Origin of the sequence: Sphingobacterium sp. 2149, from assembly GCF_031455655.1 — a bacterium.
Classification (GTDB): Bacteria; Bacteroidota; Bacteroidia; order Sphingobacteriales; family Sphingobacteriaceae; genus Sphingobacterium.
The window spans coordinates 1-57,671 of the sequence record NZ_JAVDTD010000017.1 but is presented as its reverse complement, the minus strand read 5'-3'; the positions used below and the strand labels follow the sequence as shown (position 1 = coordinate 57,671).

Annotated in this window: 54 protein-coding genes (1 of these 54 running past the window's edge); 23 read left to right on the top strand and 31 right to left on the bottom strand. The window is 39.2% G+C overall.

The window, feature by feature from the left end:
- The 5 genes from J2X77_RS21465 to J2X77_RS21445 form a co-directional block, all read left to right on the top strand.
- Window positions 1–74 carry the final stretch of an START-like domain-containing protein gene (locus tag J2X77_RS21465; protein WP_310082435.1) on the top strand. It extends 304 nt beyond the left edge of the window, so only the last 74 of its 378 coding nucleotides appear in the window; its start codon lies beyond the left edge, outside the window; it ends in the stop codon at window positions 72–74.
- Window positions 75–175: 101 nt separating this feature from the next.
- Window positions 176–1,660 (top strand): LptF/LptG family permease, encoded by a 1,485-nt coding sequence (locus J2X77_RS21460; protein ID WP_293881846.1) that lies wholly within the window; start codon window positions 176–178, stop codon window positions 1,658–1,660.
- A 71-nt stretch (window positions 1,661–1,731) separates the two neighbouring features.
- Complete coding sequence (locus J2X77_RS21455) at window positions 1,732–2,946, top strand: bifunctional 3,4-dihydroxy-2-butanone-4-phosphate synthase/GTP cyclohydrolase II (RefSeq protein WP_293881844.1); 1,215 nt, start codon at window positions 1,732–1,734, stop codon at window positions 2,944–2,946.
- 133 nt (window positions 2,947–3,079) lie between these two features.
- Window positions 3,080–3,475 (top strand): DCC1-like thiol-disulfide oxidoreductase family protein, encoded by a 396-nt coding sequence (locus J2X77_RS21450; protein ID WP_310082431.1) that lies wholly within the window; start codon window positions 3,080–3,082, stop codon window positions 3,473–3,475.
- A 75-nt stretch (window positions 3,476–3,550) separates the two neighbouring features.
- A complete protein-coding gene (locus J2X77_RS21445; RefSeq protein ID WP_310082429.1) occupies window positions 3,551–4,984 on the top strand; it encodes an NAD-dependent succinate-semialdehyde dehydrogenase in 1,434 nt (477 codons plus the stop codon).
- A 23-nt stretch (window positions 4,985–5,007) separates the two neighbouring features.
- Here the strand turns inward: J2X77_RS21445 and J2X77_RS21440 are convergent, their stop codons facing one another.
- The 6 genes from J2X77_RS21440 to J2X77_RS21415 form a co-directional block, all read right to left on the bottom strand.
- Window positions 5,008–5,901 carry a DUF4476 domain-containing protein gene (locus J2X77_RS21440; protein WP_310082428.1) on the bottom strand — a complete coding sequence of 298 codons (894 nt, stop codon included), beginning with the start codon at window positions 5,899–5,901 and terminating at the stop codon, window positions 5,008–5,010.
- A 64-nt stretch (window positions 5,902–5,965) separates the two neighbouring features.
- Window positions 5,966–6,517, bottom strand: coding sequence for a protoporphyrinogen oxidase HemJ (gene hemJ / locus J2X77_RS21435; RefSeq protein WP_310082426.1), 552 nt, complete (start codon window positions 6,515–6,517; stop codon window positions 5,966–5,968).
- A 162-nt stretch (window positions 6,518–6,679) separates the two neighbouring features.
- Window positions 6,680–7,717: a uroporphyrinogen decarboxylase gene (hemE, locus tag J2X77_RS21430; protein ID WP_310082424.1), complete on the bottom strand. Its 1,038-nt coding sequence runs from the start codon at window positions 7,715–7,717 to the stop codon at window positions 6,680–6,682.
- On the bottom strand, window positions 7,717–8,235 hold the full coding sequence (locus J2X77_RS21425; RefSeq protein ID WP_293881477.1) for a hypothetical protein: 519 nt from the start codon (window positions 8,233–8,235) through the stop codon (window positions 7,717–7,719). The genes hemE and J2X77_RS21425 overlap by 1 nt, the downstream gene beginning before the upstream one ends.
- 10 nt (window positions 8,236–8,245) lie before the next feature.
- The gene (locus J2X77_RS21420) at window positions 8,246–8,953 is read right to left on the bottom strand and encodes a response regulator transcription factor (RefSeq protein WP_310082421.1); all 708 of its coding nucleotides are present in this window, start codon (window positions 8,951–8,953) and stop codon (window positions 8,246–8,248) included.
- Entirely contained in the window at window positions 8,943–9,818 is an 876-nt protein-coding gene (locus J2X77_RS21415) for a cell wall metabolism sensor histidine kinase WalK (RefSeq protein WP_209581404.1), read from the bottom strand. The genes J2X77_RS21420 and J2X77_RS21415 overlap by 11 nt, the downstream gene beginning before the upstream one ends.
- Before the next feature lie 202 nt (window positions 9,819–10,020).
- On the opposite strand from J2X77_RS21415, the gene J2X77_RS21410 reads away from it, so the two are divergent.
- The gene (locus J2X77_RS21410) at window positions 10,021–10,725 is read left to right on the top strand and encodes a YjjG family noncanonical pyrimidine nucleotidase (RefSeq protein WP_310082419.1); all 705 of its coding nucleotides are present in this window, start codon (window positions 10,021–10,023) and stop codon (window positions 10,723–10,725) included.
- A 32-nt stretch (window positions 10,726–10,757) separates the two neighbouring features.
- Here J2X77_RS21410 and J2X77_RS21405 read toward each other — a convergent pair whose 3' ends face one another.
- The 3 genes from J2X77_RS21405 to J2X77_RS21395 form a co-directional block, all read right to left on the bottom strand.
- A complete protein-coding gene (locus J2X77_RS21405) occupies window positions 10,758–11,567 on the bottom strand; it encodes a DUF1080 domain-containing protein (RefSeq protein ID WP_310082417.1) in 810 nt (269 codons plus the stop codon).
- 67 nt (window positions 11,568–11,634) lie between these two features.
- Window positions 11,635–14,085, bottom strand: coding sequence for a TonB-dependent receptor domain-containing protein (locus tag J2X77_RS21400; protein WP_310082414.1), 2,451 nt, complete (start codon window positions 14,083–14,085; stop codon window positions 11,635–11,637).
- A gap of 104 nt (window positions 14,086–14,189) precedes the next feature.
- Window positions 14,190–14,471, bottom strand: a complete 282-nt coding sequence (locus tag J2X77_RS21395; RefSeq protein WP_209581393.1) for an ATP-dependent Clp protease adaptor ClpS — start codon at window positions 14,469–14,471, stop codon at window positions 14,190–14,192.
- A gap of 78 nt (window positions 14,472–14,549) precedes the next feature.
- On the opposite strand from J2X77_RS21395, the gene J2X77_RS21390 reads away from it, so the two are divergent.
- Window positions 14,550–15,596: a beta-ketoacyl-ACP synthase III gene (locus tag J2X77_RS21390; protein WP_310082412.1), complete on the top strand. Its 1,047-nt coding sequence runs from the start codon at window positions 14,550–14,552 to the stop codon at window positions 15,594–15,596.
- Window positions 15,597–15,663: 67 nt separating this feature from the next.
- Here J2X77_RS21390 and atpG read toward each other — a convergent pair whose 3' ends face one another.
- From atpG to J2X77_RS21350, 9 genes are all read right to left on the bottom strand, one after another.
- A complete protein-coding gene (gene atpG / locus J2X77_RS21385; RefSeq protein WP_209581387.1) occupies window positions 15,664–16,566 on the bottom strand; it encodes an ATP synthase F1 subunit gamma in 903 nt (300 codons plus the stop codon).
- A gap of 77 nt (window positions 16,567–16,643) precedes the next feature.
- Window positions 16,644–18,218, bottom strand: a complete 1,575-nt coding sequence (atpA, locus tag J2X77_RS21380; RefSeq protein WP_209581384.1) for a F0F1 ATP synthase subunit alpha — start codon at window positions 18,216–18,218, stop codon at window positions 16,644–16,646.
- Window positions 18,219–18,273: 55 nt separating this feature from the next.
- The gene (locus tag J2X77_RS21375; protein ID WP_209581382.1) at window positions 18,274–18,816 is read right to left on the bottom strand and encodes a F0F1 ATP synthase subunit delta; all 543 of its coding nucleotides are present in this window, start codon (window positions 18,814–18,816) and stop codon (window positions 18,274–18,276) included.
- Window positions 18,817–18,845: 29 nt separating this feature from the next.
- Window positions 18,846–19,346 (bottom strand): F0F1 ATP synthase subunit B, encoded by a 501-nt coding sequence (locus J2X77_RS21370; RefSeq protein WP_209581373.1) that lies wholly within the window; start codon window positions 19,344–19,346, stop codon window positions 18,846–18,848.
- A 96-nt stretch (window positions 19,347–19,442) separates the two neighbouring features.
- Window positions 19,443–19,631, bottom strand: a complete 189-nt coding sequence (gene atpE / locus J2X77_RS21365) for an ATP synthase F0 subunit C (protein WP_021188666.1) — start codon at window positions 19,629–19,631, stop codon at window positions 19,443–19,445.
- 34 nt (window positions 19,632–19,665) lie between these two features.
- Complete coding sequence (gene atpB, locus J2X77_RS21360) at window positions 19,666–20,862, bottom strand: F0F1 ATP synthase subunit A (RefSeq protein WP_310082392.1); 1,197 nt, start codon at window positions 20,860–20,862, stop codon at window positions 19,666–19,668.
- A 104-nt stretch (window positions 20,863–20,966) separates the two neighbouring features.
- Entirely contained in the window at window positions 20,967–21,353 is a 387-nt protein-coding gene (locus tag J2X77_RS21355) for a hypothetical protein (protein ID WP_209581370.1), read from the bottom strand.
- The gene (locus J2X77_RS23810) at window positions 21,350–21,565 is read right to left on the bottom strand and encodes an AtpZ/AtpI family protein (RefSeq protein ID WP_209581368.1); all 216 of its coding nucleotides are present in this window, start codon (window positions 21,563–21,565) and stop codon (window positions 21,350–21,352) included. Before J2X77_RS23810 ends, J2X77_RS21355 begins: the two co-directional genes overlap by 4 nt.
- An 83-nt stretch (window positions 21,566–21,648) precedes the next feature.
- Complete coding sequence (locus tag J2X77_RS21350) at window positions 21,649–23,874, bottom strand: helix-turn-helix domain-containing protein (RefSeq protein WP_209581366.1); 2,226 nt, start codon at window positions 23,872–23,874, stop codon at window positions 21,649–21,651.
- Window positions 23,875–24,069: 195 nt separating this feature from the next.
- Between J2X77_RS21350 and J2X77_RS21345 the strand changes: the two genes are divergently transcribed.
- From J2X77_RS21345 to J2X77_RS21330, 4 genes are all read left to right on the top strand, one after another.
- Window positions 24,070–24,567 (top strand): phosphoheptose isomerase, encoded by a 498-nt coding sequence (locus J2X77_RS21345; protein ID WP_209581364.1) that lies wholly within the window; start codon window positions 24,070–24,072, stop codon window positions 24,565–24,567.
- A 227-nt stretch (window positions 24,568–24,794) separates the two neighbouring features.
- A complete protein-coding gene (locus tag J2X77_RS21340) occupies window positions 24,795–25,535 on the top strand; it encodes a hypothetical protein (RefSeq protein ID WP_209581362.1) in 741 nt (246 codons plus the stop codon).
- A 10-nt stretch (window positions 25,536–25,545) separates the two neighbouring features.
- Entirely contained in the window at window positions 25,546–26,655 is a 1,110-nt protein-coding gene (locus tag J2X77_RS21335; RefSeq protein WP_209581360.1) for a hypothetical protein, read from the top strand.
- Window positions 26,656–26,681: 26 nt separating this feature from the next.
- Window positions 26,682–27,674 carry a hypothetical protein gene (locus tag J2X77_RS21330; RefSeq protein ID WP_293888797.1) on the top strand — a complete coding sequence of 331 codons (993 nt, stop codon included), beginning with the start codon at window positions 26,682–26,684 and terminating at the stop codon, window positions 27,672–27,674.
- 72 nt (window positions 27,675–27,746) lie between these two features.
- Here J2X77_RS21330 and J2X77_RS21325 read toward each other — a convergent pair whose 3' ends face one another.
- Together J2X77_RS21325 and J2X77_RS21320 are read right to left on the bottom strand one after the other, a co-directional pair.
- On the bottom strand, window positions 27,747–28,856 hold the full coding sequence (locus J2X77_RS21325) for a zinc finger domain-containing protein (RefSeq protein ID WP_209581358.1): 1,110 nt from the start codon (window positions 28,854–28,856) through the stop codon (window positions 27,747–27,749).
- A gap of 24 nt (window positions 28,857–28,880) precedes the next feature.
- Window positions 28,881–30,029: an SPFH domain-containing protein gene (locus J2X77_RS21320; RefSeq protein ID WP_310082387.1), complete on the bottom strand. Its 1,149-nt coding sequence runs from the start codon at window positions 30,027–30,029 to the stop codon at window positions 28,881–28,883.
- A 178-nt stretch (window positions 30,030–30,207) separates the two neighbouring features.
- Here J2X77_RS21320 and J2X77_RS21315 point away from each other — a divergent pair, with 178 nt between their 5' ends.
- From J2X77_RS21315 to J2X77_RS21305, 3 genes are all read left to right on the top strand, one after another.
- Window positions 30,208–32,061, top strand: a complete 1,854-nt coding sequence (locus J2X77_RS21315) for a DNA topoisomerase IV subunit B (RefSeq protein WP_209581351.1) — start codon at window positions 30,208–30,210, stop codon at window positions 32,059–32,061.
- 39 nt (window positions 32,062–32,100) lie between these two features.
- Window positions 32,101–32,943: a formyltetrahydrofolate deformylase gene (gene purU, locus J2X77_RS21310; RefSeq protein WP_209581347.1), complete on the top strand. Its 843-nt coding sequence runs from the start codon at window positions 32,101–32,103 to the stop codon at window positions 32,941–32,943.
- A gap of 83 nt (window positions 32,944–33,026) precedes the next feature.
- Window positions 33,027–34,805 (top strand): hypothetical protein, encoded by a 1,779-nt coding sequence (locus tag J2X77_RS21305; protein ID WP_209581345.1) that lies wholly within the window; start codon window positions 33,027–33,029, stop codon window positions 34,803–34,805.
- A gap of 94 nt (window positions 34,806–34,899) precedes the next feature.
- Here J2X77_RS21305 and J2X77_RS21300 read toward each other — a convergent pair whose 3' ends face one another.
- The 3 genes from J2X77_RS21300 to J2X77_RS21290 form a co-directional block, all read right to left on the bottom strand.
- Window positions 34,900–35,805 (bottom strand): class I SAM-dependent methyltransferase, encoded by a 906-nt coding sequence (locus J2X77_RS21300; RefSeq protein WP_209581343.1) that lies wholly within the window; start codon window positions 35,803–35,805, stop codon window positions 34,900–34,902.
- Between the two features lie 109 nt (window positions 35,806–35,914).
- On the bottom strand, window positions 35,915–36,670 hold the full coding sequence (locus tag J2X77_RS21295) for an ABC transporter ATP-binding protein (protein ID WP_209581341.1): 756 nt from the start codon (window positions 36,668–36,670) through the stop codon (window positions 35,915–35,917).
- Window positions 36,671–36,679: 9 nt separating this feature from the next.
- The gene (locus tag J2X77_RS21290; RefSeq protein ID WP_209581330.1) at window positions 36,680–37,414 is read right to left on the bottom strand and encodes an ABC transporter permease; all 735 of its coding nucleotides are present in this window, start codon (window positions 37,412–37,414) and stop codon (window positions 36,680–36,682) included.
- Window positions 37,415–37,660: 246 nt separating this feature from the next.
- Between J2X77_RS21290 and J2X77_RS21285 the strand changes: the two genes are divergently transcribed.
- Window positions 37,661–38,611 carry a LiaI-LiaF-like domain-containing protein gene (locus J2X77_RS21285; protein WP_310082384.1) on the top strand — a complete coding sequence of 317 codons (951 nt, stop codon included), beginning with the start codon at window positions 37,661–37,663 and terminating at the stop codon, window positions 38,609–38,611.
- Window positions 38,612–38,656: 45 nt separating this feature from the next.
- The gene (gene ispG, locus J2X77_RS21280; protein WP_310082382.1) at window positions 38,657–40,663 is read left to right on the top strand and encodes a (E)-4-hydroxy-3-methylbut-2-enyl-diphosphate synthase; all 2,007 of its coding nucleotides are present in this window, start codon (window positions 38,657–38,659) and stop codon (window positions 40,661–40,663) included.
- A 96-nt stretch (window positions 40,664–40,759) separates the two neighbouring features.
- Here the strand turns inward: ispG and J2X77_RS21275 are convergent, their stop codons facing one another.
- The gene (locus J2X77_RS21275; RefSeq protein ID WP_209581316.1) at window positions 40,760–41,194 is read right to left on the bottom strand and encodes a T9SS type A sorting domain-containing protein; all 435 of its coding nucleotides are present in this window, start codon (window positions 41,192–41,194) and stop codon (window positions 40,760–40,762) included.
- Window positions 41,195–41,454: 260 nt separating this feature from the next.
- Between J2X77_RS21275 and J2X77_RS21270 the strand changes: the two genes are divergently transcribed.
- Together J2X77_RS21270 and rlmF are read left to right on the top strand one after the other, a co-directional pair.
- Complete coding sequence (locus J2X77_RS21270; protein ID WP_209581314.1) at window positions 41,455–43,401, top strand: KUP/HAK/KT family potassium transporter; 1,947 nt, start codon at window positions 41,455–41,457, stop codon at window positions 43,399–43,401.
- Between the two features lie 77 nt (window positions 43,402–43,478).
- Window positions 43,479–44,390: a 23S rRNA (adenine(1618)-N(6))-methyltransferase RlmF gene (gene rlmF, locus J2X77_RS21265; protein ID WP_209581311.1), complete on the top strand. Its 912-nt coding sequence runs from the start codon at window positions 43,479–43,481 to the stop codon at window positions 44,388–44,390.
- Window positions 44,391–44,463: 73 nt separating this feature from the next.
- On the opposite strand, the gene J2X77_RS21260 is transcribed toward rlmF, so the two are convergent.
- A complete protein-coding gene (locus tag J2X77_RS21260; protein ID WP_310082379.1) occupies window positions 44,464–46,158 on the bottom strand; it encodes an amino acid permease in 1,695 nt (564 codons plus the stop codon).
- Between the two features lie 79 nt (window positions 46,159–46,237).
- Entirely contained in the window at window positions 46,238–46,921 is a 684-nt protein-coding gene (locus J2X77_RS21255) for a hypothetical protein (RefSeq protein WP_293885330.1), read from the bottom strand.
- A 103-nt stretch (window positions 46,922–47,024) separates the two neighbouring features.
- Between J2X77_RS21255 and tyrS the strand changes: the two genes are divergently transcribed.
- The gene (gene tyrS, locus J2X77_RS21250) at window positions 47,025–48,308 is read left to right on the top strand and encodes a tyrosine--tRNA ligase (protein ID WP_209581301.1); all 1,284 of its coding nucleotides are present in this window, start codon (window positions 47,025–47,027) and stop codon (window positions 48,306–48,308) included.
- Between the two features lie 113 nt (window positions 48,309–48,421).
- Here tyrS and J2X77_RS21245 read toward each other — a convergent pair whose 3' ends face one another.
- Window positions 48,422–48,931, bottom strand: coding sequence for a GNAT family N-acetyltransferase (locus J2X77_RS21245; protein ID WP_209581298.1), 510 nt, complete (start codon window positions 48,929–48,931; stop codon window positions 48,422–48,424).
- Between the two features lie 274 nt (window positions 48,932–49,205).
- On the opposite strand from J2X77_RS21245, the gene J2X77_RS21240 reads away from it, so the two are divergent.
- Together J2X77_RS21240 and J2X77_RS21235 are read left to right on the top strand one after the other, a co-directional pair.
- Window positions 49,206–51,941, top strand: a complete 2,736-nt coding sequence (locus tag J2X77_RS21240) for a DNA translocase FtsK (protein ID WP_310082374.1) — start codon at window positions 49,206–49,208, stop codon at window positions 51,939–51,941.
- Between the two features lies 1 nt (window position 51,942).
- Window positions 51,943–52,596, top strand: coding sequence for an outer membrane lipoprotein carrier protein LolA (locus J2X77_RS21235; RefSeq protein ID WP_209581292.1), 654 nt, complete (start codon window positions 51,943–51,945; stop codon window positions 52,594–52,596).
- A gap of 107 nt (window positions 52,597–52,703) precedes the next feature.
- Here J2X77_RS21235 and J2X77_RS21230 read toward each other — a convergent pair whose 3' ends face one another.
- Complete coding sequence (locus tag J2X77_RS21230) at window positions 52,704–53,516, bottom strand: lytic transglycosylase domain-containing protein (RefSeq protein WP_310082372.1); 813 nt, start codon at window positions 53,514–53,516, stop codon at window positions 52,704–52,706.
- Window positions 53,517–53,759: 243 nt separating this feature from the next.
- On the opposite strand from J2X77_RS21230, the gene J2X77_RS21225 reads away from it, so the two are divergent.
- The gene (locus J2X77_RS21225) at window positions 53,760–55,301 is read left to right on the top strand and encodes a pseudouridine synthase (protein WP_310082371.1); all 1,542 of its coding nucleotides are present in this window, start codon (window positions 53,760–53,762) and stop codon (window positions 55,299–55,301) included.
- Between the two features lie 92 nt (window positions 55,302–55,393).
- A complete protein-coding gene (locus tag J2X77_RS21220; RefSeq protein WP_046671593.1) occupies window positions 55,394–55,861 on the top strand; it encodes a nucleoside triphosphate pyrophosphohydrolase family protein in 468 nt (155 codons plus the stop codon).
- A 148-nt stretch (window positions 55,862–56,009) separates the two neighbouring features.
- On the opposite strand, the gene J2X77_RS21215 is transcribed toward J2X77_RS21220, so the two are convergent.
- The 3 genes from J2X77_RS21215 to J2X77_RS21205 form a co-directional block, all read right to left on the bottom strand.
- Window positions 56,010–56,951 carry a TIGR01212 family radical SAM protein gene (locus J2X77_RS21215; RefSeq protein ID WP_209581625.1) on the bottom strand — a complete coding sequence of 314 codons (942 nt, stop codon included), beginning with the start codon at window positions 56,949–56,951 and terminating at the stop codon, window positions 56,010–56,012.
- A 26-nt stretch (window positions 56,952–56,977) separates the two neighbouring features.
- On the bottom strand, window positions 56,978–57,319 hold the full coding sequence (locus J2X77_RS21210) for a hypothetical protein (protein ID WP_209581280.1): 342 nt from the start codon (window positions 57,317–57,319) through the stop codon (window positions 56,978–56,980).
- A 171-nt stretch (window positions 57,320–57,490) separates the two neighbouring features.
- A partial coding sequence (locus tag J2X77_RS21205) for a hypothetical protein (RefSeq protein WP_310082369.1) occupies window positions 57,491–57,671 on the bottom strand: 181 nt, incomplete at its 5' end.

Here is a 57,671-nt window from a genome sequence, read left to right as displayed (position 1 = left end):
AAGAAGATCTTGAAAACAGAAAATTAATTTGGAAAAATTCAATAGTCTACCTTCAGAGTGTTATAGGTGCATAAAAAAGCCTATCTTTGCAATATAATCCACCAAGGACTCCTAGGGGAGTTCTTTGGTGTAGAGATGCCTTAATGCAAAGGCATCAATTTGCTTAGCGTCACGGATGAAAAAAGTTCATTTACTTATTCTTCAAGCTTTCATAAAACCATTTATTGTCACATTTTTTATTGTGATGTTTGTGCTATTGATGCTTTTTCTATTCAAGTATATAGATGATTTGATTGGAAAAGGCTTCGAATGGTACACAATCATGGAGTTAATTGGCTATCAATGCGTTGTTCAAATTCAAATGGCAATGCCCTTATCCATGTTACTCTCCTCCATTATGACATTTGGAAATCTGGGTGAAAGCTATGAATTAGTTGCAATTAAGGCTGCCGGCGTATCTTTGCGCAAAGCGATGACTCCGCTATTCGTACTCGTCGCAATTTTCGCAACAAGTTCTTTTCTTTTCTCCGACTATATCCTTCCTGTAGTGAATTTGAAGATGGGGACATTACTTACAGATGTACGTAATAAAAAGGCCGATTTCCTTATTAAACCCGGAATATTTAACAATACGATCCCTGGCTACTCCATCCGCGCCCGAGGAAAAAACAAAGCGGGAACAATTCTCTACGACTTGATGATCTACGATCACCGCGGTGGCAATACGGCCAATAATGTACTTATGGCTAAAGAAGGCTATATCTACAATTCTCCCGACAACAATTATATGATTCTTAAACTTAAGGATGGTATACGTTACGAGGAGGCCCGGACTAAAAACTCCAAAACCTACGATCCACGTCAGCAATTTACGCGATTTAAATTCAAAGAAACTGAGCAAAAGTTTGATATGGGAAGCTTTCAACAGGGTAAAACAGATGAAAACCTCTTCAAGAGCCACCATGCCATGTTAAATTTGAAACAGTTGGACATGTATATCGACTCGAACCATATTAAGTTAGATAGTATGGGAAAAGCAATTTCCCGGACATTAGATACGCGATATAATATTTACTCGAAATATTTTAGTGCCAATCAACCTGGACAGCCCAAGGTCAAAGAAGCTAAAATCAAGCCTTTTAAAAATCTGATTACCGATCTTGTACCTCAAGAACAACGTTCACAAGTTACTATGAATGCACTAAACCAGTTGAATTATCTGAAGGAAGATTTGAATGGCCGTACGCTTGAGTTTAAAGATTATAAATCGAAAGATATCCGCTATCGCATTGAGTGGCATCGCAAGTTTACCCTTGCTGTCTCCTGTCTTTTGTTGTTTGCCATCGGAGCTCCGCTTGGGGCCATTATCAGAAAGGGAGGGCTTGGTCTTCCTGTAGTTATGGCCATTATATTCTTTCTGATTTATCATATTATTTCTACGGTAGCAGAAAAAACGGCTAAAGATGGCGCGATATCATCAGGGGTGGGGATGTGGATGGCAATCATTGTCTTAACACCACTTGCTGCTTTTCTAACGTACAAATCGACAACAGACTCCGCTTTATTTGATATTGATCAATATAAGTTAAAAGTAGAAGCCGCATGGAAATGGGTGAAAGAAAAGTTTTTAAAAAAGAATAATTTAAAAGAATCACATTAGATTGTGACAGGGCTATTATAAATAAATTTAGATTCTACACTAACTTTGTACCAATTACAATATATCAATAAATGGATTTCAAATTAAACACGATCGAAGAAGCGATCGCTGATATACAAGCAGGAAAAGTAGTAATCGTAGTGGATGACGAAGACCGCGAAAATGAAGGAGACTTTGTCACTGCTGCTCGCAATGCCACTCCTGAAATCATAAACTTTATGGCCACTCACGGGCGTGGATTGGTATGTGCTCCGATAACGAAAGAAAGAGCAGATGCATTACACCTTGATCTCATGGTGGGGCAGAATACAGCGGTATATGAAACGAACTTTACTGTTTCCATTGACCTTCAGGGATATGGCTGTACAACAGGAATTTCTGCGTCAGACCGTTCGAAAACAATTAAAGCAATGATTGATCCTAATATTCACTACGAAGAATTAGGTAGACCAGGTCATATTTTCCCCTTAATAGCAAAAGATGGCGGCGTGCTACGTCGTACTGGTCATACTGAGGCTACGGTTGACCTGGCTCGATTAGCAGGATTTGAACCTGCAGGTGTATTGGTTGAGATTTTAAAAGAGGACGGTGAAATGGCTAGGCTGCCCGAGCTCATGGATGTTGCTAAAAAATTCGATTTAAAGATCGTAAGTATTGAAGATCTGATCGAGTACCGCCTTAAACACGACTCTTTAATCAATGAAGAAGTCACCGTTAATATGCCAACACAATATGGTGATTTTAAAATGAAAGCTTTTACGCAGAAAGATACTGGCGAACAGCATTTAGCTCTTTACAAAGGTGACTGGAATGAAGACGAGCCTATTTTAGTTCGTGTGCATAGTTCTTGTGTTACAGGAGATATTTTTGGGTCTTGCCGATGCGATTGTGGCCCTCAGCTGCACAAAGCAATGGAAATGATCCAGCAGGAAGGTAAAGGTGTCATCGTGTACATGAATCAAGAAGGACGAGGTATTGGACTGATCAATAAACTACACGCATACAAGTTGCAAGAAAATGGATTAGACACAGTAGATGCCAATGTACAATTAGGATTTAAGGCAGATTTAAGAGACTACGGCGTAGGTGCACAGATCCTAAGAAATCTGGGGGTCACAAAAATGCGCCTCATGTCAAACAATCCTACGAAACGTGCTGGTTTGGTGGGCTATGGTCTTGAAATTGTAGAAAATGTACCTATTGAAATAACGGCAAATCCATTTAACGAAGAATATCTAAAAACCAAACGGGATCGTATGGGTCATACGATCATGAAAAATTTATAAGAACGATTTCGAAAAAGCGGTGTCTCAAAAAGCACCGCTTTTTTCACTCATATGCCCCCCGCCATAGTAACTCCTTCCTTTTTTATGATCCTTTCATGGCAGTACTCTCAATAAATAGCAGTAACTTCATCATATGGAACAACAAAGAAAACATATCATCTTTTTTGATGGGGATTGCTTGATTTGTAATCGCTTTGTTCAAAAACTGTTAAGAATAGATCGTAATAAAAAATTCTTATTTAGTTCCCTGCAGTCCGAATTTAGTAGGGCCACGCTGAAAAATATTCCTAAAAACATTGATTCAATCGTTTATTTATCTCCTGAAGGCAGCTTTATCAAAAGTGAAGCTGTTCTCAAAATCATTAAGCAATTGGGTTTCCCCTACACCATATGTTATTTACTGAAGATTTTACCCATTGCATGGAGAGATGCGCTTTATGACTATTTTGCTAAAAACCGTTATCAATGGTTTGGAAAAAATGAGTCTTGTAAGACACCTTCAAAAGCTGAAAGAGAAAGGTTCATTTGAACGAGAAATAAATTATTGAACAGAATTTCAATTTGAGGTGTTCAAACTATACTTGTAACAATAAAATTTACATCGATGAAAAATAAACTTTTAATTGAGAGTGCTTATATCAATGGGAAATTTATTACATCAAAACACACTTTTGACGTGATAAATCCTGCTACAGGAAAAGTTATCGCTTCATTACCCGATTTGAAAGTGGCCGATTGCAGTAAAGCGATAGATTTTGCTGACAAAGCGTGGAAAAGCTGGAAAAACACAACTGTAGTGGAACGTTCCGATATCCTCCGTAAATGGTACAATCTTATTCAAGAGCATAAGGACGATCTTGCAGAAATCATGACTTTGGAAAGTGGGAAACCACTAAGTGAATCTATGGTAGAAGTGGATTATGGTAGTTCTTTTGTAGCGTGGTTTTCAGAAGAAGGAAAGAGAGCCTATGGTGAAACGATACCTTCCCAGAAGAAAGGTAGCAGGATGATGACAATTAAACAAGGTGTAGGTGTAGTCGCGGCAATTACACCCTGGAATTTTCCCATAGCGATGGTGACCCGAAAAGTAGCTCCTGCATTGGCCGCTGGTTGTACAGTGGTACTCAAACCAGCTTCACAGACCCCGTTTTCAGCGATCGCACTAGCGAAACTTGCTGAAGAGGCAGGCGTTCCCAAGGGGGTGCTTAATATCATTACAGGAAGAGATAGCAGCGGAATAGGAAGAGAGTTAGCGACGAACGATCTGGTGAGAAAGCTTTCTTTCACAGGATCTACCGAAGTAGGAAAAACACTTATAGAACAATCAGCCTCGAACATCAAAAAAGTATCAATGGAGCTTGGCGGTAATGCCCCATTCCTAGTTTTTAACGATGCCGATATTGATGCAGCTGTTGAAGGTGCTATCGCTGGTAAATTTAGAAATTCCGGACAGACATGTGTATCAATTAATAGATTTCTTGTTCAAGAAGATGTTTACGATGAGTTTTCGATGAAACTTACCCAGGCCGTTAGTAAACTAAAGGTTGGTAATGGGCTTGATAAAGGTGTCCAGGTCGGCCCACTTATTAATGCGAAAGGCTTAGAAAAAGTACAACATCATGTACAAGATGCCTTAAATCACGGTGCCGAATTGGCTGCTGGAGGTAACGTAATCAAAGGCCTATTTTTCCAGCCTACTGTTCTGACGAACATTCCAAAAGAAGCACTTATATTTAGGGAGGAGACCTTTGGCCCAATCTGCGCCCTTTTCAGCTTTAAAACAGAAGAAGATGGCATAGCGATGGCCAACAATACTGAATTTGGTCTCGCCTCCTATTTTTATAGTACAAATATCAATCGCTGTTTCCGGGTAGCTGAGCAACTTGAAGCCGGCATGGTAGGTGTCAATACCGGTCTTATTTCAAATGCAGCCGCACCTTTTGGTGGGGTAAAACAATCAGGAGTTGGTCGAGAAGGATCAAAACATGGCTTAGATGAATATATGGAATTAAAATATATCTGCTTCGGCGGAGAATAAAAAAGGAGCAAATTGCTCCTTTTTTATTTCTTTAGAAAATCTAGAAGCTTTTCCCGGGTTGAGCTAAATGATAAGGCATCCCCTACTTTCTCATAATTCTGTTTGTCCACACAAGTTGGATAAGCATATTTAGCAAAGGTTAGCTTATTATCATCCCGTATAAACAATTCCATTAAATCGGCAATTTCAGAAACACGAAGTTGCATGTTTTGTAACTCCTGAGCAGCTAACGCGAGTTTATCCTGATCATTTTCTTTCTGATTCAACAGGTCATTCAATCGGTTAGAATCTGTTTTAAGGAATACTTCTTTATCCAGTTGACCATTTCCTTCATCTTTAGCATTTCCATGAGGACGATCTATACCATTACGATAAATTTCGGATTCCTCTGGCTGCCTGTATTGATTATTGCTCCTATCATGATCATAGCCATTCCGATTATAGGCCGGTGAATCACCACGACTTTCCAATTGGCTATATGGCTCATCATACTGCTCATCCTTATTTCTATCGTGATTATCATAAAGTAAGTCGTTACGATAATTACCATTGCCATAACGATCAATAGGATTCATGGATTCTAAAATAATCCCCTTATTTCCTCTTCTGTTACTAACAGAAAACACAACGTCCATGAATTGCCCATTTCTATCGACAAGTTGTATTCCGGAACCATTTAATGTGCGGTGCTGCCGATCGGCAAACACGATACGCAAATCATAACGTCTATTCTTCAAATGAGATACTTTGACACCCCTTGAAGCTCTATTATTATACAAAATGTCATTAATATACAGAAAAAAGGGTACATCTGTAGAGTAGATATTTAATGTACCACCCAAAGGTCTGTATCGTTGCGCAAAACCAGCTGCTGCTACAATAAGCAACAAGAACATACTTAGAATTTTTCTATACATAATCCTATTCTATTTATAATCTTTCGACTATAAAGAATCACAAAGGATTAAGAAAGCATAGAATTTAACGTTTTCGCTCAACACTCTTGTTCCGATATTTTTTATAAAGCTTTACAGCCATCATCAGCGCAATCGATAAAATTAACAGTCCCAAAACGCCAAATATCCAATTCAAGGCCGATTTTAAAACTACTGTAAAAACAATCGCGAATAGTAAAACTGTAGCGAGTTCGTTCCATAGCCTCAATTTTGTCGAAGACCAATTGGAAGACTCACTTTGTAATTGAAACATAATCCGCTGGCAGGAGAAATGATAAAATATCAATCCTAAAACGAAAGTGAGCTTAACATGCATCCAGCCCATCTTCAGCAAACCCGGATTCATATAAAGCATAACAAGTGCTGCGACTACAGTGAGGTACATTGCTGGAGTGGTTATAATCCACCACAATTTGCTTTCCATTACAGTAAACTGCCTATGCAAAATGCCATATTCTTCCGCAGGCCTAGATTTAGCTTCCGTATGGTAGATGAATAGTCGGACAATATAGAACAATCCAGCCATCCAACACACTACAAAGATAATGTGAACAGCTTTTGCATACAAATAGATCATAATTACAAAATTAAGAAAAGTTAGGAGCAATTGTCACCAGCAACTATGATTTGTATAAATCTTACATCCAATATACAAAAGTCGAATATCATCAGTTTCCGACCTGGTACAAAAAAACGACTTGCTTTCGCAAGTCGTTCTGTATATTTTAAGAGACCACAATTAATAGCGAAATTCTTTCACTACTTCAATGGCATATTTTACATTGTCAAATGGAATATCTGGCATTATACCATGCCCCAAGTTAAAGATAAACCCATTTTCACCTCGCATACGTTCAAAGAGTTCTGTAATCTTCCTTTTGATTACAGCCTTATCAGCATACAAAACAAATGGATCTAAATTTCCTTGTACAGCGATCCCCTGTGGTAGGGATTGTTTTATATTTTTTAAATCTGCATTCCAATCAATAGATATCACATCAGGCTGCGCTTCGACCATCATCGGTGCAAAAACAGACGATCCCTTGCAAAATGAAATAACTGGAATGTCTTGACGGTTTAATCTTGAAATAATCTGTTTATTATAATAATGTGAGAAATCACGGTAATCATTCCATGATAAGGCTAAAGCCCAACTATCAAATAATTGAATCGCATTAACACCAGCTTCGATCTGCATGTTCAGATAGTCAACAGTAACATCGGCGATCTTTTGAAGAATCATATGGGCCAGCTCCGGCTGATTATTCAACATCAATTTTGTTAACTTAAAATCTTTTGAAGATCCACCTTCGACCAAATAACTTAAAATTGTGAACGGTGCTCCTGCAAATCCAATCAAAGGAATACGCCTATCAAGACGTTGCTGAATCACCTTTATGGCATCAGCTACATATTGCAATCTATCCAAACAGTTAACGGATAAAGCTTCGGCATCCTTTACAGAACGAATAGGATTAGAAAAACGAGGTCCTACACCTTGTTCAAAAGAAAGATCGCCGCCCATTGCTTCGGCGGTTACTAAAATATCGGAAAATAAAATAGCAGCGTCAATACCCAATAAATCAACTGGAAGCATAGTGACATCAGCGGCGATTTCGGGTGTTTTGCACATTTCCAGAAAGGAATATTTATTCTTGATATCCCAATATTCTTTCATAAAGCGCCCAGCTTGGCGCATCATCCACACAGGAGGTCTCTCTGTCTGCTGCGAGAATGCAGCCCTAATCAATAAGTCGTTTTGTAAAATAGTACTCACTATAAATGTTTTGAAATTTCGTTTTCTATTTTTGTAATAATACTGTTCTGTCTAGCCGTCAGATGCAATTTATTGGCCACATCTGCATACGCTCTGGCTCTTTGGTAATCAAACTTTCGAAGTGCTATGTTTGCTAGATTAATCATAACCATGCCCTTTTCATTATCTTTTTTCCAAGGCAGACGTGATGCTAACTGGAAATGATATTCCGCCTCATCAACACGTTCTTCTTTCAGCGCAATATTTCCCATCATAAATTCATAGAAATTACGTCTACCTTTCCGCAGCGCGTCGGGGTTCTTAATTTCAGCCAACAATTTTTTTGCTTTCTCATAATCTTGTCTATGAAAAGCCTGTGTAGCCAAAAAAACAGACCCTTCTCTGAAATGGCTCCAAATCAAATAGCCTATTCCACCAGCTATCAGTACAGCAGTCTGATAATGACCTTGATATATGCCATAGCCCAAAAATAACGCGGCGATAAAAATAACGGCTATCCTAGCCTTAATTGTCATCATCTCTTATTACCTAGGCATAATTGTCGGTAAACTTATAACCAACACCGCGGATAGAATGAAAGTAAATTGGGTGTTTTTGATCCGGCTCGAAATATTTCCGGAAGGTCAGGATAAAATTATCGATCGTCCGTGTAGATGGGTAAACATCATAGTTCCACACGGTCTCCAATATTTGCTCCCTCGATACCGCCTCATTACGTCTTTCAATCAACAGCTTTAACAACATCGTTTCCTTTTTTGTCAAAGAAGTTATCGTACCATCCGCATGATGCAGTTCGTACGAATTGAAATAGATCGTTTTATCTCCTATTTGATAAGAATTTAGTTCTTTGAGATCATCAGGCTTCATGCCACGGCGAACTAGATTTCCAACACGCAGAATCAACTCTTCTAAGTTGAAAGGTTTCACCAAATAGTCATCTGCTCCTTTCTTAAGACCGGTAATCCGATCCTCACTGCTATTTTTGGCAGTTAAAAACATAATTGGAACTTCTGTATTTTGCAGTCGAATAGTTTCAGCAACTTGAAATCCATCAATTTCCGGAATCATCACATCCAAGACAACCAAGTTGAAACGCTCCTCCTTGAAGACTTTTAGTGCTTTTTTTCCATCGGTAGCCGTAGTGACACGGTAACCTTCCATTTCGAGATTCAACTTGATAGCTTCTAACAAGTGTTCTTCATCTTCGACAAGTAATATTCTTTGTTTACTTTGCATTTCTTTCAAATGTTACTTCAAAAATACTCCCTTTAGGAGTGTTATCTTTAACTTTAATGGTCGCGTCGTGTTTCTGCAACACGGTTTTCACGATATATAACCCCAAACCTGTGCCTTTGGTTTTCCGTGTAGCTTCACTGCCCACCCGATAAAACTTATTAAAGATAAGCTTTTTCTCTTCATCGCTGATACCAATACCATGGTCAGCAACAGAAAAAATTATTTTACTATTCTCCGTATATAATTTCACATCCACCATAGCACATGCGGGTGAATACTTAATAGCATTTTCAATAAGGTTAGTCACCACATTACTAATCGCAAACTTATCAGCATGAATAATAATATCCGCTTCCAAATAAGGTTTCAAAACTTGTGAACTACACGAATTCTTTTGCAGCCTGTCAACGATCTGTTCTACCAAAGAAGTAAAATTAAAATCCTCTTTCGGCATACTATAATTGCGGCTATCCAATTTGGTGGTCATTAGCACATTTTCCACTAAATCATCCAAACGCTCGATATCCTTTAGTGAATTACGCAAGAATGTCTGCTGTTGTTCCTTATCCAAATCGCGCCTCAAAATCGTTTGAATATACAGTTTGACAGAAGCCAAGGGTGATTTCAGTTCATGTGTAATGGCTAAAAGAAAGTTTTGCTGTTGCTGCAATAATTTCTGTTCTCTTTCCACCAGTCGTTTTAGTCGCCATGCTCCCCATAGGAAGATAATTAGGAAGAAAATCCCTTCTCCAATGATCATGTTCTGCTTACTGGGGTCAAATCGAACGAACATCACCCCCCACCAGATCAATTGCATAACCGCATAAAACAATAGAAAATAAAAGAGTAACAGCGCTTTCTTCATGGGACAAAAATAGGTATTCAACTAGGTATTCGGAAATATCCGAAGGATTATGACACAAAGAAGAAAATTAACGGAGTCGCAACATTAATAATTCATTACAATACCCCTGATATATCTTCACTGCAACATGCTTTCTACCAATTTAACAATCAAATAACGGATACTCTTTCGTATTTCAGACGATTTTATTTTAGTTTTGCATATGTTTAATCAGGGAAAAAAAGACATTTTCTTCGATCTGGATCATACGATTTGGGATTTTGATAAAAATGCCGAAGAAAGTCTTCACGAGTTATATTTTAAATACAAGTTTGATCGCTTGTTTAATCAAGAGTCGTCCACCCGTTTTATAGAAACTTATACGATCAACAATCATCGGCTTTGGGGACTTTATCATCACGGAAAGATCTCAAAACCCGAACTCAGGACAGCACGGTTTGCCGATACCTTTACAGAACTCGGTGTGGATCCAGAATTGTTTCCTGAGGAATTCGAATTAGAATATCTCGCCATCTGTCCCCAAAAAACAAATCTGTTCCCCAATGCTCATGAAACGCTGACCTATTTAAGTGACAGATATAATCTTCACTTAATATCCAATGGTTTTAAAGAAGCGTGTGAAACAAAATTGGAAAAAAGCGACTTAAGAAAATATTTCAAACATATTTTTATTTCAGAGGTAGTCGGCGTAAACAAACCGGATCCTCGAATATTTGAATTTGCCATGGCGACAGCCTTTGCGCAACCTCAGCTGTCATTGATGATTGGAGATAACCTTGATGCCGATATCCGTGGTGCAGTAAATGCTGGGATGGACGCCATTTTCTTTAACCCTACTAGCGCCGAAAAGCCCGAGGATGTCGACCATATGATTATCGATTTAAAAGAATTACAATCGATACTATAATAAATAAAAAAAGCAGCTTAAAGCTGCTTTTTTTATTTTAATACCTTTACGGTAATATTCTTAAACCATACATCGTTTCCATGGTCTTGGAGACCAATAAGCCCTGACTTACTATCGCCACCAACATTGCTCAACAATTCAAAAGCCAAAGGCCACTTTTCTTCACTGAATTTACTCTTTTGCAATAAATCAATCCAAGACTTATCCCACAATGTATACTCTACAACTTTTACACCATTCTGAAAATGCTCTACCTTTCCATTATTGACTCTGATCTTAACCTTATTCCACTCGCCATATGGTTTACCATTCTGTGGTTTGGCCGGGATCATATCATATAGTGATGTCGATTTTCGGTTTCCGTCAACACCCATTTTTGCATCAGGATGGTTTTCATTGTCTAAAACCTGACATTCTGGAGACGATATATATATCGGTTGTCCCTCAACCTCCTTGGCTAAAAAGAAAATTCCCGAATTTGCTCCTTTGGCAACTTTCCATTCCATTTCTAATTCGAAATTTTTGAAATCATGAGCAAAAATTAAATCTCCCCCATCTTCCTTTCCAAGATTAGCTTGGCTATCAAATTTGATTGCACCTTCATTAATCACCCATCGTTTAGGAACGACAGTCTTATCATAGCCTCTCCAGCCGTCCATAGAAGTACCATCAAAAATAACATAAGCTCCAGCCTTATTTTTTTTAAATTTCTTGATATCTACACGTGGTAAATCTAAGATTTTGTAAGCAGGAACTTCTTTCTTTGCCTGCCCTATGGCAGTATTTAAGTGTGCTGAAAAAGCAATCACCGATACCGCAAGAACTGTTTTTAATACCTTCATTCTTTTTAGTTTTAGGTTTGTTTTAAAATTAAATTTAAGCATTTGGGATTACAAAGAGCAATATTTTTTAATATTCCTCTCCTTCCCCTAATTCATTTGTGTTTGACACCTTCTTCTTTGATTTGTTTAAATCTTGGCTACCAAACCGGTAGGAAAGCGACAAAGTAAACATTCTCTTCATCCAACGGTGTTCAAAATTAGAACTCAATTGTGGTGTCTCAGTAAAGCCCTGCATTTTCCGTGTATTAAATACATCTCTAACATTGAACATAATAGATGCCTTCTTATTTAGCACATCTTTTTTCAATGCAACATCAACACCTTTCATAGCGTTCATCTTTCCTTGTGCCATCACCCGCGAAGAGTTATATTCACCACGAACTTGAGCGGAAAACGTTGGCGTAAAACGGTAATTAGCCGTTAAATTGGTATTGTATGCAAAACCATTGGATGCTTTAACATTATAAGCCTCATTAGCCTTAAAATTGATATTGATCAGATTAAGATTGAATGTAAAATCAAAATCCTTAGTCGCATTGACTTTAGAGATAAATTCAAATCCGGAGAGATTTCTACTTGTCAAGTTCTCCCATCGGCTGTAGGTCACACTGCTCAAGGTGTCCACAAAATAAACATAAGGCTGCATCACCTCATTGGTATGATTGAAGTACGCAGAAGAAATCAAATTCACCTTACCGAAGGTTTTGGCAAAACTCAGCTCAAAGCCGTGAACATCTTCAGGCTTCAGATTGGGATTCCCCTGCCGTCTGTTCATGTCATCTGAAACATTCAAGAATGGATTGACTTGCCAACCTCTCGCTCGCTGAACTCTTCTAGAATAACTGAATTGAATTTTATCACCTTCATCACCAACATTGTATGTTAAAAATAAGGTTGGATATAGACGAAAGAAGTCTTGACTGGCCTTAGTTTCCTTGTCAATAACAGTTGGATCTTTTGAAAAGTAAGTAGAATTTAGGTTGAATTGCTCAGCACGCAAACCTACTTGATAACCTATTCTATCCGATAGTTTCCCTTGGTAGTTGGCATATAAGGCATGAACAGTAGACGTAAAATCAAAATCATTGCTGATGCCATAGTCTGGCAGATAGCTACCATTTGCTACCGACAACGTATCCGAGAATTGAGTATCAAATGACTTTCTGATTTGCGAACGATAACCTGCTTCAAATTTACTCTCTTCTGAAAAAGGGAGCACATAATCCGCTTGTATATTGATATTTTTACCGTCTTCCGAACTGACATTATTTCGGCCTGTACTAGGTGTTCCAGAGGTAAACTCCTGTAAAAAAACATTTGTGCCATCTTCCTTATCGCGGCCATAGCTGGCATTAGCGGTCAGTTCTTCACCAGATCTCTTAAATTGATGTCTAAAATCCATTGTAAATTCATAGCCCAGATCATCCTCGAGTTGGCGAGAAGTTCTAGTGCTCGTGCCGGATAAGGTTGGGTGATTAAAATAATGGTACCATAAGTCCTCACCACGGTTATTATCCCTTATGCTCACATTACCAGAAAGGCTCAAGGATGTTTTATCAGAAAGACTATAGTCCACTCCAGCTTTTATCGTATGACTATTACCTTTTCTTGATGATTCCGAATTATTTGATATCTGGCTATTGTTATTTTTAAAGATATTATCAACGGCACCGCTTCCAACCATATGGCGTTTGTTGAAATTATAAGATCCAAAATAATTAAACTTTTTATCCCTATAATTCAAGGTCAGTCCTGCCATGTAGTTATCATAAGACCCGGCAGAAGTATTGATAGAACCATTTAATCCGGTTCTGATATTCTTCTTTAAAACAATATTGATGATCCCAGTCTGTCCCTCAGCGTCGTATTTGGAAGAAGGATTGGTAATGACCTCAACTTTATCGATTGAATTAGCAGGTAGGCTTTGAAGCAACGAAGTCACATCACTTCCGGCTAAAGCGGACTCTCGGCCATCGATTAAAATTTTCACGCTACTCGACCCACGCAAACTGACAGATCCGTCCTGATCAACCTGTAGGGTTGGGACATTAGCTAATACATCAGTTGCAGTTCCGCCAGCACTTACCAAACTCTCACCTACATTGAACGTTTTACGGTCTATACCAATTTGCATGGCTGGAACCCTACCTTCAACAACCACTTCATTCAAGATATTACCTATGGACTTCAAAGCAATTCGGCCTAAATCTTTACTCTTTCCTCCTAAGACCTCTACAGCATCAATAGATTTTGCTTCATAGCCGACATAGGAAAAACGTATATTGTATTTACCGGGTTTAATATCAGATAACAAGAGAAATCCCTGGTCTACAGACTGTCCACCTTTCACAACGGTATTATTTTTCGCATCCAGGAGTGTGGCACTCGCGGATAATATAGGCTTAGCAGTTGCGCTATCAACCAAAATAGCTTTAATTTGACCCGTTTGAGCAAAAAGAAAAACAGGTAAAAACAATAAAAATAAAAAAGATTTAAACGATTTAGCGTTAAACAACATGAGAGCTTCAGCTTAGTTTATAGTTATGATCTACAAAGAAAACTAAAACTTATAGACAAAATAGAAGCGTAACCATATTATTACGGTAACAAAAGAATGGCAAGTTACTCTACAGAGACAGTTAATCCTTCGGCTTTCAAAATTTTGCGATAAATTTCCATCTCCGTATAACTCCCTTCCAATACAGCACATTTTCCTTCAGTATGTACTTTCCAGGCAATCTTCTCGGCTTGCTTTTCGGTATATTGCAAATGATAAATCAAGCAGTGAATCACATGTTCAAACGTATTGGTTTCATCATTCCATAAAATGAGTCGATTAGACTCTTTGACAGAGGCTAAAATCTCTTCTAACGTAAAGGTTTCTTCAGCAGTTTGGGTACCCATTCTGCAAAAATAGAATATTTTTTTCTAAATTAACGACATTATAAAAGGGAAGAATACAATCAATTAGCAGAATTTATTATGTTACAGTCAAAAATTGCCGGAATCGGCTATTACGTTCCAAAAAACGTCTATACCAATAATGATCTTACACGCTTTATGGATACCAGTGACGAATGGATTCAGGAACGAACAGGAATTAAAGAACGTAGATATGCTGACAGAATCGGTGAGACCACCACAACAATGGGAGTCGAAGCGGCTGAAATTGCTATAGAGCGTGCCCAAATTACCCCGCAGGATGTTGATTTTATCATCTTCGCAACACTATCCCCAGATTATTATTTCCCGGGCTGTGCGGTTTTATTACAAAGGGAAATGGGGATGAATGAAGTTGGCGCATTGGATGTCAGAAACCAATGTTCGGGATTTATATATGCCCTCTCTATAGCCGACCAATTTGTAAAAACAGGTATGTATAAAAATGTGCTGGTCGTCGGCTCAGAAAAACATTCTTTTGCCCTCGACTTTTCAACCAGGGGACGAGCCGTTTCCGTAATTTTTGGCGATGGTGCAGGAGCGGTCGTTGTGCAACCAACAGCGGAAGATGGCAAAGGTATACTGAGTACACATTTACATTCAGACGGAGCAGAAGCCGAAAAGCTAGCTATGTATTACCCGGGGGCATCCAGCGGAATATGGCTGGATGAAATGCCCAAATGGCCCGAGCAGGAATTAGGAGGATTATTGATGACCAAAGAGATGCTCGAAGACGGGACTGCATTTCCAAATATGGATGGACAGGCTGTTTTCAAGAAAGCTGTTGTCAAATTTCCTGAAGTAATTCAAGAGGCATTGAAAAAAAATAATTTAAAAACCAACGATATCGATTTACTGATTCCACATCAAGCCAACCTCCGCATCTCCCAATTTATACAGAAAACACTTCAATTAAGGGACGATCAAGTTTTCAACAATATTCAAAAATATGGCAATACCACTGCGGCCTCTATTCCGATCGCATTATGCGAGGCTTGGGAAGAAGGAAAAATTAAAAACGGTGATCTTATCTGTCTGGCCGCCTTTGGAGCAGGATTTACATGGGGATCAGCGCTAATTCGATGGTAATGTAGTTCACAAAAAAAGGTGCTGATCATATGATCAGCACCTTTTTTTGTGTTCACCCGAATAAAAACTATCCGTTTGATAAAGCAGCGGCCCCTGATACGATCTCTGTCAATTCTGTTGTAATTGCTGCTTGACGTGCCTGGTTGTACGATAGCTTCAATGATTTTAATAAATCACCTGCATTTTCTGTCGCTTTATCCATCGCTGTCATACGTGCTCCATGTTCCGAAGCATTTGAATCCAAAACAGCTTTGTATAATTGAATTTTGATTGCTTTAGGAATCAACTCTTCGATAATCTTCTCTTTGGAAGGCTCGATGATATAATCCACCTCAGCTTCTATTTTTGCTTTATGCGTATGTTGTTTGTCTTCCTCGGCTGGTGGTATTAAAGGTAAAATCTGCTCCGCTGTCAGCTCTTGAACTGCAGCATTTTTAAACTGGTTGTACACCACTTCAACACGGTCAAAATTACCTTCTTTAAATTGTTCCATGATAAATTCAGTCACCACGGATACCCCACCAAAATTTAAATCAGAAAACAAATCAGAGTGATTAGCTACCACATTAAAGTTACGCTTCGAAAAGAAATCATAACCTTTCTTACCAATACCAATGATACTCAAATTTCCTTTTGCATGTTGCTCGGCATATTTGTTAGCGATCAAGTTATTAGTTGCTTTGATAACATTTGCGTTGAATGCTCCAGCCAAACCTCTGTTAGAAGAAACAACAACGATCAACACCTTATTTGGCTCGCGATCTACAGTAAACGGAGAATTACTTCCCTCCACGCTTGCAGAAACATCCGCCAAAATATCTCTTAGTTTATTCGCATATGGGCGCAATTGTAAGATAGCGTTAGTAGCGCGCTTCAATTTAGCAGCCGAAACCATCTTCATAGCTTTTGTAATCTGCTGCGTTGATGATACGGAGGTAATCCGGTTTCTTACTTCTTTTAAATTTGCCATATTTGTTTTAAGTATTAAGTACCTAGTATTGAGTATCGAGCCTTGTCAATAGACTCAATACCAAATACTCATTACTATTAATATTTTGATGCTAAATCCTTAGCTACTGTTTCTAATACTGCAGTTAATTCATCAGAGAACTTACCAGCTTTAAATGCTGCCAACACTTCTGGATGACGTTGTTCCAATTGTGTTAAGAACTCCTCTTCAAATTCTCTAACCTTATTTACAGGAACATTACGCAATAAACCCTTAGTTCCGATGTATATGATCGCAACTTGTTTCTCTACGGAAACTGGAGAGTATTGACCTTGTTTTAAGATTTCAACATTACGAACCCCTTTGTCTAACACAGCTTTTGTAGCAGCATCTAAATCAGAACCAAACTTAGCAAAAGCTTCCAATTCACGGTACTGCGCTTGATCTAACTTTAAAGTACCCGATACTTTCTTCATCGGTTTGATCTGTGCGTTACCACCTACACGAGATACAGAGATACCTACGTTGATCGCTGGACGGATACCTGCATTAAACAAATTAGACTCCAAGAAGATCTGACCATCTGTAATTGAAATTACGTTGGTTGGGATATAAGCAGAAACGTCACCCGCTTGTGTTTCGATGATCGGAAGCGCAGTCAATGAACCACCACCTTTCACCAAATGTTTGATTGATTCTGGTAAATCGTTCATGTTGCGTGCGATATCATCCGAAGAGTTGATTTTCGCTGCACGCTCCAACAAACGGCTGTGTAGATAAAATACGTCACCTGGGTAGGCTTCGCGGCCCGGTGGACGACGCAACAATAATGAAACCTCACGGTAAGCTACAGCTTGTTTAGACAAATCATCATAAACAATCAATGCCGGACGGCCTGTATCACGGAAAAATTCGCCGATAGCAGCACCTGCCATTGGCGCATAGAATTGAAGTGGAGCAGGATCAGCAGCAGATGCAGCAACAACTACTGTATAAGCCATCGCACCTCTTTCTTCCAATGTCCGCACGATATTCGCAACGGTAGAATTCTTTTGACCTACGGCAACGTAGATACAGAATACAGGTTGCCCTGCATCATAAAATTCTTTCTGATTCAAGATCGTATCAATACAAACAGCTGTTTTACCTGTTTGACGGTCACCAATAACCAACTCACGTTGCCCACGACCAACTGGAATCATCGCATCGATCGCTTTGATACCTGTTTGTAATGGTTCAGTTACCGGTTGACGGTAGATAACACCTGGAGCTTTACGCTCGATCGGCATTTCATACAAATCACCTTGAATAGGTCCTTTACCATCGATTGGTTGACCTAGAGTATTTACAACACGGCCCAACAAGCCTTCACCAACTTTGATGGATGCAATACGATTGGTACGTTTAATAGTATCCCCTTCTTTGATTTCATCAGAAGGGCCTAAAAGTACAACACCAACATTGTCTTCTTCCAAGTTTAATACAATACCTTGTAATCCGTTATCAAATTCAACCAACTCACCGGACTGAACTTTAGTTAAGCCGTAAATACGAGCAATACCGTCACCTACAGCAAGTACGGTACCCACTTCCTCTAGTTCGGCTTCTGATTTAAAGCCCGACAATTGCTCTCTTAGAATTGCCGAAACTTCATCTGGTCTTACCTCTATCATTTTAATTATTATAAGGGGTTTTTTGATTTATTTTACTTCAAATCTCAGAAAAAAACTAATTATTCTGATTTAAATATCTTTCCAATTTATTCAACTTACCAGCAATACTTGCGTCAATCTGGCGATCGCCGATATTGACCACAAAACCACCGATCAAATGATGATCAACTTTATTGACCAATATCACTTGAGCATTGGTTTCCTTTGCAAGTACATCTTTCATCGCCGCCAAATTAGCTTCAGAAAGTGGTGCTGCAGATGTAACTGTAGCTTTCACAATTCCTTTTACCTCATTATACTCACGAATAAATTCTTGAGCAGTGGCATATACAATTTCGCCACGACCTTTATTGATCATGATCTTAAAGAACGCCAAGATATTTGGATTGATCTTATCTTTAAATAGCGCATCCAATATGTTTTTCTTTTTATCCAAAGGGACAATAGGATTGGCCAAAACAGCTTGCAATTCGGTACTGGATTTCAAAACCGCAATGAATGAATCCATATCGGTCTTGATTGTTTCCAGTGAGCCTTGCTCGCCTGCCAAGTCAATTAATGCCTTCGCATATCTCGATGCTACTTTAAATACTGACATAATTCTATTTCGTAATTTGAGTGACCGGATTAGTTCAATTTAACGTCATTAAGCAAATCTGCTACTAAAGCTTCTTGCTTTCCTTGGTCCTCAAATTCTTTGTTTAACACTTTACGAGCAATATCCAAAGACAAAGAAGAAACCTGAGACTTCACCTCAGCCAAAGCTTTGTTCTTTTGTTCATTGATCTCCTCTTTCGCTTGAGCAATCATTTTTGCACCTTCAGCTTGCGCCTGAGTTTTTGCCTCAGCTACGATCTTATCTTTAAGCTCTTTTGCCTCCTTAAGGATAACGTCGCGTTCTGCGCGTGCTTCTTTCAGTAATTGTTCGTTTTCATTTGTTAAACGAGCCATTTCCAATTTAGCTTTTTCAGCTGCCTCCAAAGCACTTGCAATACCTTTTTCACGTTCGTCTAGGGCATCAACAATTGGTTTCCAAGCGTATTTACCTAATAAAAAGATAATAACGACAAGGACGATGACCATCCAAAAAAACAAACCGTACGAAAACGAATGTATTAATTTATCCATTGTTATACTATATAATGATAATTTTTATTTTTTAAGATTCAGGAATAATATAACCTGCAACCAACCGTTGCAGGTTATATCATAAAACCGTTGTGACTATTTACCTAATAATAAAGCACCGAATGCTAAACCTTCAAGTAAGGCACCAATGATAATCATTGCAGTTTGGATTTTAGATGCTGCTTCTGGTTGACGAGCGATAGCTTCCATTGCAGAACCACCAATTTTACCTAAACCTAAACCTGCACCGATAACGATTAAACCGGCTCCAATTAAATTGTACATAATGTATGATTTGAATAATTAAAAAATTTGCTAATTAATGATCGTGATGTTCTTCAACAGCCATACCGATAAACAAGGATGACAACATCGTAAAAATAAACGCTTGTAAGAAGGCAACCAATAATTCAATAACCATCAAGAAGATTGTTAAGAACATGGAAACACCGACACTACCCACTACTGTCAATTGGTGTTGCAATAAATAAACAATTGCAATCAATCCCATCACAACCGTGTGACCAGCTGTAATATTTGCAAACAAACGAACCATCAAAGAGAATGGCTTTGTAAACAACCCCAACACTTCAATTGGTGCCAAAACGAATTTAAATGGAACAGGAACACCTGGCATCCAGAAAATATGTTTCCAATAGTTTGCGTTTGCTTTGATATTTACAATTAAAAAAGTAAATAGAGCCAAACATAATGTTACTGTAATGTTACCTGTCACATTAAAGCCTAGTGGTGTCAAACCAACCAAGTTCAAAATCCAGATCAAGAAAAATACAGACAATAAATAGGGCATAAATTCTTTATAACGATGACCAATGTTTGGAATTGCCATCTCATCACGCACATAGATAACCAAAGGCTCTAATACACGTCCTACACCTTTAGGTAAGTTGTTAGCACCCTTTTTATAAGTTTTAGCCAAACTTATAAATGCCCAAAACATTAAAAACGCAGCCAAAAATAAACCTACAACACTCTTTGTGATCGAAAAATCTAAAGGCATGTCTACAGACGGATGAAAATCTGTAGCTTCATGAATTTCATGAGAACCGACAACATAAGAAGTTTCAAATTCCTTTTTCACTTCCTTTCCATTCTCGTTTACAGTCATAACATAACTACCATCGGCATTTTTCCGGTATTCATGACCAGCTATATTACCAGTAGCATCGGTCTTATAAATTTTCCCATGGTATAATGCATAGTATTGACCATCAACCTCCGCAACCTTATTACCGTGATCAAATGCAGAAGCCATAAAAACTTTCAAGCCATTGTCAATCAAAATAACTGGCAACGAAAAGCCAAAATGCTTACCTGTCTCTTCGTCGGAAAAGAAGCTAAAATAATAATCATCTTGTAAGTGATGCTCAATATGGCTATTGATTTCCTCAGCCTGCGATTTTTCTCCGTGTGCATTCTCATTGGCCTTTGTTAAAAATGGCGCAACTGCAAACAGAATAACTGCTAAAAATTGAAGTGTTCTTTTAAGACTCACGATACTACTATTATGTTATTTAAAATTTTTGCGAAAATACTACATATAAAGCACAAAAGCTACTTTAATATTACATTTTTTTGAAAAAACTATCGTTTTCTCCCTTAGGATTTGTTTAAAGCCTTATAAGCAAATCCAACATCGTAAAAAAGGAATAAAACGACAACGATCAAATAGTTATATTTTAAAATATCGGCATGTGGTTTTGCTAGCCCGCTATGGATATACAAATAATTTAGGACAAATTTTAACGTCAATAATCCTAAGAAAATAAAACCGACATATGGTGGGAATTGCTGCGAAAAATAACGCACTCCTGCCATAATAATAATCGATAAAATCAATTGAAAAACATATATTTCATACAATGGAAAATGTAGATCGTCAAGATTTTGTATTCCATCAAAAGATTTTAACAAAAAGAAATGAAGGGCAAATACCAATACCGCAACAAAAAATAAAATAAGTGCCTGCTTTAAATATACTATCATCTATCGTTTAATCGATTCACTTGTCTAATGACCTGGTAGAGAGAAATCCCAATCCCAGCAAGGGTACAGATTTTCATCCATAATTGGTTATCACTATGAAACTTGCCGTCCAACCAATCTCCTAATAAATAAAATACGTAAATGGTAAAAACCATCTGAGTAGAAATAGTTGTCAACACAAGCCACTTGTTAGGATCTTTCTTGTCTTCCATAAGAAATCGTAAGGTTATCAATGGGCTCTCAACAAACTACATCACAATATTTGTTACAAATATACATCATAAATCCTTATTGCCTACAATCCCAAAACTTTTTGTCCAATTTTAATATCTGGGTAGTCTATATCTGTCCCCAAAAGCATTTTAAGTTCAGAAGACGATTTATCCGGGTTTGTCCGGATCACATCTAGTATACGATCCAACTTCTCTTGCTCGATCAAGTCTGTAGCCTCCACTTCTGTACCTACAAAGGTAATCAAATGTCCGTAAATCGTGCCTGCAACCATCCCGCGCTTACCTGCTATATCAGCAATGCTCATTCCATCCTTAAACATTTCTAGAGAAATCTCTTTGGTATCTAATTTTCTAGGCCCTTCTTCATCTGCAGTTTGTGCAGCCAAATCATCTTTCTCTTTGGTCTTCACACTGGCAGATACATCCAACATGGCCGTTTGAAAATCTTCCCGCTTGGATAGTGTAGCAGCAATAAGCAGACAATGCTGCAACTGTTCGCGTTTTCGCTTGTAATCAAGCAATAGCGCTTTGAGCTCGTCAATATATTTCTTGGTACGTTTTCGTATCTGATATTCTTCAATATGTTTGTTCAACGCATCAATCAGATCGGTATCCATTTTTGGCAAAAACCAATTGACTGCCGCGGTAGAACGCTCACAGATAACATCGTAATCAATTGCATTTTTATCACGTAATAAATCATATAAAACAACGATAAACTTATGGGCAACTTTCTCTTGCATCTGCAGGTGCTTGACCAGTTGCTGAAAAAACAATACCGCTTGTTCCTTACCATCAATGTTACGTTCTTCGAGCGACTTCAATAAATCAGACGTCTCCGCCAATAAGCCATCCCACCGAAAACCGTGCATTAAAATCTGACCAAGGTAATTCCGTTGACACTGCTCCAGAATCGAATTGATATCAGGCTGCGCCTGCGCGCGCTGTGCAAACTCAACGACCTGATAATCGGTACGAATGGCATAAGAAGGAATGATAGACTTTAATACAAGTCCATCTAAACTCGTTAAACGGCTCAATGCAACATAAACCTGACCTGCTGCAAAAGAAGTACCCGCATCAATGATTGCTTTTTCAAATGTTAAGCCCTGACTTTTATGGATAGTGATCGCCCAGGCGAGCCGAAGTGGAAATTGTGAAAATGTACCTAAAATTTCCTCCTTGATCTGATCCTGCCCCTTATCATAATTATAACGGATATTCTCCCAAGTTTCCCTTTTAACGCTTACAGACTCCGACCCATCAGGAAAGGTAACCGTTACAGTTCCTTGCACAGTGTCTATGTCCTTTACCGTACCTATCTTACCATTATAATACTTACGTTCATCTCCCGAATCGTTGCGAATAAACATGACCTGTGCTCCTATTTTCAATGACAATGTTTCCTCTGCAGGATAGGAGCCCTGTGCAAAATCATCCTTTACTACCGCTTTAAGGTTTAACATTTTACCAGATAATGATGCCAATTTAGCACCGTTTATTTCATCGGCATTTCGATTATGAGAGGTCAATGTAATGTATTGCTCTGCTTCATTTGGAACAAAGTCCTGCTGATAGTAACCATTTAGGGTCTTGAGCATATCACTTGTACATTGATTGTTTCGTATGGCATTCAAAATGGAAATGAAGCCCTCATCTTGCTGACGATAGATCTTATTAAGTTCTAACATCACCAAAGGATTATCTCTCAATATCTTGGCATTGAAGAAGAAAACAGAAGAGTAATGATCTTTTAATACATTCCACTCTGCATCTTTCACGACAGGCGGCAACTGGTACAAGTCTCCGATAAACAACACCTGCAATCCGCCAAAAGGCCGCATATCGCGACGAACAGATTGGAGGATAACATTAATCGCATCCAAGGTATCTGCGCGAACCATCGAGACCTCATCAATCACTAACAGTTCAAGTTCCTGCAAAATCGCCCGGCGTTGCTTCGTCAGTTTAATCGTGCTAAAAAGACGTGATTTATTGTAAATATGACTATCCTGCTCATCCCACCGCAACTCATAATCTTCTATAAAAGTTCCAAAAGGAAGCCAAAATAAAGAGTGCAAAGTCGTTCCGCCTGCGTTCATCGCTGCAACGCCAGTAGGTGCCGTAATCGCCATCTTCTTGTAACTATGCTCCTTTATATACTTCAAAAACGTCGTCTTTCCGGTACCTGCCTTCCCTGTAATAAATACGTTTTGATTCGTTTGGTTAACGAAAGCAACAGCCTGCATAAATGCAGTATTTTCCCGATCGACTTGAAAGTTTGACATATCCTGAAATTAGATTGATCACAAAATTAGCAATTTCATTTTTAACTTTACCTGGCACATGGCGATTGAGCACGACCAAAGAAACGACTATAGTCGGCATGTAAATATTGCTAAAACGGTTAACTTAAATTATTAATAGATTTTTTTTATATTTAGCTGCTAAATTAACGAATAACAAATTTTTAGAATTGTAATATGGCTATAGATAAAATTGCATTGTTTGAAAATGTACAGGAAATGCTGACTTCCAAAGGTTTTCGTATCGATAAATCAGATGCAGCGCGTCCTTGGGGCGGATTTTTCGTCATTGACGAATCGCAGGCGCAGGAATTTGCCGATGAATATTTCGGCGGAATGGATGTACAAGAATTAAGAATATCCGGAAAATTAAGTCCTAAAATTCTAATTGTTGCACCGGATAAAAGACTATCTTGGCAATATCACCACCGCCGGGCTGAAATCTGGCGGGTTATCCAAGGTAACGTAGGGGTTATGGTTTCTGACACAGATGAAGAATCTGTTGTATCTACATTGAAAGAAGGGGAAACAATCCGATTGCGCCAAGGACAACGTCACCGTTTAATTGGATTGGACGGCTTCGGTATTTTAGCAGAAATTTGGCAACATACAGATGCCAACAACCCTTCTGACGAAGACGATATCGTTCGCGTACAGGATGATTTTGGCAGATAATATTCAATAACCGCCATGAACAAAAGAGCGATAACCAATTATTGATGGGCTATCGCTCTTTTTTTAGCCGCCTACAATGCCCGTAGAGCTCTTTCAGTCCCTAAAATAGAATTTCATCTTTTCATGTCAGCCTATAACTCTTCCCATCCATTATAGATTTTCTATCGGTCAATCCAGTAGAGAATAGTAATTTTTATTATTTTAGTAAAGATATAATCAACTATGACATGATGAGCAACGACGACACTAAAAGAGGATCTGGTATATTAAACAGTCTGAAGAAATTAATTTTTGAAGATGATCAACCTCAACAAAACCAGCACCCACAAACGCCATCGGCGCCTGCACCAAATGCTATTCCAAACACCCCTTATAAGGAACCATCCTATTCTCCAGCTCCGCCAACAACTGGAAAAACACCTCCCCCAATACCCATAACGGCCAACGATGGAACTACCGACCTTAAAGAAATGAAATTAAAGGTCTATGCTATCCTGGAAAAACTAAATGAACAAGGGGTAGACTTTTTTGAGGTATGGAATGCTGCAGCAGCAATGGGTAAAGTGGAGGAAAACACCCTCAAAGCAGCTTATACCTCGCTTAAATTTGTAGACAGTTCGTTGTCCAAAGAAAAATTGATAGCAACTGGCACAAATTATGCTAATAAACTCAAAGAAACCATTGCCAAAGAATCGGAACAGAAACAGGCTGAAAAGAAAAAAACTGAACAGGACCGAACCTTGGAGATTGCAAATCTGAATGCTGAAATCAAAACAATAACGGAAAATATTGCAAAATTGCAAGATGATTTACAGAAAAAACAGCTCGCTTTGGGGCAAATTAATGAAAAGTACGAACCCAAAATTAAAGACATTGAACAAAAAATAAACATCGGCAGTGCAGCCGTTGATGAGGTCGTTACCGAAATCAATACGACATTGCGTATGATTAATCAATCAATAACATAAAAATAAATCAATGGAAAGAAAAGATCAATATGTTAACATTCCCGCTGAGATAAAGACGCAACTTCCGATATTTCAAGTATTGGGCGATCATCTGCCTGCACAGCTACAATCCCCAGAAGCAAAAAAAACTGCGTCAAAGGTTTTCTTTTGGGCAATTTTACTCGGTGGCGCATTTGCATTTTTCAAATATTTACCGATTATGTTGGAGTATGCTGGAAAAAGCATACTTTTTGTCATATTTAGTATTATCCTGATTACCTTATTGTTGTTAGCCCCCAAAATCATCGCACTACTGCATCGGCTTGGCACTGTTTTACTCTTTAAAGGAGAAAAATCAATCATTAGAAATAACCCAATAGAGACCCTACAATTGCTATCAAGAGATGCAAAAGACACGCTGAAACGAGTAAAGGAAAAAATTAGCAATGTCGATGGAGTCCGCATTGATATGATTCAAAGTGGCGAAACAGCACAGAAAACTGCGGAAGAAAAATATACGTATGCCAAACGTTTTACAGCAGAGGCAGCTAATCTCGACGAAAAATCAAAAGAAGAAGCGAGTAAAAATAACGCAGAAAAAGCAAATGCTTATGCCAGAGATGCTAAAGAAACCCGTACTAAAGCCTTTCTATTAGGAAAAGAAGGAGAATCAGAAGAGCAAAATGCGCGCAGCTACGTCCAATATGCCAATCAGTTTGCTAAAGTGTTAGAAGTACTCAAAGACAATGAAAGTGCCGCCCGAATTTATGTTAGCACCTTAGATAGCAGCATTTCTATTATTTCCAAGAAGCTAGAAGCGACCCAAAAAATGAAAAATGCCACCGACGGTCTTGCAGATGTATTCAATATAAAAGATGGCTGGGCTTTTCAGGAAGCGATGAATGCCGCAACAGGTGCCATTAGTCAAAATATTGCATCTATTCGGTCCAATTTGGATTTCTTGGATCAAAACAACAACATCACTGTCGGCGGAGCGCCAACGCAGGGTGAACTGGAAGAATTCATCCGCAAAGTAGACGAACGTAATCTGAAGGTATTGAATGTAACGCAGATGACAGACGCCAGCTACGAGCTCAAGCCCGAAGAGAAAGTGGATAAAGGATTTACACTACTTGATTAACTATAAAATTATATTACTTCAACATTATGGAAGAAAAATCAACATGGGCAAGATTAAGATGGCCTATAAAAGCAATTATTATTGCTTTACCTATTCTGGCAATCGGTTACTGGGCAATGCAATCGGGCAAATTTGATGCTAACCCTACTGTACAAACAGACTCAACCAGTCACAAAAATGCGGATTCAAACCACTCATCGGGCTCGAAAGACACTCGTTCATTCAACTATCAACCTGAAAAGCCTGTTGACGGTGAATACAAAGGAGTGGTTGAAGTGGGCGCCTCTGGTTTCAATTCCTTCGTCGTGAATATGGATAAAGAGAATCGTTGGGAAATCGTTTCCAAAGATTTTGGAAAGTCTTTTGCTTATGAAGGATTGGCAAATACCGAGGATATTCGCAAAGGATTAAAAGACTATATCGGCATGATGCTGGATAAAGGTGTTAAATCGAAAAACATACATTTCGTCATTAGCTCTGGAGCGCAAAAGGAACCCAAAACAACTATCATTAGTAGTGAACTTAGAAAAATGGGCTTTGTGGTCAACTTGGTTACAGCAGAGCAAGAAGGAAAGCTTGCATTAAAATCGGTCCTTCCAAAAGCATATGAAGACAATGCATTTGTTGTTGACATCGGGTCTGGTAACACAAAAATTTCATGGATCGATGGCGATACAAAATCTGTCGAAGCACCTGGAGCAAAGTACTATGAGAAAGATCTCAAAGATGATGCTGTCTATGCAGAAGTAAAAAAATTAGGTGAAAAGATTCCTGAAAATAAAAGAGAAGTTTGTTTTATTATAGGTGGCGTTCCTTTTGAACTTGCCTCACAAACGCGCCAAGGTGAAGAACGTTTTACCGTTCTGAACGACCCAGCTTCTTACAACGCAGATAAAATAAAAACAAAAAGCGGTGTTAACATTTATAAAGCAATTAAAGATGCGACCAACTGCGATACCTTTGTTTTTGACTGGGATGCCAACTTTACCATTGGATTCCTACTATCGTTGAACAAATAGGCACCTTTTAGCATACAAAAAAGCGCTGTTCTCTTCGTTTGAGGACAGCGCTTTCTTTTACTAACCTATTTGTTATCCCATAAAGCTTAATAAATACAGAACAATAAGGATCGCTAATACCAAAAAAGCTATTTTCCAAAAGCTATAAGGCCGTTGCCCGTAAACTTTACCATTAAATGCATTAACCATGATCTGATAACTCTTTCCCTTGTATTGATAAGCAGATAACCAAATGGGCAAAAGAATATATTTCAATTTAATGGATTTAAAATCACTGTCAATGGAATCGATATCCTGCGTATCGCCACCGATGTCGTTCTCAACCTGTCGCTCGATCTCCCGGTCCATAATCGCTCGGGCAGTTGTTGCTGCTTTCACGTGATCTACACTGAAAGTTTCCGCGATAAAACCACTCAAATAATGCTCATTGAAAGGTCTTAGATAGCCTAAATTCCACGGCCCGATCTTTTCGGAAAACTTTTCCGGAAGGGAGGTTGATCCAGAAATAACAATATCCTTGAATTGGCTATAAACAGTACCCGAAGTTGGATACCAATTGGTTCGTCTTTCTTCGTATTCTTCTGTTTCGCCATCCGAATTACGCCGCGTCCTTGTCACATAATAATACTCACCTCGGGATCCAACGTAATCAGAATTCACATCTGCATCATAAGACCAAAAAGGAATATATACCCCCTTTAGACGGTCATTCCTAGCATTAAAAATCCGCTTAAAGTCATTCGGTGCAAACCATACCTTCCCAGCCCATTGCGTCAATAGCCCAAAGGCACTTTTATAGTCAACACCGAAAGGAACAACACCATGCGGTTTTACAATACGTTTTTGCTGATGGTCAATGATCAATGGTGAAGCACAAAAAGCACATAAATCCGCTGTGATGTGCGCATTTAACCTTGAATTTGCACCACAGTTTCCGCAATGCACAACCTCAGCTAAATAACTATATCGGTCGTCTTCGAGTTCTTCCATCGCGGCTCCAAAGACCTTATAATCCGTTGATTCAATACGCCCATTTTCTGGCAACTGATCAGCTATTTCATTTCTGGTTCCACAATAGGAACATCCTAAATAGGAAGTACCGGGCTGATAAGTCAAAATTGCACCACAACCCTGACATTTCAGCCCTTGTTCTATCTCGGAGGTTTTTTCTTCAAAACTCATACAATACAGTCATGCGTTTCTTTCCTAAACTCCTGGTATTGGAGGCGGAATCTGTGAAAAAAGTCCTTTCAAATCGCTCACCTTATCAGCTTCAATCCAGTTCTCAAGTCCTTCTCTCCACACTAGGGTAGCTGTATTCAGCGTGCCATCCATGACAAGGCTACTCAATTGCTCATGATCAAATGGTCCTTCCTGTTTTCCTTTAATCGCGAGATAATAAGCTACGCTGTTAGGTAGCGGCGGTGGACCCGCGGGTGTAGAAGAAGCACCTGCGCCCCCTACTCCAGTTGGATTGTTTCCATCAAAACTATTTTGTTGAAAGATATTTCCCATCTGACCAACCATTCCTGCCCCTAATCCAGCGCCAAAACCCGCGCCGACGATACCTCCACTAGCTGGATTCTCTGCAGCTTTCTCCATCGAATTAGCAGCTTGAAATTGAGCATATGCCCCAAGATTACCAACAACTCCCATGCTACTTCGCTTATCAAGTGCCTTTTCAACTTCCTCTGGGAAAGAAATATTCTCAATTAAAAACTTCGTTAAACTTAACCCCAACTCATCAAAATCGGATGCAATTTTCTGCTGTATCAAGGCCGACACTTCATCGTAGTTGGATGCAAGATCCAAAGCAGGAATTTTGGACTCCGCAATAGCATCCATCCCTCTCGATACCGCAATGTTTCGAAGCTGCTCTGTGATATCTTCAACCGTAAATACCGGCGTCGTTGAAACGAGCTGTTTCATAAAAACAGTAACATCTTTCACTTGAAAGGAGAAATTACCAAAAGCTCGGAGTCGAATGGGGCCAAATTCAGGATCCCGCAACATGATTGGATTTTTGGTACCCCATTTCTGATTAACAAATTGACGAAGATTCACAAAATAAACATCCGCTTTGAAAGGACTATTGAATCCATACTTCCAGCCCCTAATGGTTGTCATGATCGGCATGTTTTGAGTCGTCAATTCGTAACGACCAGGCTGAAAGACATCAGCCACCACACCTTCGTTTAAAAATACAGCAGCTTGTCCTTCCCTTACGGTCAATTGTGCGCCCATTTTTATTTCATTCTGATACCTTGGAAATTTCCACACAATTGTATCTGTACTATTATCGACCCATTCGATAATATCGACAAACTCATTCCTGATTTTATCAAATAATCCCATAAATTATTCGCTTTAAATTCGCTTTAAAATTACTTACACTAAATGTAAACATTTCCCGGCAAACCAGCAATTTTCACCATCTGGACATAAACTGCGGATATCTAAAAAATTTAGCCTTTTAAACTACTTATCGTAGTTTATTTTTTTTACTTTTGTTAGCTAAGTTCTACATAAATTTATGAGTACATATAACGAAGACAGCATTAGGTCCCTGGATTGGAAAGAGCATATTCGCCTTCGTCCGGGAATGTACATTGGAAAGTTGGGGGACGGTTCGGCCTATGATGATGGTATTTATGTTTTATTGAAAGAGGTCGTTGACAACTCCATCGATGAGTTTGTTATGGGAGCTGGTAAAACAATTGATATCACGGTAAACGAGAATAAAGTTTCCGTACGCGATTATGGACGTGGTATTCCAATTGGTTCTGTAGTTGATGTTGTTTCTAAAATCAATACAGGTGGTAAATATGATAGTAAGGCTTTCCAAAAGTCCGTCGGTTTAAATGGGGTCGGTACAAAAGCAGTGAACGCTTTGTCTAGTCAGTTCACCGTACAGTCCTATCGACAAAATATTACCCGCATCGCTCAATTCTCTAAGGGAGAGTTAGTCCATGATGAACAAAAAGAAACAACGCAACGAAATGGCACAGCGGTAACGTTCTATCCGGACGACTCCATTTTTCGGAATTATAAATACAGACTTGAATTTGTTGAAAACATGATCTGGAATTATGTGTTCCTGAATTCTGGTCTTACCATTAATTTCAATAATCAGAAATTTATTTCCGAGCATGGTCTAAAAGACTTATTGGAACGTAATATTGATGCCGAATCCATGCGCTATCCAATTATTCACCTACGTGGTGAAGACATTGAAATTGCCATGACGCATGGGCAACAATATGGAGAGGAATATTATTCCTTCGTAAACGGACAACATACAACCCAAGGAGGAACACATCAGGCAGCATTTCGTGAAGCACTCGTCAAAACAATCCGCGAATTCTACAAAAAAGAATTTGATGCATCGGATATTCGGTCGTCAATCATCGGAGCAATAGCCATCAAAGTACAAGAGCCTGTTTTCGAATCTCAAACTAAAACAAAATTGGGCTCACAAAGTGTCGGTCCTGAAGGCCCTACTGTAAGAGGCTTCATTAATGACTTTGTAAAAAAGGCATTGGATGATTACCTGCATAAAAATCCAGCCACGGCAGATGCCCTTCAGAAACGAATACTGCAATCCGAACGTGAGCGTAAAGACATCGCGGGTATTAAAAAACTGGCCAACGAAAGGGCAAAAAAAGCCTCTCTTCATAACCGTAAACTACGCGACTGTAAAGTGCATTTTAGCGACAAAAATGAACGTAACCAAGAAACAACACTGTTTATTACCGAGGGGGATTCTGCTTCTGGTTCGATCACCAAATCACGCGACGTACAGACTCAAGCCGTATTTAGCCTAAAAGGAAAACCGCTTAACTCTTATGGAATGTCCAAAAAGATTGTTTATGAAAACGAAGAATTCAATCTTTTGCAACATGCACTCAATATTGAAGATGGTCTAGATGGATTACGTTACAACAATATCGTTATCGCCACCGATGCCGACGTGGACGGAATGCACATCCGTTTGCTATTATTAACGTTTTTCTTACAATTCTTCCCAGACCTTGTTAAAGCAGGGCACGTTTCCATTTTGCAGACCCCACTTTTCCGTGTCCGCAATAAAAAGGAAACAATTTATTGTTATTCAGACGAAGAACGGCAAAAAGCAATCGCAAAATTAGGCGCTAAACCCGAAATCACCCGATTCAAAGGTCTGGGTGAAATATCACCTTCCGAGTTTGGTTTATTTATCGGAAAAGATATCCGCCTTGATCCTGTTATCTTGTCCAAAGACAATAAAATTCAACAGTTATTAGAATATTACATGGGTAAAAACACGCCAGATAGACAAAAACATATCGTCGAAAATCTACGTGTTGAAGTTGACCTTGAAGAAGAACTAACAAAAAAAGCGGGTTAAGATAGCCCGCTTTTTTTCAATAACCTACAACCAAATTTCATGCACAACCAAACCTTAATTCTGATCCAATGTCAAGATGCCGTTGGACTAGTCGCTAACATCTCAAACACGCTTGCAAAATATCAGCTCAATATTGTCACCATGCGCGAATATGTAGATGAAGAAGCCAATAAATTCTTCGTGCGTGTGGTCTGTAACGGTCTAGTAATTGAGCAAAAACAACTTTCCGACTCCTTGGCTGAGGTCCTTCCTCACTCTGCTCAAATACAGATCAACCCCAATACCCGAAAAAAGATTGTCGTCTTGGTGACCAAAGAGCATCACTGCCTTGCAGACATACTCGTACGACAGCATTTCGAAACTTGGGGAGCCGAAGTGCAGGCTGTCATTGGCAATTATGAATCGCTACGCTCTTTTACAGAAAAGTTCGACATTCCTTTTCACTGTATCTCACATGAAAACCTGACAAAGGAAACGTTCGAAAAACAACTGATAGCAAAAATCAAGCAATATAATTTCGATTATATTATTTTAGCTAAATTCATGCGGATCTTATCACCAGAGTTTGTTGGCACCTTTGAGAATAAATTGGTTAATATCCACCATTCCTTCCTACCGGCATTTATCGGCGCCAACCCCTATAAACAGGCACATGCAAGAGGTGTTAAGATTATTGGAGCCACAGCCCATTTCGTGACCGACCAACTTGATGAAGGCCCAATCATTGTTCAGGACATACGGCATGTCAACCACACCTACACTGTAAAAGATATGGTTACTGCCGGAAAGGAAATAGAAAAAGCCGTTTTAAGCCGGGCAATTCGCCTGCTTAGCGAGGATCGTGTCATGCGCAACGACTACAAAACAATTGTATTTGAATAGTGATTACAATCATCTCCCTATAAAACAATCATTACTTTTTTTTAGCGTTATTCTCCATTATTTCGTAAAAGAAATATTTAAGAATGACGCATACTTTTCATATCCCCGTATTAGGCTTAGCTTTCTCCATCGATTCCGCAATTAAGGTTGCACAGTACGGGATCTCCTCCGTGATGTCTATCGTTGACGATGAACTAATCGAGCGCATGCGCTGCTATTACTGTGGAGAATATCAAATCCCCTATCAACCGATCCTCACATCTGAAGAAGACTATCGGGCAAATAGAATCACCGCATACCTCAATCTGGTACAATTTGTGGTCAATAAACAAATTACAGCCTTAAAACATCAACCCTTTACAGAAGGCTCCGAATTGGCAAAATACTTTCAGCTTCTACCAGATTCACATCCATCCAAGCCACTGTATCACGCTATGGAGATTGAAACGAATCTGGCCATTAAGACCGAACTCCAAGACTTATTGATCACTTATCTAAAACCGGGTGACATTGATGTTAATATCATGTCCAAAGTTGACAAGATAAATTATAAAGATGGCAAGGTATTGGACGAGCGCTTTTCTGATGCACTAGCAGCCTTACGTGGCTTTGCAAATTCCAATCTTCATTCTTCGCTTATCCTTTCTGCCGGAATGAATCCACACTTATATGCTTACCTTGCTGAATTGCCAGCTTTCTTCCCCGATAATGAAAGTATGTTCGACAAAAAGGTCACATTAAAAGTAAGTGATTTCCGATCGGCACTCATTCAGGCAAAATATCTCGCCAAACGAGGGGTTTGGGTATCTGAATTCAGAATAGAATCCGGTTTGAACTGTGGTGGACATGCTTTCGCAACGGATGGCTTTCTTCTAGGTCCAATCCTTCAAGAATTTAAAGAAAAGAAAGAAAGTTTAAAAGCCGAACTTTTCGAGATATACCAAGATTATTGGACTGCTCAAAAGCGCTTTCTAACCATACCTCCCGTTATCAAATATACGGTTCAAGGCGGGGTGGGTACCGCTTCAGAACATCAGTTTTTATTAGATTATTATGGATTTGATGCTGTGGGCTGGGGATCTCCATTTCTAATGGTACCCGAAGCAACCACGGTAGATCAAGAAACGTTGAAAGCATTGGAACTTGCCGAAAAAGAAGACTTTTACTGCAGTGGAGCATCTCCATTAGGGATTCCTTTCAACAACTTCAGAAAAAGTGGCGCTGAGCACTTACGAGTGGAACGAATTAAAAAAGGTCGTCCTGGTAGCCCCTGCAAAAAAGAGTATCTTATTTCGAACACAGAGTTCAGTGACAAGCCCATCTGTACCGCATCACGCGTATATCAACATCAAAAGATACAGGAACTAAAACAACAGAACCTGCCTGCTGTTGAATACGAAAAAGCTTTTGAGGCCATTACCGAAAAAACCTGCCTTTGTGAAGGGCTCGCAGCGCCTGCCTATCTCAAGTACAATATCCAGAAGGCTAAAGAACAGACTGCCGTAGCCATTTGCCCGGGTCCAAATCTCGTCTGGTTTAAAAAACAATATACTTTACGGGAAATGATAGACCATATCTATGGCCGTATCTCAGTCTTTGAAAATAACAATCGGCCATTTGTCCTGATCAACGAGCTCAACCTTTATATTGATCATATTCAAAAATATGTAACAGACAATCAAAACATCATTAATGATAAAAAGATAAAGTACGTAGCCAAGTTTAAAGCGCAGTTACAAGCTGGAATTGCTTACTATGATGAGCTAGCTCAACACTTATCACATATCCCACAGAACATCATTACAGCTATTCCAAAGCAGTTGGAACTAGCATCGTTACGGTTGAAGGATATCCATATGTAATGCCTAATGCATATTAAAACAATTGTATCTGATAACAAACACGGGGCGCTTAAATAAGCGCCCCGTGTTTGTTATCAGAAATCTTTTGACCGTCTTACTTCGCTATCTTACGGAATTTACCAAATACGCCAAGTGGAAGTTTCGGCCCTGCAGTTGCCTGTAAAAATAGCTCGCCTATTTCTAAGTTTTCAACCTTCGGAAAAGCAGTCTTAATTAAATTTTCCACAATAACCGAAGAGAAACCTAAAGAATACGTATTTAAAATCAAGAAATGTTCTTTAGGATCCAATAGTTGAACAACATCTGTCATCATTTCCATAATGTGGTCTTCTAATTTCCATTTCTCGCCTTTCGGGCCATGTCCATAAGCTGGTGGATCCAAAATAATTCCATTATAGGTATTACCTCTTTTCAGTTCACGCTTCACAAACTTTAACGCATCCTCAACAACCCAGCGAATGTTATCCAAGTTGGAAATTTCCATATTTTCATTCGCCCAGGTAACAACCTGTTTAATCGAATCCACGTGAGTTGTATCCGCGCCAGCAGCTTTCGCTATTAAAGATGCTCCTCCCGTGTATGCAAAAAGATTGAGAACCTTTGGTTTTCCCGTCTTAAATGAACGAACAGATTCCGAAATATAGTCCCAATTTACAGCCTGTTCCGGAAATATCCCGACGTGTTTAAAAGATGTCAGGCCCAATCTAAATTTGATGGCCACGTCGCTATTTTTATATTCGATGTGCCAACGGTCCTGAACCTTCGGATTTTTCTTCAACCATTCTCCAGAAGTAGCCGAACGACCTTTGAATTTGATATGATAACGCTTGTTCCACTCTGCTTCACTCAACGCCTTAGGCCATACAGCCTGAGGCTCTGGTCTGATCAGAATTAAATCACCAAAGCGTTCCAATTTTTCAAAATCACCACAATCAATGAGTTCATAGTCCCTCCAATGCTGTGGAGTCAATAGTTGTATATTTGTTGCTGCCAAAATCAAAATTTTCCGACAAAACTAAGCTAAATTTCAATATAAAAGAAATCTGCATGATCCTAACCCTGATCAACGCCTAAAATCGGGCGCACTAAAACAATAATCTTACCCACTATTACCCCATTGAGGCCTTAGCACTTTTCATCAATGGACTTGCAAAGACAAAGTTGTTTAATTCTTTCACATCCGAGCGCATCATATCCTTGTTGGAACCTTCCCAAAATTTCGCCCCTTGGTAAAGAAACAAAATATATTCCCCTATTCCCATCACAGAATTCATATCATGCGTAACAACAACTGTTGTACATTTTAATTCTTGGGTAATCTTCAAAACCAACTCATCGATAACAATAGAAGTTTCAGGGTCCAGACCCGAATTAGGCTCATCACAAAAAAGGTATTTGGGATTCATACTGATTGCACGCGCAATACCTACCCGCTTTTTCATCCCACCAGAGAGCTCGGCAGGAAATAGCTTATTCCTTCCCTCCAGATTAACCTGTTCTAGACAATGGTTTGCCCGGTCTAATTTCTCCGCTTTCGACATGTCCGTAAACATATCCAAAGAAAACATAATATTTTGTTCAACAGTCATTGAGTCAAATAATGCTGAATTCTGAAAAAGCATACCTATTTCTTTACGAATGGGAACACGTTCTTCAAAATTCATCCGTGTAAAATCTTTGCCGTCAAAAATGACCTTTCCTTTTTCCGGTTGATGTAACCCCACGATACACTTCAGTAAGGTGCTCTTTCCCGACCCCGAACCACCAATAATCAAACTTACTTTACCAGGTTCAAAATTCGCGCTGATACCTTTCAGCACATGATTATCACCAAACGACTTGTTAATATCTTCGATTTGAATCATAAAATCTTTTTAAAGCATTAGTGCCGTAATTACATAATCCGCCGCTAGAATGGTAATACAGCCTACCACAACAGCTTCCGTGCTCGCCTGCCCAACTTCCAAAGCCCCGCCCTTCACATGATATCCTTTATAAGCAGAAACCGATGTAATAATAAATCCAAAGACCACGGCCTTCACAAGCGCCACCGTTACGGTAAAACCATTAAAGCCATCTTGAATCCCCAAAATATAATCTGCCTGCGTAACAGCTCCCGAAAGGGATCCCCCCAACAAGCCGCCCACCAGGGCGCACACGATGGAAATAATAACCAACATCGGAATCATGGTGACACCAGCCAAAATTTTGGGCAAAATCAGATAGCCAGGAGCATTGATCCCCATAATTTCCAAGGCATCAATCTGCTCTGTAACACGCATAGATCCAATCTGTGAAGATATGGACGAACCAATTTTCCCCATTAAAACCAACCCAGAGATCGTTGGCCCCAATTCCAAGATATTCGAATCCCGATTGATAGAACCTATAATCGAATTAGGGATCAAGTCCGAAACCATCTGAAAGGCTATTTGCATGGTCATAACAGCACCAATAAACGTGGAGATAATGACGATAAGGCCGAGCGAGCCAATACCAATATCGGTCATTGCCAATACGGTTTCCTTCCAATAAATCCGGCCCTTCTCCGGTCTTTTAAATACTGATTTAAGGAGTATGAGATATGCACCAATGTGATGAAAGATCATGTTATCTATTTAATTTCAATGTATTACGTCAATTATAGGACTATATTAAGCCGAGATATCCATTAAAGGTAATTAATTCCCGCTAATATATAAACAAGCGAAAAGCCAAAAAGTAAAGGAAAAACGAAATTACTTACCGATCAATTAGTCACATTTACCGATTTTTTATGTATAATAGCCTAAACATTCATACGGTATCTCTCAAATCGAATTACTTTTGAGATATATTAACAAACAGAATTAGTTATGAATACACGAAGAATAACAACTGGTATCACCATTCTCTTTATAGGCGTTGTCTTATTATTGTCACAGCTTGACACAATTTCATTCAATTGGGCCGGTATTTTTAGATATTGGCCGCTGTTCATCGTTCTTGCCGGAATTCGTATGCTGGTACCCAAAGATCAGCAGATTGGACAATTTGTTACCATTGGCTCTACCGTGGTCATTTTAGGTTTTTTGACATACATCGGCCTATCTACACCCAAAGAACCACTTTTAACACAGCTATTAAAAAGTAAAACCCTTGGCGTCAAATATAACGATGATCCAAATGATAAAACGAATTATACGACAGAAAAGCTAAACGTACCACTGGACGATAAAATCCATAGCGCTACCTTAAATCTTGATTTAGGCGCCACCTCATTAAGAAATGATAGCAGCACGACGTCACAGATCTTCTCGGCATATAATACCTCAAAAGAATATTTACTGGGCGTAACAGTAAATGGAGAGTCTACCGAAAAAGTTGACATCAACTTAAAAGGGAAATTCCAAAACAAGGATTTCAATAGCAAAAATAATAATACTTTTATTGCTTTAAACCCCAACATCGTGTGGAACCTGAATTTTGATGTCGGCGCGATCGATGCCAAGCTGGATCTTTCCCCCTATAAAATAGAGGCATTAGATATCGATGCCGGTGCAACAAGTTTAAAACTAAAATTAGGTCAGCCACTAGCTACAACAAAAATTTCAATGGACGCCGGAGCCTCCTCTATCGAAATCATGATCCCAAAAAATGCTGCCTGCCGTATTACAAGCGACAATGCGTTATCGTCTACAGATTATCAGGGCGATTTCCTCAAAAGCGAAGGAGAGGTAAAATCGATAAATTACGACACAGCTACTCAAAAATTCGATTTTGACATCAACGGTGGTATTGCATCAATAAAAATTAGAAGATATTAATTGACAGCCGATTTTTAGTCAAGAAAAGTTAACTTTGTGTTAGATATGGACACAAGTAATATGTTGACATTGCCTGGAATCTATTGCAATTCCAAGGTAGATTATTCGAGATGGAAAACAAGGGAAATTCAAATCGGTGATACCCCCATGGGTGGCAATAATCCCATTCGTATTCAAAGTATGACAACGGTAGATACGATGGATACGATTGGGTCAGTTGAACAGACCATTCGGATGGTCGAAGCGGGCTGCGAATACGTTCGTATTACCGCTCCCAGTATTAAAGAAGCACATAATTTAGCCAATATAAAGAATGAACTCCGGCGAAGAGGATATCAAGTTCCTTTGGTTGCTGACATTCATTTTACACCGAATGCTGCCGAGGTAGCAGCCCGTATCGTAGAGAAAGTAAGGGTCAACCCCGGAAACTATGCGGACAAGAAAAAATTCGATCAGCTGTCGTATACCGAGGCTGAATATAAACTCGAATTGGAGCGCATTTATCACAAATTTGCACCACTTGTCAATATTTGTAAAGAAAACGGTACCGCCATGCGCATTGGCACCAACCATGGTTCCTTATCCGACAGAATTATGAGCCATTATGGCGATACGCCTGAAGGCATGGTCGAATCGGCCATGGAGTTTATCCGGATGTGCGAAGACCTGAATTTTTATAATCTCTGTATCTCGATGAAATCATCCAATCCGCAGGTCATGGTTAAAGCCTACCGTTTGTTGGTCGAAAAAATGGTTTCCGAAAACATGAACTATCCGCTACATCTCGGAGTAACCGAAGCAGGAGACGGTGAAGACGGTCGTGTAAAATCTGCCGTCGGCATTGGAACACTGCTGGAAGATGGACTGGGAGATACTGTACGCGTATCGTTAACCGAAGAGCCCGAACGCGAAGCCCCTGTTGCAATAGCACTTGTCAATCGATATAGCAAACGGCAGGCAAACCTCGAGCTCCAGCCCAAACAAGAAATTGTTCAATTATCCACAGACACACCCGTTGTCCCTTATACCAGCCAAGAAGTAAATACATTCATCGGGGGGGCTTTAGTTCCCAGGATTGTTGTTGATATCTCAAAAGAAAATTTGAAAGACGCCCAGATACTCACCAAAGTTGGCTATCGCTATGATATCCTGTTAGATAAATATCACATGGGGGAGCAGTCTGTAGACTTTGTCTATCTCGCAGATAGTTTACCGTCTTTCACCATGCCAGCCAACCTGAAGCAGATTTACAATTACGACACCTGGTTCAAACTTGCGGATAAAACCAACATTCATCCCCTTTTTACCTTGGACCAATTCATAGCATCGGACCATAAAGATAAGGTGTTGAATATGGTCAAAATCTGCAATTCAGATTTATTGACCCCATTGTTTGAATCTTTACAGCTTGACAAAACTGTCGTATTTATAGTAGAAACCGATTACTTGCACGGGATGGCAGATCAAAGGCAATTTTTCCGTAATTTACAGGAAATAGGCATCAACAATCCAGTCATTATCAAACGCTCCTATCCAAAAGAAGACTTCTCAGGCCCTATTGGTGAATTTATGAATCCCGAAGAACCTATTTCCAAAATACAGCTTTATGCATCGACAGATCTAGGGGCGCTATTGATCGATGGCTTAGGATCGGGAATCTGGATTGATTCTCCTGCAACGGCATTAGAAAACATAGCCTCATTATCTTTCGGAATTTTGCAGGCAACACGATCCAGAATATCCAAGACCGAATATATTTCCTGCCCAAGCTGTGGCAGAACCTTGTTTGATCTACAAGAAACTACTCAAATGATTCGAAGCCGCACGAACCATTTAAAAGGGTTAAAAATTGGTATCATGGGCTGCATTGTTAATGGCCCTGGTGAAATGGCTGATGCAGACTATGGCTATGTCGGAGCGGGACCTGATAAAGTTACATTGTATAGGGGCCAGCAGGTTGTCAAGAAAAATGTGAGTTCTGTACATGCCTTGGACGAATTGATCAAAATCATTAAAGATGATGGCCTTTGGATCGAAGAATTACAAGACTAAAGCCTACAACTAAAAGTATACAAAAACAGCAGCGGGAATCAAATGATTCCCGCTGCTGTTTTTGTATACTAACGAATTCCGCTATAAATTATCTCCTTATCGGATAGAAAATCTTTTAACAACAGTTTCAGAACCAGCCACTACCCTTACGAAGTAAAATCCTGTGGTTAATTTTCCGCCATGCTCAAATGAAAGATTTTGAATTCCTGAATCCAGATTACCATTCATTAATTGAAGAATCTCATTGCCTAATGCGTCCATGACTTTAATAGAAACACCCGAAGATTTTGCCAATTTAAAAGAAAGGTTTATCTGTTCAGCAATCGGATTATAAAATACTTTAACATTATTGATCAATTTCTCGGTCTCTTTGATCGTTTTATCCCCTCCGATTGCCTCATTGCCGTCCCAAATATGTTGCGAAAAAGTAAGGTCATAAGGAGACTTTGCATACACCCGAGCCCCCCCACTGCACAATGTCAGTGCGGATAATAGTGTTAAAAAAGCTGCTTTAAGTAGATTTCTCCCCATAGTGTTAAATTAGACTTCAAATACTGGTTACGGTTTAATCAAATATAACGCTAACTATTTGAATTATCAACAACAAAGTTAGTATTTTGTTTAAAAGTTTTTTATCAACAAGAGCCTTTCCAAGTTTCTTTTAACAAATTTTAACAGCTATTGCGCATGTCAAAGGAAATGCTAAAATTTGGCGCAGCAAATGTACTTACTTAAAGTACAGGCAAAAAGTATATTTTTGCAGTATATTTTTGAAATAAAATAATTGATAAATGGCAGACAATAGTCATCACAGCAGTATCAATAAGGTGAGTTTCGCCGGATTATTGATCAGTTTAGGAATTGTTTTTGGAGATATAGGAACTTCCCCATTATACGTTTTCAAAGCAATCATGGGACAAGGAGCCATCCAAAAAGACCTGGTCTTGGGAGGACTATCCTGCGTTTTTTGGACGCTGACCCTCCAAACAACGATTAAATACGTTTGGATTACACTACGGGCAGACAATAAAGGTGAAGGTGGCATCTTATCCCTTTATTCTTTGGTACGTAAGCGCGCGCCTTGGTTGATCTTCCCTGCGATGATAGGTGCAGCCACCTTATTGGCTGATGGAATGATCACACCTGCAATTACAATATCCTCGGCTATTGAAGGTCTAGACATCAAATTCCCAGGGTTACCTACAGTTCCTATCGTCGTTACAATCATATCCTTGTTATTTATTATTCAGCGATTTGGAACATCCGTTGTTGGAAAGGTTTTTGGACCGCTGATGACCATCTGGTTTTCAATTATTGGCGTGCTTGGTTTATCCCATCTCCACCTTGCACCGGAAGTGATGAAAGCAATCAACCCCTATTATGCCTTTCATATTCTGATTACGTACCCGCATTCGCTATTATTGATTGGCGCGGTGTTTTTATGTACTACCGGAGCCGAGGCTTTATATTCGGATATGGGGCACTGTGGTAAAAACAACATCCGTATTAGCTGGATTTATGTAAAGATCACGCTGATATTAAATTATTTCGGACAAGGTGCCTGGTTATTGACCCAGGAAGGACGTGTTCTAGGAGGATCAAACCCCTTCTACTCGATCATGCCCGATTGGTTTATCGGCTATGGTATCGCTATTGCGACAATTGCGGCTGTCATAGCGAGTCAAGCCATGATATCCGGATCTTATACATTGATTTCCGAAGCAGTGCGATTGAATATATGGCCTAAAGTTGCTATCCGCTATCCAAGCGAACATAAAGGACAGCTGTATGTTCCTTCCATAAATTTAATTTTATGGATAGGCTGTATGATTGTCATCTGGGTTTTCGAAGAATCAAGCCGAATGGATGCAGCCTATGGTCTCGCTATCAATCTAACCGTTTTGATGACGACAGTCTTAATGGGTTATTTTCTGTCGATGAAAAAAGTCAATCGAGCAGTGATTGCCCTATTCTTGATCGCCTACTTTGTCATCGAGTTAACTTTCTTAGTCGGAAATGGGGTAAAAATTGCCCACGGAGGCTGGTTAACCCTGATGCTTGCCACGGCATTATTTGTAACGATGTATTGTTGGTATACAGCGCGAAAAATTAAAAATCGCTATGTCAACTTTATCAATATCAACAAATATTACCCTATCATCTCAGAATTAAGCGAAGACAAATCTGTTCCACCATATGCATCGCATTTAGTGTACCTAACAAGCGCAAATTTTAAATCAGAGATAGAAGCTAAAATTATTTATTCCATAATAAATAAAAAACCAAAGCGGGCTGACGTCTATTGGCTGGTACATGTTGACGTGATGGATCATCCACATACCAAAGAATATTCGATCGATCAACTTATCCCAGGGAAGTTAATACGAATTGATTTCAAACTTGGCTTTAGAGAAGAGCAACGCATCAGTTTATTGTTTAGAAAAGTTGTGGAAGAAATGGTGAAAAAAGGTGAAATTGACATCACTAGCCAGTACGATACCTTACGTAAACATAATATACCAGGCGATTTTAAATTTGTTGTTTTAGAAAAAGTACTTTCCAAAACCAATCAGATGACGTGGATAGAAAAGGTTATTATGGACATCTATGGTTACCTCAAAAAAATGAGTTTATCCGAAGAAAAAGGTTTCGGTTTGGATTCCAGTTTTGTTACGATAGAGCGCGTACCGCTCAATTTTCCACAGACTTCAGAAGTCCATCTCATACGCAAAGATTAATACTTCTCAAGGTGATGCCAAAGCATCACCTTTTTTATTCAATAGAATTGCATTACTTTTGTTGCAAATAATACATCATGGCAGACGCTAATCCAAAAAAGAAATTACATCCTAGAAATAGACATCTCGATAACTACAATTTTGAAGAACTGAGCAAAGTAGAACCCTCGCTCAAGGAATTTGTAATAGAAAACGCTTACAAGGTAAAATCCATCGATTTTAACAATCCTGATGCCGTTAAGACATTAAACAAGGCGCTTCTAAAGAAATACTATCATATTCAACACTGGGATATTCCCAAAGAGAATCTTTGCCCTCCTATCCCAGGCCGTGCAGATTATATTCATTATATCGCGGATGTGCTTGCGCGCGACAACAACAATGAAATTCCAAAAGGCGGAAATATCCATATCCTCGATATCGGTGTTGGTGCCAATTGTATTTACCCGATCATCGGTCATCAGGAATATGGCTGGAGCTTTGTAGGCTCCGAAATTATTAAGAGCGCATACAAAAATGCAATCGAGATAACACGGACAAACATGAGCCTAAAAAAGAGCATACAAATACGCCTACAAAATAATCCAAAGGCCATATTCAAAGATATTATCCTTCCAGGTGAAAAATATGATGTAGTGATCTGTAACCCGCCATTTTTTAGCTCTCAAACCGAAGCTTTACAACAATCCATCCGCAAAACCACAGGTGTAAAAGATGCTAAAATAGACGAAAAACCGGTGACACAAACTTTTTCGGGGCAGGGAAGCGAATTATGGTGCGATGGCGGTGAAAAAGCCTTCTTGTCACGCATGATCTTTGAAAGCCAGTTTCACAAAGATCAAGTAAAATGGTTTACGACGTTAGTAGCACATCGTGAAGACATCCGCTTTCTACAACACAAACTAAAGAAAATAAATGTAAAAGAGACCGAGGTGATCCGCATGGAACAAGGCAACAAAGTAAGCCGGATTCTCCTATGGAGATTCTAATAACTATATAAAGGATTCAAAAAAGGAGCTATCTTACGACAGATAGCTCCTTTTTTGAATAGGATGTCATCTGTTATACTTGGGTCAACTTGTTTAACTTAGAATGTTTATAGCCATACATAAAATACACAGCCAGGCCGACCACGAGCCAGATCACAAATATAATCCAGTTGCTGGCGCCCAATTCGGTCATTAAATACAGGTTGATCAAGATGCCAACGACAGGCAATAAAGAAAAATTCATTTTGAAACTGTAAACACTTAGCCCAAGCCAAATCAGCCAAAATATAATAACGAGCATTTTATGTTCTATAATTTCAAGTGCCGACAGCGATTTCCATTCTTGCACCGTTCCCTGGCCGTAGATAAAAATGAGCACAATAGCAATTAACAGTCCACCACCGACTAAATATTTACCGTTGATATAAGGAACCTTAAATTTCGATTTTGTAGATAAGCCGGAATAGTCCATATACAATACGCCTGCACAAACAAGGATAAAGGCAAAAAAGGTGCCCACGCTCGTCAGATCCACAAAGAAGTCCATTTTAAAAAATAACGACGGGATGGCTACCACCAACCCCGTGACGATCGTAGCGAAAGAAGGCGTTTTATATTTGGGATGGATCGTTGCAAATTTCTTCCACAACAGACCATCCCTGCTCATGGTCATCCAGATTCTTGGTTGAGCCAGTTGATATACCAGTAAGGCACTAGTGATGGCAATTACAGAAGCCACCGATATAATTCCCGCCATATGATCAAAGCCGACATACTTAAAGACAAAAGCCAATGGATCCTTTACGTTCAATTCTGTATAGTTGACCATTCCTGTCAATACCAAGGTTATGGCTACATACAGTACCGTACAAATCAATAAACAATAAATCATGGCTTTAGGCAGGTCGCGCTGCGGATTTTTACACTCTTCAGCAGTTGTCGATATCGAATCGAATCCGATGAAGGCAAAGAACACAGCGGCAACACTTCCGAGTACACCTTTAAGGCCATTAGGTGCAAATGGTGTCCAATTCTCGGGCTTTATGAAGAATATTCCACCAAATATTACCGCCAGAATAATAGCAACTTTGATCATCACCATGATCATACTCGCTTTTTGAGATTCCTTTATACCGATATAAACCAACCATGTGACCAAAAATGTAATAACTCCTGCTGGTAAATCGAAAATAATGGGTAGCCCTCCGATTCGCGGAGCACTATTAAAAGCATCTAACCCATGCTGATCGATTGCAGTTAAGGCAGCCGCGCCATGCTGGTTCATTTTGTCTACAGCATCGTAAGCGTAGCCTGGAGCCATGGATAACCAAGGCGGTATGTGAACCCCAAAGCCCTCCAGCATGGAGACAAAATATTGCGACCATGAAATCGCAATCACCGTATTCGAAACCGCATACTCTAAAACCAATGCCCAACCGATGATCCAGGCAAACAATTCACCAAATGCCACATAAGCATAGGTATACGCAGAGCCCGAAACAGGAACTGTACTGGCAAATTGCGCATAAGCCAATGCCGTAAAAACACAGGCAAAAGCTGTAAAAACGAAGAGAAGTGATACTGCAGGTCCACCTTCATAACTGGCCAATCCAATTGTGCTGAAGATTCCAGCTCCAACAATGGCGGCGATACCCAAAGAAACCAGATCGGTTACACCCAATACCTTTGCAAGGCCTGTTCCCTCCTCTTTTTGAGTGTCATGGAGAATCTGATCAACACTTTTCTTCCGAAAAAGTCTATGTGACATGTAAATTTAGTTTTGATACTTAAAATTATGCGAAAATAAATATTTTCAAGGTCTTATACTATTGGTATTTTCTGATAGGCTAACTAAAGTCCATCAGCTCATATTGAATATACTGGTAAATTTCCTGATAATCGGCCATCTGTATATGCAGATAAGAAATCAGCTGTTCCGTAAGCGCCTGTCTTTGCTGCGCTGAAACGTCAAAATGCCACAATCGCCTACAAATATTAAAAAGCGCCCCGGCAATTTTTTCCACCTGTGCATAGTCGTAAATATACTTCCAGTCTATAAACTGATGATAGAATTTTTCAAACTTCGGAATGTCATGAAGCTGGTTTACTGCTAAAAACTTCCGCAGGGCATCTTGGTTGACGTGTATTAACGCGGCATAGAATTTATCGACTGAAACAGCGCTCTTTTGCGTGAGTATATGGTCCAACAAAAGCTCTAGCCCAATATGTGCCATAAAGGAAGGCCGGATAGGCAATCCCACCAAACTCGGCTGAATTTGTAACTTTAGCTGATGCGTATGATGAAAAAAATAAGTTGAATTATGAAAAAGCCGATCCACTTCAATATGACGGTTCCAACCGATATACATTTGCTCCAATAAAGGATTATTCAAAAGCTCATCTTCATACTGACGAGGCTTTAGCATAAAAGATTTATCAGCATTCTTTAATAGATCGGGTAGTAATCCACCTACAATACGTTCGGGATTAGTGGCAAACCGTTCAAAATAAAAATGTGATAAAAAATTCATACCAGCTTATTAGCGTGTGGTTTTATACGGATTTATTCGCTCAATATACGCTTAATCTCCTATCTTTGCATCTTGTAAATTAAAAAATTAAATCCATTTAACAATGAGCTTTGTAGAAGAATTACGTTGGAGAGGCATGTTACAAGACATTATGCCGGGAACTGAAGACTTACTAAATAAGGAAAAAGTCGCTGGTTATATCGGTTTTGACCCCACAGGAGACTCTCTACACGTAGGACACTTAACTCAAATCATGACCTTGATCCACTTCCAAAATGCGGGCCATAAGCCGGTTGCTTTAGTTGGAGGAGCAACGGGGATGATTGGAGACCCTTCTTTCAAATCTGCAGAGCGTAACTTGTTGGACGAAGCTACCCTACAGCATAATGTAGCTTGTCTGAAAAAACAGTTAGGCAAATTTCTCGAATTTGGAGAAGGTGAAAATGACGCCCAAATGGTTAATAATTACGATTGGTTTAAAGATTTTAAATTTTTGGATTTTATCCGTGATATCGGTAAAATGATTACCGTTAACTATATGATGGCAAAAGATTCTGTGAAAAAACGTTTAGAAGGTGACAATGGGCTTTCATTTACAGAGTTTACCTATCAATTGATTCAAGGATATGACTTCTATTACCTTTGGAAGCACCACAACTGCAAAATTCAGATGGGTGGGTCCGATCAATGGGGTAATATCGTAACAGGAAGTGAAATGATTCGTCGTCAGGATCAAGGAACAGCCTATGCTATCACCACACAATTGATCAAAAAAGCGGATGGCCAAAAATTTGGAAAAACAGAATCTGGCGCAGTATGGTTAGATCCAAAGAAAACTTCGCCATATAAATATTACCAATTTTGGTTGAATACGTCCGATGATGATGCTAAAAACTGGATCAAAATTTTTACGCTAAAACCTCAGAACGAAATAGAGGCTATTATTGCAGACCATGATGCTGCACCTCATCTACGTTTAGTTCAAAAAGCATTAGCAAAAGATATCACCATTCGCACACACTCAGAAGAAGCTTATGAAACAGCTATCAAAACTTCTGAATTTCTTTTTGGAAATGGTTCGTTGGAATTCTTGGACAACTTAGATCATGAGGCTGTTCTAGAAGTATTTGAAGGTATTCCGCAATTCCAGATCGCTCGTACAAATCTCGCTGCAGGAATTAATATTCTTGATTTACTGGCTGTTCAGACCCAAGTATTCCCTTCAAAAGGCGAAGCCCGAAAAATGCTACAAGGCGGGGGAGTTTCTATCAATAGAGAAAAAGCTACGGATATTGACGCCTCAATTACAATCAATCACCTGCTAAACAATAAATATATTGTTGCACAACGTGGTAAAAAGAATTACTACCTGATTATTGTAGATTAATGCTTGTGGTTTATTGAACCCTATAGGTGAAAAAGTCCCTTTTGAGCAAATCAAAAGGGACTTTTTGTTATGCAGTCGAAAGCTTTTTTTTCATTATGAAAAAATTGAGCCGATTATTTTAGTAGTTTTTCAAAAGCGTTACGTGACGCACCTCTAAAATGCACCTCACCACAATATTGGTATCCCAATTTTTCAAACACATGCAACATACCACCATTATCAAAATTAGTATCTACCTTGATACTATAAACCGAATGATCAATTGCAATCTCCTCAACACCCCGCATAATAGCCGTTCCCACACCCTTCATATGGGGGTCTTGCGCCGAGGCGAGTCTGTGTATACCGACATAGGGACCATTGCTCAACCATTTCCCATCGATATCATCATAAGCAGGTTCCACATCAAAAATTATTGCAACATAACCTACAATCCTATGCGCTACTTCAACGACATGGGCATATCCTTTATCAATATCCGATTGCACGACGTCCTCATTCGGATACCCATCTTGCCATTGCCTGCTGCCTTGTTCCTTCCTTAAGGCAATTGCCTGCTGTATAATTTCCCAAATTCGTCCTTTATCAGCTAATGTCGCTTTACGTATCTCAAACTTGTTCATGCTATCTTTTGTATTTTTCGTAAAACTACATATTTTACTGCAACTCCAAGAATATACAAAGCACCAGCAATCCATTACAGCTATTCGCCATTCTTTTAACCGACCTATTTGCAGGGCATAGTATTTGCTAGTCCTTATACCTATCGCGCTTTTTAGCGACATCTAAATTTATTCATTCATAAAAAACGACAAACTTAAAATAATAGGTCATAGGCATCCTTAAAATACTATCAAAATAACTAAGTTTGTACGCAGTATAATTGTGAGCTTTTCAATGTCAAACAAAGGAAATACATTTAGGCAGACAGGAAATTCAGTTTCTGGCAAACGTGCCCCTCAAAAGGAATCGACAACATTTAAAAAAGAAAAAAGTCTAAAAAACGCTGTACCAACAGATTATTCTGATGCACAGCAAAAGGCGGTCAAGATATTAGGAATTTTATTGATCTTCCTTTCGTTGGCTTTTGCCACAGCTTTCGTTTCCTATCTATTCACTTGGGAAGACGATCAAAGTTATATCGCTAAAACCAATGGCGGCTGGTCTACATTATTCCGGTCTGTAGAAGAAATCAATGATGAAGCAGTGGATCTACCTGTTGTCGATAATAAATTAGGAAAGTTTGGAGCATTGCTTGCCAACCAGTTCATGTACGAATGGTTTGGCGTTGCATCGTTTCTTTTTATTCCAGTGCTCTTTATCTTAGGATATCGCTTGCTGTTTAAAAAATCTTTGCTTCCATTGTACCGCACTGTGGTCTATTCCTTTGTCGCCATCGTTTTTATTTCCGTAACATTGGGTTTCTTACATGGATTTATGGCCGACACTCCACATATGCTCGAGGGTAAATTTGGCTTTTGGACCAATAAATTATTGGAAGCGCAAGTTGGCATTGTGGGCGTTGGGTGTATATTAGGTTTTGCCTATATGACCACATTAATCTTACTTTACAACCTCGATTTCAAATTTGTTCTTTTCAGCAATAGAAAATCCAAGTCATTTTCGGAGGATATAGATCAGGAGGACGAAGATGAATACGCTACGCAAAACCTAAGGAATAAAATTCATATTGAAGATGATTCCATCCAATCTGTCCGGGAATCTATCCAACGGCCGACATCCATCAACGAGCGTTTTCAATCTGCCCGTGAAAAAGAAGTACAAGAAGAGCTTCAACGCCCTGCATTTACCCATCATCCAATACCTGATGTACAGATTGATCCGAAAGACAAAGTGGTACTATCATTTGATGATAGTCCGTTGGATCGAACAGATAATACACCATCTATCAGTTTTACGATTGACCAGCCGAATGAAGAATTTGAAGACGCAGAAGTACCGCTAATACGTGAATACCAACCGCCAGCTGTTGCAACTCCGTCACAAAAAGAACCTGAACCATCACTAGAAGTGGAAGCAGTACCAGGTCTGGTTGTCGAAGATATCAAAGAAGAAAAAGAAATTACTGCCAGCGACCTGGTGGCGCAATTCGGACAATATGATCCAAAATTGGATCTTTCGGGTTATCAACACCCAACTTTGGATTTATTGAGAGACTATGGTGGGGGTAAAATAACAATCAATCAACACGAACTTGAAGCAAACAAAAACAAGATTGTTGATACCCTGAGAAACTATAGCATAGAGATCGAAAGCATCAAAGCAACCATAGGTCCAACGGTAACGCTGTATGAAATTATACCGAAACCAGGCGTAAGGATTTCAAAAATCAAGAATCTGGAAGATGACATTGCCTTAAGTCTTGCTGCTTTAGGCATCCGAATTATTGCACCTATGCCCGGAAAGGGAACAATCGGTATTGAGGTACCAAACTCCAATCCGGAGATGGTATCCATGCGATCGGTCCTGGCTACAGAAAAGTTTCAAAAAACAGAAATGGATCTCCCTATCGCGTTAGGTAAAACAATCTCTAATGAAGTGTATATTGCAGATTTGGCGAAAATGCCCCACCTCTTGGTTGCAGGTGCTACCGGCCAAGGTAAATCAGTCGGTATTAATGCCATTCTGACCTCTTTGCTGTACAAAAAGCATCCGGCTGAGCTCAAATTTGTACTTGTTGACCCTAAAAAAGTGGAGCTCTCTTTATTCAAAAAAGTGGAACGACACTTCCTTGCGAAATTACCTGATGACGGAGACGCCATTATTACCGATACTAAAAAAGTAATTAACACGCTAAATTCCTTGTGTATAGAGATGGATCAACGTTATGATTTGTTAAAAAATGCTCAGGTACGTAATTTAAAGGAATATAATGCAAAATTTATCAATCGCCGATTAAACCCTGAGGAGGGTCATCGATTCTTACCTTATATCGTTCTTATTGTTGATGAATTTGCCGACTTGATGATGACAGCAGGAAAAGAGGTAGAAACGCCAATTGCGCGCTTGGCCCAATTAGCCCGTGCAGTGGGTATTCACCTAGTCATAGCGACCCAGCGACCTTCTGTTAATATCATTACCGGTACAATCAAGGCCAACTTCCCTGCTCGTCTTGCATTCCGTGTTTTATCAAAAGTCGATTCACGGACCATTCTCGATACAGGAGGTGCAGATCAGTTGATCGGTCGAGGTGATATGCTACTGGCAACTGGAAGTGATCTGATACGTATCCAATGTGCATTTGTCGATACGCCTGAAGTTGAACAGATTTCCGACTACATCGGTGCACAACGAGGCTATCCTTCGGCATTTATGCTTCCGGAATACGTAGATGAAAACGGTGATGGTTCTGGTAGTACAGATTTCGATCCCAAAGACCGCGATCAATTGTTTGAAGAAGCTGCCCGATTGATTGTCATGCATCAGCAAGGCTCAACTTCATTAATCCAACGTAAATTAAAATTGGGTTATAATAGAGCAGGACGAATCATCGATCAATTGGAAGCTGCAGGAATTGTAGGTCCATTTGAAGGAAGTAAAGCACGCGAAGTGCTCTATCCAGATGAGTATTCATTAGAACAATTTTTGGAGACGTTAAAAAAGGACAACTAAAATGAAAAAACAATTATGGTTTATTGTAGGGCTGCTATTTATGATATACAGTCAAAACAGCTATGCACAAAATGATGCGGCTGCTAAGGCGCTATTGACGAAAGTAAGCCAAAAGTACAATACATACAAAACAATACAGGCCAATTTCTCATTGCATATTAAACAAGCGAACGGAGGATCACATGCTGATGCTGGAACCCTATATCTGGACAAGGCTAACAACAAATATCAGGTGAACACCAAAAATCAAGTATTGATATCAGACTCCAAGACACAGTGGAATATCATGAAAGCCGAAAAGGAAGTTGAAATCTCGGAAGCCAGCAATTCGACCAACGAGATCAACGCAACAAACATCTTTAGCTTCTATACAACTGGCTTTAAGTATACATTGACCAATACCGAAAAGGTCAATGGACTTACACTGAATGTCGTCAATTTAACCCCAGTGGATAGCAAAAAAAACTATTCAAAGATAAAGCTACGCATCAATAAAGCAACAAATTTGATCTATGATACCACTATATTCGATAAAAGTGGAAACCGCTATACATATACATTAGCTTCACAACAGGGCAATAAGGTACTTTCAGACAATCTATTCGTATTTAACAAAAATGACTACCAAGGATTCGATATAGTCGATTTAAGATAAGAATCCATCGATAATACACTACTTAGAAATGCAGTGCAATAGAAAAGGCTTTCAACATCGAAAGCCTTTTCTATTGCACTGTAGCCATTATTTTAATTCAACTGATTTTACAGCATATTAGGTTCCTTATCTAAAGTCTCCAATTCTTTATTTGCATAACGCGAATAGCCATGTTTCTGCGGATGTTCAATAATTTCCTTCATCGAAACTAGCTTGTATACATAGGAACCAGTTTCATTATTCAACTTCAACGCAAAATAATCGTCCTTTTTTTGCCTCCTCATGGAGCCCTTTAGACTACCATCACCGACATTGTATGCAGCAGCCACCAAAGTCCAGTTTCCAAATTGGGCATACAGATATTTAAGGTACCTGGCAGCAGCATGCGTAGATTTGACAAGATCTTTCCGGTCATCTACTTTACCATTCACTCTCAATCCATACAAACGGGCTGTTGCAGGCATAAACTGCCAATAGCCACCTGCCCCCTTGGAGGAAACTACAGCCTTACTGAGCCCGCTTTCCACCAATGGAATGTACTTAAAGTCCTCCGGAATACCATGTGATTTAAGAGTCTTTGCGATCATCGGCAAATAGGTTTCTGCCTTTCTATGCATATCGTATGATCCTGTCTTTTTAAACGCGAATCGATTGAAAAATTTGCGCAATTTACTTTCCACAAGCGGACGATCCATAGGTAAGGAATCTTCGGCAAATGTCAATGAACTCATATAAGATTCAAACGAATTGCTTTTTTCTTTATTCTCTTCATCTTTTCCAGAATGAGCTGGAATTAAGATGAGCTTTGGCTCGGCGATCTGACCGCCGTTCGAAGCGTTGTTGTGTGGGGTTGAGTATAATTTTGACAGCAATAAAGCAAACAAAATCACACTACTACATAAAACTTTCTTTCTTATCATTTACTCCCTTAATGCTATCCTATCCACGACTCTAATCGATCAAAAAATAGCTTGGTTCAAATTCAAGGGTACAAAGGTAAACACTATTTATTTAAAAAACAAATAGTTACCTCCTAAGCACTTTAAAGGGGCTTTTTTAGTTTAAAAATGAAGTAAATTCAGGAAAAGACAAAAAGATAAGGATTTTTTCGCAAAACCCAAAATTATACCTAACTTTGCTGTTCACATTTTTAGTAAAACACAATGCCATTCAGCAATAAAAGGAACAGTCGTGATGACAACTCCAGAAAGTCACGAGGCAACTCAGACAGCTTCAAATCTAGAGGCGATAAGAACAATAGTTTCGGAAAAAAATCATACGGGTCAAACGACTCTTCTGAAAGAGGATCTTTCAGAAAAGATGATAATCGTGAAAATAGATCATTCGGATCTAAAAAATTCTCAGACAGACCATCATTCCAAAAAGATAATAATTCCTCCCGTTCAAAAGATAATTCAGAAAAATCATTCGGTAGAGGATCTCGTTCATTTGATAAAAATGATTCTTCACGATCTTTTGATAAAAAAGATTCCTTCAATAAATTCGACAGATCAGAACGTTCTTTCGACAAAAAAGATAACTTCAAACGTACCGACAGAAATGACGGTCCAAGATCATTCGACAGATCAGAACGTTCTTTCGACAAAAAAGATAATTTCAAACGTACCGACAGAAATGACGGTCCAAGATCATTCGACAGATCGGAACGTTCTTTCGACAAAAAAGATAACTTCAAACGTACCGACAGAAATGACGGTCCAAGGTCATTCGACAGATCAGAACGCTCTTTCGACAAAAAAGATAACTTCAAACGTACCGACAGAAATGACGGTCCAAGGTCATTCGACAGATCAGAGCGTTCTTTCGACAAAAAAGATAGCTTCAAACGTACCGACAGAAATGACGGTCCAAGGTCTTCAAACAGAAAATTTGACGGAGAAAGAAGTCGAAATTTCGATGACAACAAGAACTTTGGTGAAAAACAATATATTAAACGTCCAAAGAAAAAAGCTGCGGAGTCAGAAGACGACGGCTTAGTTCGTTTGAATCGTTACATCGCCAATGCTGGTATTTGTTCAAGACGTAAAGCAGATGAACTTATCACGGCTGGTGTCATTTGGGTAAATGGAGAACCTGTTACCGAATTGGGTACTAAAGTAGACCCTGCAACAGATGAAATCCGCTACAACAACGAACGCTTGAAACGTGAAAAAAATGTTTATGTTTTGTTAAACAAACCAAAAGATTATATCACGACTACAGACGATCCCCAAGAGCGTCATACGGTGATGGAACTTGTTTCTAAAGCAACCAAAGAAAGAATCTATCCTGTTGGTCGCCTTGATAGAAATACGACTGGACTCCTTTTAATGACAAATGATGGAAGCCTTGCCGAAAAGCTTTCGCACCCGCGTAACAGCATCAGCAAAATCTATAATGTCGAACTAAACAAAAGCCTTACACAGGGCGATTTTAACAAAATTAACTTTGGTATCGAATTAGAAGACGGTGTGATCAAACCGGACGATTTGAGCTATGTTCAAGGCGGATCAAAACGCGAAGTCGGCATCCAGATTCACTCAGGGAAAAATCGTATCGTACGTCGTATTTTTGAATCTTTAGGATATGAAGTAGTTAAATTAGATCGTGTGGTATATGCCAATCTGACTAAAAAAGACTTACCTCGTGGCCGTTGGAGATACCTAGAAGAACGAGAAATCGTGCAATTAAAGCACCTCCTTTAATCGCTCAAGGATATCAATAAAAATAAGGACGGTCATTCAGTTAACCGTCCTTATTTTTTATATTTGCTCTTTAAAATAAAAAAACAAAGAATATGACTGATCCGAAAACACTTTCTTCCGTTGCGGAATTCCATAAAACATTCCAACATCCCATCCTTGACACGCCTACTATTCCATCTGAACAACGATGTGCTTTAAGGGTATCGTTGATTGCTGAGGAATTAAAAGAATTAGAAGAAGCCATCCAGGATAAAGATTTGGTAGAGATTGCAGATGCACTATGTGACATCCAATATGTACTTGCTGGCGCAGTATTGGAATTTGGCTTAAAAGATAAATTCTCTGCCCTTTTTGATGAGGTTCAACGTTCTAACATGAGTAAGGCATGTAAAGACGAAGCGGAAGCAATTGCTACCCAAGAACACTATAAATTGAAAGGAGTAGAATCTTATTACAAAGAAGTTGATGGCAAGTTTTTAGTATTCAGAACTGCTGACAACAAAACTTTAAAATCCATCAATTATTCTCCAGCGGATCTAAAAACGATTGTTGAGGGCTAAATGGAAAAGGAAAATAGCTCTCCCCTTTTCGTTAATAAGATAAATAAATAAGGCTTCTCGAGAGAAGCCTTATTTATTTATCTTATTTTACGTTCAAACCACTGGTTCAATGCAAGCGTTGCAAAATTTATAGGAACGGATATAGACTTTAAAAAAGACTCCCCTGCACAACCTGACGTGCCTCCAAACCTTTATCTATTGCCGTTTGTATATGTGACTTGGGAAAGCCCCAATTTGGTGCTATCAACAATTCTTTGTCTGCAATCCCGAAAATACGTTGAATAATCAGATCAGGCCGTAATCTTGGAATCAATTTGGCTAAGAAATCAGTATAACCTTCTATCGAGAAAAGTTCAAAAGGTTCTCTTTTATATTTTACCCCCATAATGGAGCCTTCTACAATATGCAAGTGGTGCAATTTCACAAATTTAATCTGTGGAAACCGGTTAATCTCGTCTGCATACTTTAACATCATCTCTTCAGATTCCCATGGAAAACCAAAAATTGTATGTACACAAATCTCCAGAGGAGTATTCTTTAACATATCCATTGCCTGAACAAACTCATCGTGTGAGCAGCCTCGATTAATTTTCTCCAATGTATCGTTGTAGATAGATTCCATTCCCATTTCTAAATCTACATCATAACGATCCGTATAAGATTCCAATAACGCGATCTTTTCAAAATCTAAACAATCAGGACGTGTTCCCACGGAGAGACCTAAGGTATTTTCAGGATCAATGCTTAGGGCCTCATCATACATCATTTTCAGTAAATGAGTCGGCGCATACGTATTCGTGTTTGGCTGGAAATAGATAATAAACTTTTCAGCTCCATAGCTATTGCGGGCTCTTTCGATCCCCGATTCCACTTGTTCCCGTATCGAAGGAATTTTGCGGGCTGTATCCGGTGTAAAAGAATCAACATTACAGTACGTACAACCGCCGTAGCCCTTACTGCCATCGCGATTTGGACAAGTAAAATTACCATCCACAATCACTTTAAACACTCTCTGTCCGTTATACTTTTGCTTTAAATAAGCCCCGTAATGATTATACGGTTTAACTCCTTTATCCAATAATGTACCCATTGCCATGCAAAGTTACTCAATTAAAATCATATGTTACCATTACTTTCTTCGGATCGAATGTTAAACTTCGATATGGAAGAAAATTTCTGATTCATTTCCTCAATCATATCGACATGTCCAATGTTGCTAGAAACAACCTTAACGGTACTATCCTTACTAACCTCGAATCTTACATAAGCTTTATCATGATTCATATTCCAATTACATTTCCATTTTTCATTTAAGTTCTTATAAAAATCAACAATACCTATCTCCGGAGTTGGAAGATAGTTTTCATAAGAAAGAAAAGTGTAATCTTGCACCTCTTGGGAAATACCTGATCTCAAGATAAACAATAGTAGGAAAGCGATGATGAAACAATTTCTCATATGACCAATAAGTAATATTTACAGCAAGATACAAAAACATGAATACAAGAATTATAGAAAAGCAATATGGCTATGGCGTATCTATTGTTTAAGAGCACTCCTGTACTTCAGTTATGAAATAGCCACTATCGATACAATTGCAAGTTTGGACTAAGATTGATCGGCAGACTTCTATGAAGATGCACTGTGCGACTGAGGACAGTGCCGGTTGCGGAGCATGGCCGATGGATCAGCCCCGTCGACGGCCATGGAGGTATTTAAACGAAAGAAGCCCTTGACTGTTTCCAGCAAGGGCTTCCGTGTAAAAAAAGGCACCGACCTACTCTCCCACCTGTTACGGCAATACCATCGG

Excerpts from the sequence above, each read along its gene's own strand:
- J2X77_RS21460 (WP_293881846.1), top strand. The coding sequence starts at position 176 with ATGAAAAAAGTTCATTTACTTATTCTTCAAGCTTTCATAAAACCATTT.
- J2X77_RS21455 (WP_293881844.1), top strand. The coding sequence starts at position 1,732 with ATGGATTTCAAATTAAACACGATCGAAGAAGCGATCGCTGATATACAA.
- J2X77_RS21450 (WP_310082431.1), top strand. The coding sequence starts at position 3,080 with ATGGAACAACAAAGAAAACATATCATCTTTTTTGATGGGGATTGCTTG.
- J2X77_RS21445 (WP_310082429.1), top strand. The coding sequence starts at position 3,551 with ATGAAAAATAAACTTTTAATTGAGAGTGCTTATATCAATGGGAAATTT.
- J2X77_RS21440 (WP_310082428.1), bottom strand. The coding sequence starts at position 5,901 with ATGTATAGAAAAATTCTAAGTATGTTCTTGTTGCTTATTGTAGCAGCA.
- hemJ (WP_310082426.1), bottom strand. The coding sequence starts at position 6,517 with ATGATCTATTTGTATGCAAAAGCTGTTCACATTATCTTTGTAGTGTGT.
- J2X77_RS21425 (WP_293881477.1), bottom strand. The coding sequence starts at position 8,235 with ATGATGACAATTAAGGCTAGGATAGCCGTTATTTTTATCGCCGCGTTA.
- J2X77_RS21420 (WP_310082421.1), bottom strand. The coding sequence starts at position 8,953 with ATGCAAAGTAAACAAAGAATATTACTTGTCGAAGATGAAGAACACTTG.
- J2X77_RS21415 (WP_209581404.1), bottom strand. The coding sequence starts at position 9,818 with ATGAAGAAAGCGCTGTTACTCTTTTATTTTCTATTGTTTTATGCGGTT.
- J2X77_RS21410 (WP_310082419.1), top strand. The coding sequence starts at position 10,021 with ATGTTTAATCAGGGAAAAAAAGACATTTTCTTCGATCTGGATCATACG.
- J2X77_RS21405 (WP_310082417.1), bottom strand. The coding sequence starts at position 11,567 with ATGAAGGTATTAAAAACAGTTCTTGCGGTATCGGTGATTGCTTTTTCA.
- J2X77_RS21400 (WP_310082414.1), bottom strand. The coding sequence starts at position 14,085 with ATGTTGTTTAACGCTAAATCGTTTAAATCTTTTTTATTTTTATTGTTT.
- J2X77_RS21395 (WP_209581393.1), bottom strand. The coding sequence starts at position 14,471 with ATGGGTACCCAAACTGCTGAAGAAACCTTTACGTTAGAAGAGATTTTA.
- J2X77_RS21390 (WP_310082412.1), top strand. The coding sequence starts at position 14,550 with ATGTTACAGTCAAAAATTGCCGGAATCGGCTATTACGTTCCAAAAAAC.
- atpG (WP_209581387.1), bottom strand. The coding sequence starts at position 16,566 with ATGGCAAATTTAAAAGAAGTAAGAAACCGGATTACCTCCGTATCATCA.
- atpA (WP_209581384.1), bottom strand. The coding sequence starts at position 18,218 with ATGATAGAGGTAAGACCAGATGAAGTTTCGGCAATTCTAAGAGAGCAA.
- J2X77_RS21375 (WP_209581382.1), bottom strand. The coding sequence starts at position 18,816 with ATGTCAGTATTTAAAGTAGCATCGAGATATGCGAAGGCATTAATTGAC.
- J2X77_RS21370 (WP_209581373.1), bottom strand. The coding sequence starts at position 19,346 with ATGGATAAATTAATACATTCGTTTTCGTACGGTTTGTTTTTTTGGATG.
- atpE (WP_021188666.1), bottom strand. The coding sequence starts at position 19,631 with ATGTACAATTTAATTGGAGCCGGTTTAATCGTTATCGGTGCAGGTTTA.
- J2X77_RS21355 (WP_209581370.1), bottom strand. The coding sequence starts at position 21,353 with ATGATAGTATATTTAAAGCAGGCACTTATTTTATTTTTTGTTGCGGTA.
- J2X77_RS23810 (WP_209581368.1), bottom strand. The coding sequence starts at position 21,565 with ATGGAAGACAAGAAAGATCCTAACAAGTGGCTTGTGTTGACAACTATT.
- J2X77_RS21350 (WP_209581366.1), bottom strand. The coding sequence starts at position 23,874 with ATGTCAAACTTTCAAGTCGATCGGGAAAATACTGCATTTATGCAGGCT.
- J2X77_RS21345 (WP_209581364.1), top strand. The coding sequence starts at position 24,070 with ATGGCTATAGATAAAATTGCATTGTTTGAAAATGTACAGGAAATGCTG.
- J2X77_RS21340 (WP_209581362.1), top strand. The coding sequence starts at position 24,795 with ATGATGAGCAACGACGACACTAAAAGAGGATCTGGTATATTAAACAGT.
- J2X77_RS21335 (WP_209581360.1), top strand. The coding sequence starts at position 25,546 with ATGGAAAGAAAAGATCAATATGTTAACATTCCCGCTGAGATAAAGACG.
- J2X77_RS21330 (WP_293888797.1), top strand. The coding sequence starts at position 26,682 with ATGGAAGAAAAATCAACATGGGCAAGATTAAGATGGCCTATAAAAGCA.
- J2X77_RS21325 (WP_209581358.1), bottom strand. The coding sequence starts at position 28,856 with ATGAGTTTTGAAGAAAAAACCTCCGAGATAGAACAAGGGCTGAAATGT.
- J2X77_RS21320 (WP_310082387.1), bottom strand. The coding sequence starts at position 30,029 with ATGGGATTATTTGATAAAATCAGGAATGAGTTTGTCGATATTATCGAA.
- J2X77_RS21315 (WP_209581351.1), top strand. The coding sequence starts at position 30,208 with ATGAGTACATATAACGAAGACAGCATTAGGTCCCTGGATTGGAAAGAG.
- purU (WP_209581347.1), top strand. The coding sequence starts at position 32,101 with ATGCACAACCAAACCTTAATTCTGATCCAATGTCAAGATGCCGTTGGA.
- J2X77_RS21305 (WP_209581345.1), top strand. The coding sequence starts at position 33,027 with ATGACGCATACTTTTCATATCCCCGTATTAGGCTTAGCTTTCTCCATC.
- J2X77_RS21295 (WP_209581341.1), bottom strand. The coding sequence starts at position 36,670 with ATGATTCAAATCGAAGATATTAACAAGTCGTTTGGTGATAATCATGTG.
- J2X77_RS21290 (WP_209581330.1), bottom strand. The coding sequence starts at position 37,414 with ATGATCTTTCATCACATTGGTGCATATCTCATACTCCTTAAATCAGTA.
- J2X77_RS21285 (WP_310082384.1), top strand. The coding sequence starts at position 37,661 with ATGAATACACGAAGAATAACAACTGGTATCACCATTCTCTTTATAGGC.
- ispG (WP_310082382.1), top strand. The coding sequence starts at position 38,657 with ATGGACACAAGTAATATGTTGACATTGCCTGGAATCTATTGCAATTCC.
- J2X77_RS21275 (WP_209581316.1), bottom strand. The coding sequence starts at position 41,194 with ATGGGGAGAAATCTACTTAAAGCAGCTTTTTTAACACTATTATCCGCA.
- J2X77_RS21270 (WP_209581314.1), top strand. The coding sequence starts at position 41,455 with ATGGCAGACAATAGTCATCACAGCAGTATCAATAAGGTGAGTTTCGCC.
- rlmF (WP_209581311.1), top strand. The coding sequence starts at position 43,479 with ATGGCAGACGCTAATCCAAAAAAGAAATTACATCCTAGAAATAGACAT.
- J2X77_RS21260 (WP_310082379.1), bottom strand. The coding sequence starts at position 46,158 with ATGTCACATAGACTTTTTCGGAAGAAAAGTGTTGATCAGATTCTCCAT.
- J2X77_RS21255 (WP_293885330.1), bottom strand. The coding sequence starts at position 46,921 with ATGAATTTTTTATCACATTTTTATTTTGAACGGTTTGCCACTAATCCC.
- tyrS (WP_209581301.1), top strand. The coding sequence starts at position 47,025 with ATGAGCTTTGTAGAAGAATTACGTTGGAGAGGCATGTTACAAGACATT.
- J2X77_RS21245 (WP_209581298.1), bottom strand. The coding sequence starts at position 48,931 with ATGAACAAGTTTGAGATACGTAAAGCGACATTAGCTGATAAAGGACGA.
- J2X77_RS21240 (WP_310082374.1), top strand. The coding sequence starts at position 49,206 with ATGTCAAACAAAGGAAATACATTTAGGCAGACAGGAAATTCAGTTTCT.
- J2X77_RS21235 (WP_209581292.1), top strand. The coding sequence starts at position 51,943 with ATGAAAAAACAATTATGGTTTATTGTAGGGCTGCTATTTATGATATAC.
- J2X77_RS21230 (WP_310082372.1), bottom strand. The coding sequence starts at position 53,516 with ATGATAAGAAAGAAAGTTTTATGTAGTAGTGTGATTTTGTTTGCTTTA.
- J2X77_RS21225 (WP_310082371.1), top strand. The coding sequence starts at position 53,760 with ATGCCATTCAGCAATAAAAGGAACAGTCGTGATGACAACTCCAGAAAG.
- J2X77_RS21220 (WP_046671593.1), top strand. The coding sequence starts at position 55,394 with ATGACTGATCCGAAAACACTTTCTTCCGTTGCGGAATTCCATAAAACA.
- J2X77_RS21215 (WP_209581625.1), bottom strand. The coding sequence starts at position 56,951 with ATGGGTACATTATTGGATAAAGGAGTTAAACCGTATAATCATTACGGG.
- J2X77_RS21210 (WP_209581280.1), bottom strand. The coding sequence starts at position 57,319 with ATGAGAAATTGTTTCATCATCGCTTTCCTACTATTGTTTATCTTGAGA.